Annotated in this window: 49 protein-coding genes and 2 pseudogenes (2 of these 51 running past the window's edge); 33 read left to right on the top strand and 18 right to left on the bottom strand. The window is 72.3% G+C overall.

Annotated features, from left to right (window positions below):
* Nucleotides 1–834, bottom strand: the 5' portion of a protein-coding gene (locus tag ACFOYX_RS19000) for a lytic murein transglycosylase (protein WP_322439095.1). The gene continues 510 nt to the left of window position 1, outside the view; only the first 834 of its 1,344 coding nucleotides appear in the window; its start codon is at nt 832–834; its stop codon lies beyond the left edge, outside the window.
* A 56-nt stretch (nt 835–890) separates the two neighbouring features.
* Between ACFOYX_RS19000 and ACFOYX_RS19005 the strand changes: the two genes are divergently transcribed.
* Together ACFOYX_RS19005 and ACFOYX_RS19010 are read left to right on the top strand one after the other, a co-directional pair.
* A complete protein-coding gene (locus ACFOYX_RS19005) occupies nt 891–1,112 on the top strand; it encodes a zinc ribbon domain-containing protein (protein ID WP_322439094.1) in 222 nt (73 codons plus the stop codon).
* Nucleotides 1,113–1,268: 156 nt separating this feature from the next.
* Nucleotides 1,269–4,028, top strand: a pseudogene (locus tag ACFOYX_RS19010) (ATP-binding protein); the annotation flags it as partial.
* A gap of 222 nt (nt 4,029–4,250) precedes the next feature.
* Here ACFOYX_RS19010 and ACFOYX_RS19015 read toward each other — a convergent pair.
* Nucleotides 4,251–4,793, bottom strand: coding sequence for a phospholipase (locus ACFOYX_RS19015; RefSeq protein WP_322439093.1), 543 nt, complete (start codon nt 4,791–4,793; stop codon nt 4,251–4,253).
* Nucleotides 4,794–4,967: 174 nt separating this feature from the next.
* Nucleotides 4,968–6,626: a family 10 glycosylhydrolase gene (locus ACFOYX_RS19020; protein ID WP_322439092.1), complete on the bottom strand. Its 1,659-nt coding sequence runs from the start codon at nt 6,624–6,626 to the stop codon at nt 4,968–4,970.
* 269 nt (nt 6,627–6,895) lie between these two features.
* Between ACFOYX_RS19020 and ACFOYX_RS19025 the strand changes: the two genes are divergently transcribed.
* The gene (locus ACFOYX_RS19025; protein WP_322439091.1) at nt 6,896–7,096 is read left to right on the top strand and encodes an amino acid permease C-terminal domain-containing protein; all 201 of its coding nucleotides are present in this window, start codon (nt 6,896–6,898) and stop codon (nt 7,094–7,096) included.
* A gap of 21 nt (nt 7,097–7,117) precedes the next feature.
* Here ACFOYX_RS19025 and ACFOYX_RS19030 read toward each other — a convergent pair whose 3' ends face one another.
* Genes ACFOYX_RS19030 through ACFOYX_RS19050 form a run of 5 tightly spaced genes read right to left on the bottom strand, consistent with a single transcriptional unit; the run spans nt 7,118 to nt 12,816 of the window.
* Complete coding sequence (locus ACFOYX_RS19030; RefSeq protein WP_322439090.1) at nt 7,118–8,131, bottom strand: glycoside hydrolase family 43 protein; 1,014 nt, start codon at nt 8,129–8,131, stop codon at nt 7,118–7,120.
* Nucleotides 8,128–8,952, bottom strand: coding sequence for a carbohydrate ABC transporter permease (locus ACFOYX_RS19035; protein WP_238453755.1), 825 nt, complete (start codon nt 8,950–8,952; stop codon nt 8,128–8,130). The genes ACFOYX_RS19030 and ACFOYX_RS19035 overlap by 4 nt, the downstream gene beginning before the upstream one ends.
* A gap of 10 nt (nt 8,953–8,962) precedes the next feature.
* On the bottom strand, nt 8,963–9,928 hold the full coding sequence (locus ACFOYX_RS19040; RefSeq protein ID WP_322439089.1) for a sugar ABC transporter permease: 966 nt from the start codon (nt 9,926–9,928) through the stop codon (nt 8,963–8,965).
* Nucleotides 9,929–9,934: 6 nt separating this feature from the next.
* Nucleotides 9,935–11,266 (bottom strand): ABC transporter substrate-binding protein, encoded by a 1,332-nt coding sequence (locus tag ACFOYX_RS19045; protein WP_322439088.1) that lies wholly within the window; start codon nt 11,264–11,266, stop codon nt 9,935–9,937.
* 38 nt (nt 11,267–11,304) lie between these two features.
* Nucleotides 11,305–12,816, bottom strand: a complete 1,512-nt coding sequence (locus ACFOYX_RS19050; protein WP_322439087.1) for an alpha-N-arabinofuranosidase — start codon at nt 12,814–12,816, stop codon at nt 11,305–11,307.
* Nucleotides 12,817–12,959: 143 nt separating this feature from the next.
* Between ACFOYX_RS19050 and ACFOYX_RS19055 the strand changes: the two genes are divergently transcribed.
* On the top strand, nt 12,960–13,970 hold the full coding sequence (locus ACFOYX_RS19055; protein WP_322439086.1) for a LacI family DNA-binding transcriptional regulator: 1,011 nt from the start codon (nt 12,960–12,962) through the stop codon (nt 13,968–13,970).
* A gap of 24 nt (nt 13,971–13,994) precedes the next feature.
* On the opposite strand, the gene ACFOYX_RS19060 is transcribed toward ACFOYX_RS19055, so the two are convergent.
* The 3 genes and pseudogenes from ACFOYX_RS19060 to ACFOYX_RS19070 form a co-directional block, all read right to left on the bottom strand.
* Nucleotides 13,995–14,720: a methyltransferase domain-containing protein gene (locus ACFOYX_RS19060; protein ID WP_322439085.1), complete on the bottom strand. Its 726-nt coding sequence runs from the start codon at nt 14,718–14,720 to the stop codon at nt 13,995–13,997.
* Between the two features lie 442 nt (nt 14,721–15,162).
* Nucleotides 15,163–15,408 (bottom strand): annotated as a pseudogene (locus tag ACFOYX_RS19065) (hypothetical protein); the annotation flags it as partial.
* A gap of 38 nt (nt 15,409–15,446) precedes the next feature.
* Nucleotides 15,447–17,084, bottom strand: a complete 1,638-nt coding sequence (locus tag ACFOYX_RS19070; RefSeq protein WP_322439084.1) for an ABC-F family ATP-binding cassette domain-containing protein — start codon at nt 17,082–17,084, stop codon at nt 15,447–15,449.
* 89 nt (nt 17,085–17,173) lie between these two features.
* On the opposite strand from ACFOYX_RS19070, the gene ACFOYX_RS19075 reads away from it, so the two are divergent.
* The 12 genes from ACFOYX_RS19075 (at nt 17,174) to ACFOYX_RS19130 (ending at nt 28,594) form a co-directional block, all read left to right on the top strand.
* Nucleotides 17,174–17,944: an ROK family protein gene (locus ACFOYX_RS19075; RefSeq protein WP_109804005.1), complete on the top strand. Its 771-nt coding sequence runs from the start codon at nt 17,174–17,176 to the stop codon at nt 17,942–17,944.
* A gap of 89 nt (nt 17,945–18,033) precedes the next feature.
* A complete protein-coding gene (locus ACFOYX_RS19080) occupies nt 18,034–18,402 on the top strand; it encodes a M48 family metallopeptidase (protein WP_109804006.1) in 369 nt (122 codons plus the stop codon).
* Nucleotides 18,403–18,474: 72 nt separating this feature from the next.
* Nucleotides 18,475–18,729, top strand: coding sequence for a Smr/MutS family protein (locus tag ACFOYX_RS19085; protein WP_088987488.1), 255 nt, complete (start codon nt 18,475–18,477; stop codon nt 18,727–18,729).
* A gap of 2,464 nt (nt 18,730–21,193) precedes the next feature.
* Nucleotides 21,194–21,607 carry a cupin domain-containing protein gene (locus ACFOYX_RS19090; protein ID WP_197699018.1) on the top strand — a complete coding sequence of 138 codons (414 nt, stop codon included), beginning with the start codon at nt 21,194–21,196 and terminating at the stop codon, nt 21,605–21,607.
* 180 nt (nt 21,608–21,787) lie between these two features.
* Complete coding sequence (locus tag ACFOYX_RS19095; protein WP_322439083.1) at nt 21,788–21,973, top strand: hypothetical protein; 186 nt, start codon at nt 21,788–21,790, stop codon at nt 21,971–21,973.
* 878 nt (nt 21,974–22,851) lie between these two features.
* Complete coding sequence (locus tag ACFOYX_RS19100) at nt 22,852–23,178, top strand: hypothetical protein (protein WP_322439082.1); 327 nt, start codon at nt 22,852–22,854, stop codon at nt 23,176–23,178.
* Nucleotides 23,178–23,381, top strand: a complete 204-nt coding sequence (locus ACFOYX_RS19105; RefSeq protein WP_238453745.1) for a rhodanese-like domain-containing protein — start codon at nt 23,178–23,180, stop codon at nt 23,379–23,381. The genes ACFOYX_RS19100 and ACFOYX_RS19105 overlap by 1 nt, the downstream gene beginning before the upstream one ends.
* A 3-nt stretch (nt 23,382–23,384) precedes the next feature.
* Nucleotides 23,385–23,900: a CBS domain-containing protein gene (locus tag ACFOYX_RS19110; protein WP_322439081.1), complete on the top strand. Its 516-nt coding sequence runs from the start codon at nt 23,385–23,387 to the stop codon at nt 23,898–23,900.
* A gap of 135 nt (nt 23,901–24,035) precedes the next feature.
* Nucleotides 24,036–24,578 (top strand): tyrosine-type recombinase/integrase, encoded by a 543-nt coding sequence (locus ACFOYX_RS19115; RefSeq protein WP_322475095.1) that lies wholly within the window; start codon nt 24,036–24,038, stop codon nt 24,576–24,578.
* Complete coding sequence (locus tag ACFOYX_RS19120; RefSeq protein ID WP_322439080.1) at nt 24,463–25,572, top strand: CapA family protein; 1,110 nt, start codon at nt 24,463–24,465, stop codon at nt 25,570–25,572. Before ACFOYX_RS19115 ends, ACFOYX_RS19120 begins: the two co-directional genes overlap by 116 nt.
* 266 nt (nt 25,573–25,838) lie before the next feature.
* Complete coding sequence (locus tag ACFOYX_RS19125; RefSeq protein WP_322439079.1) at nt 25,839–26,138, top strand: hypothetical protein; 300 nt, start codon at nt 25,839–25,841, stop codon at nt 26,136–26,138.
* Between the two features lie 296 nt (nt 26,139–26,434).
* Entirely contained in the window at nt 26,435–28,594 is a 2,160-nt protein-coding gene (locus ACFOYX_RS19130) for a glycogen debranching N-terminal domain-containing protein (RefSeq protein WP_238453740.1), read from the top strand.
* 98 nt (nt 28,595–28,692) lie between these two features.
* Here the strand turns inward: ACFOYX_RS19130 and ACFOYX_RS19135 are convergent, their stop codons facing one another.
* Nucleotides 28,693–31,098: a M28 family peptidase gene (locus ACFOYX_RS19135; RefSeq protein WP_322439129.1), complete on the bottom strand. Its 2,406-nt coding sequence runs from the start codon at nt 31,096–31,098 to the stop codon at nt 28,693–28,695.
* Between the two features lie 338 nt (nt 31,099–31,436).
* Here ACFOYX_RS19135 and ACFOYX_RS19140 point away from each other — a divergent pair, with 338 nt between their 5' ends.
* The 7 genes from ACFOYX_RS19140 to ACFOYX_RS19170 all read left to right on the top strand — a co-directional run bounded on the left by ACFOYX_RS19140 (nt 31,437) and on the right by ACFOYX_RS19170 (nt 40,157).
* Nucleotides 31,437–32,654: a fused response regulator/phosphatase gene (locus ACFOYX_RS19140; RefSeq protein WP_322439078.1), complete on the top strand. Its 1,218-nt coding sequence runs from the start codon at nt 31,437–31,439 to the stop codon at nt 32,652–32,654.
* Nucleotides 32,651–34,405, top strand: coding sequence for an ATP-binding protein (locus ACFOYX_RS19145; RefSeq protein WP_322439077.1), 1,755 nt, complete (start codon nt 32,651–32,653; stop codon nt 34,403–34,405). Before ACFOYX_RS19140 ends, ACFOYX_RS19145 begins: the two co-directional genes overlap by 4 nt.
* Nucleotides 34,402–34,854 (top strand): response regulator, encoded by a 453-nt coding sequence (locus ACFOYX_RS19150; RefSeq protein ID WP_109805553.1) that lies wholly within the window; start codon nt 34,402–34,404, stop codon nt 34,852–34,854. Before ACFOYX_RS19145 ends, ACFOYX_RS19150 begins: the two co-directional genes overlap by 4 nt.
* Nucleotides 34,847–35,656 carry an inositol monophosphatase family protein gene (locus tag ACFOYX_RS19155; RefSeq protein ID WP_322439076.1) on the top strand — a complete coding sequence of 270 codons (810 nt, stop codon included), beginning with the start codon at nt 34,847–34,849 and terminating at the stop codon, nt 35,654–35,656. The genes ACFOYX_RS19150 and ACFOYX_RS19155 overlap by 8 nt, the downstream gene beginning before the upstream one ends.
* Nucleotides 35,657–35,848: 192 nt before the next feature.
* Nucleotides 35,849–36,886: a hypothetical protein gene (locus ACFOYX_RS19160; RefSeq protein WP_322439075.1), complete on the top strand. Its 1,038-nt coding sequence runs from the start codon at nt 35,849–35,851 to the stop codon at nt 36,884–36,886.
* A gap of 35 nt (nt 36,887–36,921) precedes the next feature.
* Nucleotides 36,922–38,475, top strand: a complete 1,554-nt coding sequence (locus ACFOYX_RS19165; RefSeq protein WP_322439074.1) for a fused MFS/spermidine synthase — start codon at nt 36,922–36,924, stop codon at nt 38,473–38,475.
* 71 nt (nt 38,476–38,546) lie between these two features.
* The gene (locus ACFOYX_RS19170; protein ID WP_322439073.1) at nt 38,547–40,157 is read left to right on the top strand and encodes a serine/threonine-protein kinase; all 1,611 of its coding nucleotides are present in this window, start codon (nt 38,547–38,549) and stop codon (nt 40,155–40,157) included.
* Between the two features lie 68 nt (nt 40,158–40,225).
* Here the strand turns inward: ACFOYX_RS19170 and ACFOYX_RS19175 are convergent, their stop codons facing one another.
* A complete protein-coding gene (locus ACFOYX_RS19175) occupies nt 40,226–40,891 on the bottom strand; it encodes a TrkA family potassium uptake protein (RefSeq protein WP_322439072.1) in 666 nt (221 codons plus the stop codon).
* The gene (locus ACFOYX_RS19180) at nt 40,881–42,215 is read right to left on the bottom strand and encodes a potassium transporter TrkG (protein ID WP_322439071.1); all 1,335 of its coding nucleotides are present in this window, start codon (nt 42,213–42,215) and stop codon (nt 40,881–40,883) included. The genes ACFOYX_RS19175 and ACFOYX_RS19180 overlap by 11 nt, the downstream gene beginning before the upstream one ends.
* 176 nt (nt 42,216–42,391) lie before the next feature.
* On the opposite strand from ACFOYX_RS19180, the gene ACFOYX_RS19185 reads away from it, so the two are divergent.
* The 6 genes from ACFOYX_RS19185 (at nt 42,392) to ACFOYX_RS19210 (ending at nt 47,614) form a co-directional block, all read left to right on the top strand.
* Nucleotides 42,392–42,529, top strand: a complete 138-nt coding sequence (locus ACFOYX_RS19185) for a hypothetical protein (protein ID WP_322439070.1) — start codon at nt 42,392–42,394, stop codon at nt 42,527–42,529.
* Nucleotides 42,530–42,928: 399 nt separating this feature from the next.
* Nucleotides 42,929–44,134 (top strand): substrate-binding domain-containing protein, encoded by a 1,206-nt coding sequence (locus ACFOYX_RS19190; protein ID WP_322439069.1) that lies wholly within the window; start codon nt 42,929–42,931, stop codon nt 44,132–44,134.
* 3 nt (nt 44,135–44,137) lie between these two features.
* Nucleotides 44,138–44,881 carry an ABC transporter ATP-binding protein gene (locus tag ACFOYX_RS19195; protein ID WP_238453999.1) on the top strand — a complete coding sequence of 248 codons (744 nt, stop codon included), beginning with the start codon at nt 44,138–44,140 and terminating at the stop codon, nt 44,879–44,881.
* Nucleotides 44,878–45,609 carry an ABC transporter ATP-binding protein gene (locus ACFOYX_RS19200; RefSeq protein WP_238454000.1) on the top strand — a complete coding sequence of 244 codons (732 nt, stop codon included), beginning with the start codon at nt 44,878–44,880 and terminating at the stop codon, nt 45,607–45,609. Before ACFOYX_RS19195 ends, ACFOYX_RS19200 begins: the two co-directional genes overlap by 4 nt.
* The gene (locus ACFOYX_RS19205) at nt 45,606–46,496 is read left to right on the top strand and encodes a branched-chain amino acid ABC transporter permease (protein ID WP_322439068.1); all 891 of its coding nucleotides are present in this window, start codon (nt 45,606–45,608) and stop codon (nt 46,494–46,496) included. Before ACFOYX_RS19200 ends, ACFOYX_RS19205 begins: the two co-directional genes overlap by 4 nt.
* Entirely contained in the window at nt 46,493–47,614 is a 1,122-nt protein-coding gene (locus ACFOYX_RS19210) for a branched-chain amino acid ABC transporter permease (protein WP_238454002.1), read from the top strand. The genes ACFOYX_RS19205 and ACFOYX_RS19210 overlap by 4 nt, the downstream gene beginning before the upstream one ends.
* A gap of 303 nt (nt 47,615–47,917) precedes the next feature.
* Here ACFOYX_RS19210 and ACFOYX_RS19215 read toward each other — a convergent pair whose 3' ends face one another.
* Nucleotides 47,918–48,715: a hypothetical protein gene (locus ACFOYX_RS19215; RefSeq protein WP_322439067.1), complete on the bottom strand. Its 798-nt coding sequence runs from the start codon at nt 48,713–48,715 to the stop codon at nt 47,918–47,920.
* Nucleotides 48,716–48,858: 143 nt separating this feature from the next.
* Here ACFOYX_RS19215 and ACFOYX_RS19220 point away from each other — a divergent pair, with 143 nt between their 5' ends.
* The 4 genes from ACFOYX_RS19220 to ACFOYX_RS19235 all read left to right on the top strand — a co-directional run bounded on the left by ACFOYX_RS19220 (nt 48,859) and on the right by ACFOYX_RS19235 (nt 54,260).
* Nucleotides 48,859–50,742: an AfsR/SARP family transcriptional regulator gene (locus ACFOYX_RS19220; RefSeq protein WP_238454004.1), complete on the top strand. Its 1,884-nt coding sequence runs from the start codon at nt 48,859–48,861 to the stop codon at nt 50,740–50,742.
* Nucleotides 50,743–50,751: 9 nt separating this feature from the next.
* Nucleotides 50,752–52,875: a DEAD/DEAH box helicase gene (locus ACFOYX_RS19225; RefSeq protein ID WP_322439066.1), complete on the top strand. Its 2,124-nt coding sequence runs from the start codon at nt 50,752–50,754 to the stop codon at nt 52,873–52,875.
* Nucleotides 52,876–53,023: 148 nt separating this feature from the next.
* A complete protein-coding gene (locus ACFOYX_RS19230; RefSeq protein ID WP_322439065.1) occupies nt 53,024–53,254 on the top strand; it encodes a heavy metal-associated domain-containing protein in 231 nt (76 codons plus the stop codon).
* Between the two features lie 82 nt (nt 53,255–53,336).
* A complete protein-coding gene (locus ACFOYX_RS19235) occupies nt 53,337–54,260 on the top strand; it encodes a hypothetical protein (protein ID WP_322439064.1) in 924 nt (307 codons plus the stop codon).
* A gap of 49 nt (nt 54,261–54,309) precedes the next feature.
* Here the strand turns inward: ACFOYX_RS19235 and ACFOYX_RS19240 are convergent, their stop codons facing one another.
* The 3 genes from ACFOYX_RS19240 to ACFOYX_RS19250 form a co-directional block, all read right to left on the bottom strand.
* Nucleotides 54,310–54,726 (bottom strand): helix-turn-helix domain-containing protein, encoded by a 417-nt coding sequence (locus ACFOYX_RS19240; protein ID WP_109804612.1) that lies wholly within the window; start codon nt 54,724–54,726, stop codon nt 54,310–54,312.
* Between the two features lie 150 nt (nt 54,727–54,876).
* Complete coding sequence (locus ACFOYX_RS19245) at nt 54,877–56,043, bottom strand: SAM-dependent methyltransferase (RefSeq protein WP_322439063.1); 1,167 nt, start codon at nt 56,041–56,043, stop codon at nt 54,877–54,879.
* A gap of 311 nt (nt 56,044–56,354) precedes the next feature.
* Nucleotides 56,355–57,549, bottom strand: partial view of a DEAD/DEAH box helicase gene (locus ACFOYX_RS19250; RefSeq protein WP_322439062.1) — the 3' portion only. Its footprint extends 476 nt past the window's final position; only the last 1,195 of its 1,671 coding nucleotides appear in the window; its start codon lies beyond the right edge, outside the window; it ends in the stop codon at nt 56,355–56,357.

Below are 57,549 nucleotides of genomic sequence, written 5' to 3' on the forward strand. Positions count from 1 at the left end.
AGCCGGGATCTCGGTCCGCGCGCTCATCTGCTGCGCCCACGCGGCCAGCGCGTCCGCCGGCCGGCCGGTGGACGCCGGACCGACGACCGGCCCGGTGGGCCGCCCCCCGCCGGGCAGCGTTCCCGTCGGCAGGGGAGTGCCGGGCAGTCCGGTGGCGCCGGGCAGACCCGGCAGTACGGCGGTGCCGGTCGGCCCGGGCAGCGCACCCCCCTCGGGTACGCCGGTGGCGGAGACGCTCGCGGTGGCGTCCACGGCCACCGGGCGGGACGTCCGGGTCGCCTGCGGCACCAGCAGCGCGCCCGCTGCCGCGGTCGCCCCGACCAGGGCGAGCAGGAACACCCCGGGCAGGGTGGCCCGCCCGCTCGGACGGCGGGACCAGGCCCGGGTGGCCCGGGCCGCGCCGACCGCGAGCTGCCGGGGCGGCGGCACCCGCACCGCGTGCGCGAACGGCACCCGCCGACGCCCACTGGCGGCGGCAGCCTGGCCGGCGTCCGGTTCGTCCGCCTTCGGTTCGTCCGCCTTCGGTCCGTCGGCCTCCGGCTTGTCGGCCTTGGCGCCGCCGGCCGTCGGCTCGACCTCGCCGGCCGTCGGCGTGCGGTCGACGGGTGGCGCATCCGCCGCCCTGGCCTCGCCCTCGGCGGGCTTCGGCACGGCGGGCTCCGGCGCGGCGCCGGCGGGCTCCGGCGGCGCGCCGGCGGGGGCCGGCTGCGTGGACCTCAGCCAGGGGCGCCGGGGGCGGGGGACCAGTGTGGACTCCGTTGCGGTCCCGGGGTCGTCAGGCGGTGCGGCCGGTCGCAGGGGCCGAACCCTCGATGTGTCCTCGCCGTCCACCACCCGTCGAGTATCACCCATGTCCGCCCGGGCGTCAGGCCCGGTCGTACCCTGGTGGCATGCCCCGGTACGAGTTCCGCTGCCGCGCCTGCGGCGGCACCTTCGAGGTCAACCGGCCGATGGCCGAGGCCGGCCAGCCCGCGTCCTGCCCCCAGGGGCACGCCGACACGGTGCGGCTGCTGTCCACCGTGGCGGTCACCGGTCGGGGTGGCGCCCGCCCGGCCGGTGGGTCGTCCGCCCCCGGCGGCGGTGGCTGCTGCGGCGGTGGCTGCGGCTGCTGACGGCGGCCCCGCCTCGTCCCGCCGGCCGACCCGTACCTTGCCGGTGACCGGATCCGGTGGCACCTTGGGTCGGAATGCGGCCAACCGTTCTCACGATGCGTGACGGGGTGACCATAGGGCAGCATGAAGCCGACGTCAGGGGCGGAGGTTCCACGCATGTCGCCACGGATCCACCTCCCGAGCGGATGGGTGACCTTCGTGTTCACCGACATCGAGGGCTCGACCCGGCTGGCCCAGCTGCTCGGTGCGGGCTACCGCCCGGTGCTGCGGGAACACCGCCGGCTGCTGCGCCACACGCTGGCCGGCACGGACGGCGCGGAGCTGCTGACCGAGGGGGACTCGTTCTTCCTCGCCTTCGCGGACGCGGCCGCCGCGCTCACCGCCTGCCTGACCGCCCAGCGGGCGCTGGCCAGTCACGACTGGCCCACCCCGGAGGCCGCGCCCCGGGTCCGGATGGGCCTGCACACCGGCTACGCCGAACCCCGGGACGGCGAGTACGCCAGCCCGGAGGTGCACCGCGCCGCCCGGGTGGCCGCCGCCGCGCACGGCGGGCAGGTGCTCTGCTCGGCGGCGACCGCCCGGCGCGCCGACCCGCTGCCGGCCGGGGCGTCCCTGCTGGACCTCGGGCTGCACCGACTGCGCGGCTTCGACGACCGGGAGCGGCTGTTCCAACTGCTCGCGCCGGGGCTGGAGCGGCGGTTCCCGCGACCGCGCACCGCCGACGCGGCGGCGCACAACCTGCCGACCCAGATCACCTCGTTCGTCGGCCGCGAGCTGGAACGGGCCGAACTGAGGCGGCTGGTCGAGACGTACCGGCTGGTGACCGTGCTCGGCGCGGGCGGCGCCGGCAAGACGCGGCTGGCGGTGGAGCTGGCCTCCGGGGTCGTGGAGTCCTACCCGGACGGAGTCTGGTTCGTCGACGTCGCCGCGGTGACCGACCCGGGGCTGGTGGCGTTCGAGATCGCCGCCGTGCTCGGGCTCCGCCCGGAGCCGGGCCGGCCCATGGTGGACACCCTGGTCGAGTACGCGGCCGCCCGCCGGATGCTGGTCGTGCTGGACACCTGCGACGCCCAGCCGGCGGCCTCGGCCGAGGTGATCTCCCGGCTGCTGGCCGGCGGGCGCGGCGTCCGGGTGCTCGCCACCAGCCGGGAGTCGTTCGGCGTGCCCGGCGAGGCGGTGTGGCGGATCCCGCCGCTCTCGGTGGACCCGCGGCCGGACGGGTCGGAGAGCGACGCGGTGGCGCTGCTGCTGGACCGGACGGCGGCGGCCCGGGGCGGCCGGCCGCCCGACCCGGCCGAGCAGGCCGACCTGCGCCGGGTGGTGCGGCGGCTGGACGGGCTGCCGCTCGCCATCGAGCTGGCCGCCGCGCGGCTGCGGGTGCTCTCCGCAGGTCAGCTCGCCGAGCGCCTGGACGACATGCTGGGCACCCTGGACGCCGGCCGGGAGGAGCCCGAGCCGCCGCCGGCCGAGGCGGGCTGGTCGGGCAACCAGCAGGACACCGTGGACCTGGTGGCCGCGGCGGCGGGGATCAGCCCGCCCACCCCGGCGACCCGGGCGGTGCAGCGGTCGGCCAGCGAGCGGCACCTGACCATGCAGGCCACCGTCACCTGGTCGTACCGGACGCTCGGCGCGCGCTCGGCGCGGCTGTTGCGCTGGCTGGCGGTCTTCGCCGGCCCGGTGGACCTGCCGGCCGTCCAGTGGCTGCTCGACGACGACCCGCTCGACCCGCTCTCTGTGCTGGTGGACAAGTCGATGGTGCTGGCCGAGCCGCACGCCTCCGGCAGCACCTACCGGATGCTCGACCCGATCCGGGCGTACGCGGCGCGGCGGCTGGTCGAGGCGGGCGAGGAGCAGTCCGCCCGGGACCGGCACGTCGCCTGGTCGCGGCACGCGTTGCAGCGGGCGCACCTCGGGCCGGACGGCCGGCCGGTCACCCTCTCCCTCTACGCGTTGGACCCGCTCGCCGGGGAGCTGCGGGCCGCGCTGCGCTGGTGCGCCACCGGCGGCAGCGCCCGTTCCGGGTTGGGCCTGGCCGGCGGGCTGGACCAGTGGTGGCGGGAGCGGGGGCTGGCCCGGGAGGGGCGGCTCTGGCTGTTCCGGCTGTACGGCCGGATCGCCGAGACCGGCGAGGTGATCCCGGAGGCGGAGCTGGCGGCGGCGTACCACATGCACTCGCTGCACGCCGGCGCGGACGGTGAGTTCGCCGAGGAGCTGCGCTACTCGCAGCGGGCGGAGGCCGCCGCCCGGCAGGCGGGCGACCTGGGCCTGCTCGCCCGGGTCCTGGCGGGCCGGGCGGCGCCGCTGGTCGACATGGGACAGTTCGCGGAGGCCGAGCGGGTCTGCCGCGAGGTGATCGAGTGGGCGCACGAGCAGGACGTGGTCTCCGACGCGCTGCTCGCCATCTACAACCTCGCCGAGCTGCTCTGGCGGCGGGGCGCGCTGGAGGAGGCGGCTGAGCTGCTCGGCGCGGCCCGCCCGGTGGAGGCGGCCCGCCCGGCCGAGCGGGGCCGCCGCTCGGTGGACATGCTGCTCGGCATGGTGGCGCTGGCGCGCGGGGATCTGGTCGCGGCGCACGAGCATCTGCTGGTGGCGCTCCGCTCCCGGATGAGCCACGGTTACCTCAATCGGGCCTGTGACACGCTGCACGCGATCGCGGTGCGCTGCGCGCTGGGCGGTGAGCCGGTGACCGCGGCCCGGCTCTTCGGGGCGGCGCAGGCGACCCGGGCGAACCTGCGGGCCATCCCGGGCATCTACGGCCCGTACTGGTTGGACCGGCAGGCGCAGCTGCGCCGGGTGCTCGGCGACGGGGCCTTCGACGCCGCGTACGGCGAGGGCGGCGAGCTGGGGCTGGAGGAGGCGGCGGCGCTGGCGCTCGGCGTGGAGCATCCCGACCTGGCGGTGGACTCGCCCCGGTTCGGCGAGCCCGGCGCCGCGCTGGCCGGGCGCGGAGTGGTCGACCCCGACCCGGGCGGTGAGGCCCCGGCGCCCCGCCTGCCCACGGCCGCCCCCGACCCCCGTCCCGCCCCCCGCCATCCCGCCTGACCGCCCACCCCCTTGTTGCGTTGGTCAAGAGGTTCGCGTCGGAAGCCAGCTCGACCCGGACGCGAACCTCTTGATCGACAAGAGCGGGTGGGTGGGTCAGGAACGGGTGGCGGCGCGGTGTTCGGCGTCGGCCTTCATCCGGGCGGCGCGGTCGATGTCGGACTGCCGCACGGCGGCGACCGAGCCGAAGACGTTGACCGCCTCGTAGTAGGTCCAGGCCAGGCTGTAGCAGGCCGGCCGGACCACGACGTTGTACGTGGCGCAGACCCGCTTCAGGTCGGCGTAGAAGGCGCTGTCCAGGCGGGACTTGTTGGCGGAGAACCGGCCCATCGCCTTGTAGTTGCGGTAGCCGAAGTCGTGCCGGTAGCAGGAGAGGCTGAAGTTGAAGCCGAGCGGGTTGTCCGGGCTGGAGGAGCAGTAGTCGGTCGACCAGTCGAAGGCGTACTCCGACCAGGCGGCCTTGTTCAGACGGCCGGCGTTCCAGGCGTTGTAGCTGGTGGCGCTGGTCTGGGTCCAGCTGGAGAGCAGCGAGAGCTTCTGCTCGGTGCTCACCGCGGCGGACGCGGGGGAGGCCACGCCCAGCGCGGTGAGCAGCGCGAACGTGCCGGAGATGAGGACGGTGGCGAGGCGTCTGGACACGGTTACCTCCGCGGGGTGTGCGGTACGGCGGTTACCGGCGGGTCACCGGATGTCGATCAGTGTCGATCGACGGCGGAACGTCGCGCGATGCTCGGCGCGAACTGTTGGTGACATACGTCCAAACAGACCAATGCCCCGGACGCCGGGGGCGTCCGGGGCATTCCGTCCGACGGGTCAGCGTACGAAGCGCGGCGGGCTGGCCGGCCCCTCGTTCCAGACCCGGTCCAGCGCGGTCACGTGGTACGTGTAGCGCTGGCCCGCCTCGGCGGTGGTGTCCACCCAGGACTGCACGTCGCCCGCGTCGCCTCGCACGGTGGCGACCAGGTGCGACGCGTCGGCGAAGTCGCAGCGGTCGGCGATGCCGGTCCCGTCGAACCGGTAGATCGCGTACGAGGTGGCGGCGCCGAGCGGGCCGGCATCGTCCGCCGGCTGCCGCCAGGTGAGGTGGACCCCGTCGGCCTGCCGCTCGGCGCCGGTGATCACCGGGGCGAGCAGCGGCTGCGCCGGCAGCTGCGCCATGGCCGGCACCAGCGCCGGGCGGGAGTAGTGCTCGGCGGCGTAGATGTCGGTGGCCCCGAGCCGGTTCGCCCGCACCTGCACCGCGGAGAAGTGCACGTTGCCGAGCACCTCCGGGTACGACCGGTTGAGCGTCAGGTGGTCCGACAGCTCCCGCGGGTTCTGCCAGAACGGCCCGTACGCCGGCTCACCGCTCTTGTAGTCGGCCTGTCCGATGTAGAGCTGCACCCGGGTGCCGCGCACGGTCTCCGCCCACCACGGCACCAGCCGGGCGTAGTCGGCGGCCGGGTACTGGCCGATGTACCAGTAGAGCTGCGGCACCACGTAGTCGATCCACTCCTCCTTGACCCACTTGCGGGTGTCGGCGGAGATGATGTCGTACGACTGCGAGCCGGTGGTGTCCGAGCCGTTCGGGTCGGCGGACTTGTTGCGCCAGATGCCGAACGGGCTGACGCCGAACTTCACCCACGGCTTGGCCGCCTTGATCTTGGCGTTCATCTCCTGGATCAGCAGGTTGATGTTGTCCCGCCGCCAGTCGGCCCGGTCGGTGAAGCCGCGGTTGTACTGGGCGAAGGTGGCGTCGTCCGGCACCTGGTACGTGCCGCTCGGGTAGGGGTAGAAGTAGTCGTCGAAGTGCACGCCGTCGATGTCGTACCGGTTGACCGCGTCCATCATCGCGGTCTGGACGAACTCGCGGACCTCCGGGATGCCGGGGTTGTAGTAGAGCCGGCTGCCGGCCACCCCGGCCGGCGGGTAGGCGAAGACCCAGTCCGGGTGCTGCCGGGCCGGGTGGTTCGGTGCGAGCTTCGCCAGGTCGGCGCCGGCCCCGCCGGGCGCCGGCATGGAGACGCGGTACGGGTTGAGCCAGGCGTGGAACTCCAGGTTCCGCTTGTGCGACTCCGCCACCAGGAAGGCCAGCGGGTCCCAGCCCGGGTCCTGGCCGCGCACCCCGGTCAGGTACTCCGACCAGGGCTCGTACGGCGACGGCCAGAACGCGTCGGCGGTCGGGCGGACCTGGACCACGACGGCGTTGTGGTTGAGCTTCTGGGCCAGGTCGAGCCAGCCCAGGTACTCCGCCTTCTGCTTGGCGACCTGGTCGGGCGCGGTCTGGGACGCCTTGCTGGGCCAGTCGATGTTCGTCACCGACGCGATCCACATCGCCCGGAACTGACGCTTGGGTGTGGCCGGGTCGGTGGTGCAGGTGGTCAACGGGTCGGTCGCCGCGTCGCTTTCCGCGGCGCTCGCGGGCGTGGCGGCGACGAGCGCGCCGAGCAGCGCCACGGCCAGCCCGGCGGCTCTGAGCCGAGTTGCCTTCATGCGGTGCGTCCCTTCTTGGGCTCCCGGGGCAGATGTCGGTCGACGACGGACGCCGGGCGCATCCGGCAAGAAGCGCCGCACTTTATCTGTCGTCGGTAGGAAACTTTCACCATTCCCCGGACGGCGCAAGACCTCCGGACGGATCGACGCGCAGGTCGGGCCGAACGTGCGACCCGTGAGCCGGCCCACACCGCCGAACGTGGTCTTCCCGACACGCACCGTCATGGTTCCTGCGCCGCAAGCGCCCCGACCTGGAGCGGCCGTTCAAGGTGCCGTTCTCCCCGGTGCTGCCGATCGTCTCGGCGCTGGCCTGCCTCTACCTGATGCTCAACCTGTCGGTGGAGACCTGGCTCCGGTTCCTGGCCTGGATGCTGCTCGGCGGGATCATCTACTTCGGCTACGGCCACCGGCGCAACCGGCTGGCCCGGCGCGAGGCCGCCCAGTCTCCTCCCGAGCGCGCCGTCGTGTGAGCTGTGGGATTGAGGTCCCGGTCAGGGCCTCGGCTGAGGGGCGGCGGTGGGGCCCTTGACGACCGGCTTGCCGTTCTCCCAGACCACCTCGTCGAGCCAGACCTGGCGGCCGGGGTCGGTGCTGCCCTCCTGGCCGGGCGGCCAGGCGTGGTAGAGCAGCCAGGTCCGGCCGTCCTTCGCCACGATCGAGGCGTGGCCGGGGCCGGAGGCGACCGCGTTGGTCTTCAGGATGGGGTTCTCGGGCGCCTTCACGCACGGGCCGGTCGGCGAGTCGCAGACCGCGTAGCCCTCGGCGTACGTGTCCCTGTCGTAGGCGTTGGCGGCGAAGAAGAGGTACAGCTGCCCGTCGTGCCGATGGAAGAACGGCCCCTCGATCAGGGTGCCCTCCCACGGCTCCGTCTGCTTGAGCAGCTTCGCCGGCTCGCCGACCAGGCGCAGCCCGTCGGCGCTCAGCCGCTGCGACCAGAGCCAGGTGTCCACCCCGATCGCGTTGCCGTCGTTCTTCCACAGCAGCCACAGGCTGCCGTCGGCGTCCCGGTACGGGCTGGCGTCGATCGACCCGCCCAGCTCCGCCTGGCAGACCAGCGCGGCGGTCGAGTCGTCCCGGTACGGCCCCAGCGGCCGGTCCGCGACCGCCCGGCCGACGCACTGCCGGCCCGACGCCCGGTCGGCGACGGTGTAGTAGAGCACGAACCGGTCGGGGGCGAGCTGGATCACCTCGGGCGCCCAGGTCTTCCCGGCGTCGGCCCAGCCGGGCAACTCCGGCAGGGCGTCCCCCGCCTCGCTCCACTCCACCAGGTCGGGGGAGGTGAGCACCGGGACGTTCCGGCCGCCGCTGTTGGTGTGGAACAGGTACCAGGTGTCGGCCACCCGGATCGCCTGCGGATCGGGGGCGTCGGTCCGGACCACCGGGTTGGTGAACATGCGCGTCTGGTCTCCCGTACCCGAAGGGGCTGGTGTGCTGCCGCAACCGGCGACGAGCAGCGCGGCGGCCAGGGCCGCCGCGCCGCGTCGCCGGGTCCTGCCGGAGATCATCCCTTCAGGCCGCTGCGGGAGACGCCCTGGATGACGTGGCGCTGCGCGAGCACGAAGAGGATCAGCACCGGCACGCTGGCCAGCATCGCCCCGGCCATGATCACCGGATAGTCGGTCACGTAGGCGCCCTGGAGCAGGCCCAGGCCCGCCGGCAGGGTCAGCCGCTCCGGGCTGAACAGCACGTAGACCGGCCAGAGGAAGTCGTTCCAGTTGGTCAGGAACGACAGCACCGCCAGGGTCGCCAGCGCCGGCTTCGACAGCGGCAGCAGCACCCGGGTGAAGACCTGCCAGTGGTTCGCGCCGTCCAGCACCGCGGCCTCCTCCAGCTCCCGGGGGATGGAGAGGAAGAACTGCCGGAGGAAGAACACCCCGAACGCGCTCGCCGCCCCCGGCACCACCACCACGGTCAGCGTGTCGATCCAGCCCAGCCGCTCGGCGATCACGAAGTTCGGGATGATCAGCGAGGTGGGCGGCAGGAACAGCGTGCCCACGATCAGCGCGAAGCTCAGCCGCCGGCCGTGGAACCGCAGCCGGGCCAGGGCGTACGCGGCCATCGACGCGGTGACCAGCACCAGCAGCGTGTGCAGGGTGGCCGCCAGCATGCTGTTGACGAACCAGCGCAGCACCGGGTTCGCGGTGTTGTTGATGATCGCGTCGTAGCCGTACGTGGAGAACGGGTTCGGCAGCCAGCTCGGCGGGTCCTGCTGCGCGTCGGCGTACGTCTTCAGCGAGGTGAGCAGCATCCAGACCACCGGGGTCACGAAGACCGCGGTGATCAGCAGCAGCACGGCGTAGCGCACGCCGCGGCGCAGACTCGTCATCGTCGCCCCCTCAGTCTTCCCGGTACCGGAACAGCCGGAAGTTGACGATGCTGACCACCGCCAGCATCAGCGCGAAGAGCACGCTCATCGCGGCCGCCCGGCCCGCGTCGTAGTCGCGCAGCCCCTCGTCCACGATCCGCCAGACCACCGTCCGGGTCTGCTCGCCCGGCGCGCCCTGGGTGATCAGGAACGCCTGCCCGAAGACGTTCGCCGAGGCGAGGATCGTGGTGGTCAGCACGAAGAGCAGCACCGGGCGCAGGCCGGGGAGCGTGACGTGCCGGAACCGGTCCCAGCCGTTCGCGCCGTCGACCCGCGCCGCCTCGTACAGCTCCGCCGGGATGTCCTGGAGGCCGGCCAGGTAGATCACCGCGTTGAAGCCGCAGGTCCACCAGACCGTCACCCCCACCAGCGACACCCAGGCCCACGGCACGTCCGTCACCCACGGGGTGTCCGAGGGCAGGCCGACCGCCCCGAGCAGCCGGTTGACCAGGCCCAGGTTCGCGTCGAGCAGGAAGCGCCAGAGCAGGCCGATCACCGCGACGCCCAGCACGTACGGGGCGAAGAACGCCGCCCGGAAGAACGTCCGTCCGGGGAACGACCGGTTCAGCAGCAGCGCCAACCCCAGCGGTACGACCACCAGCAGCGGCACCGACAGGACGGTGAAGATCGCGGTGGCCCGGACGCTGGACCACCAGTCCCCGTAGATCGCCGAGTCGCTGGAGAACAGGTCGCGGTAGTTGCCCAGCCCGATGAACGGCCGGTTCGGCAGCTGGAGGTCCCACTGGTGCAGGCTGATCCACACCCCGAAGAGGATCGGCGTCAGCCCGAAGACGCCGAACAGGACCAGGTACGGCGCGAGGAAGAGGTACGGGGTGGCCCGGTGCCCCCGCTCGGTGGCGCCCCGCCGGCGGAGCCGGCCGCCCGCCGGGGGCGGCGCGTCACCGCGCGCCGCCCCGACCTCGATCACGTCCGCCACGGCGGATCAGCTCCCGTACTTCTTGCGGTTGTCCTCGAGCTGCTTGTTCGCCTTGGCCACCCCGTCGTCCAGCGCCTGCTTCGGCGACTTCTTGCCCAGCGCCGCCTCGTTGAAGGCGTTGTAGAAGGTGGTCATCACCTCGCCGAGGCCCGGGGTGGCCGGCGGGAAGGCCGCGTACTCCAGCTCCGGGGCGAGCGCGTTGACCTCGGTCAGGGCCTTGAACTCGGCGCTCTCCCGGACCGCCTTGCGGGCCGGCACCTGGCCGCCCTTGGCCCAGTCCAGCGAGTGCTGGCTGAGCCAGTTGATGAACACCTTCGCCCCGGCGACCTTGTTGTTGTCCGCGCTGCGCTGCTTGACGATGGTGAAGTTGTGCGAGTTGGCCCAGGCCGCCGGCTGGCTGCCGATCTGCGGCAGCGGAGCGACGCCCCACTGCACGGTCGGGGTCTTCTTCAGGTCGTTGATCTGCCAGATGCCGTTGAAGTTGAACGCGTTCTTCCCGCTCTTGAAGGCGAGGTAGTCGGCGTCCTGGCCGACGTTGGCCGGCGAGTACCCCTGCTTGATCATGTCGACCAGCCAGGTACACGCCTCGACCGCCGGGTCGGAGTTGAAGGTGGCCTTCGCGACCTCGCCGTCGAAGAGCGTGCCGCCCCACTGGTGCAACAGGGAGTAGAAGGTCATCCCGCCGGTGAACTGGAACGGGCTCACCCAGAAGCCCTGCACGCCGGACTTCTTCAGCTCGGCCAGCGCGGCGGTGTACTCGTCCTTCGTGGCCGGCGGCTTGTTCGGGTCGAGGCCGGCCTTCTGCATGACGCCCTTGTTGTAGTAGAAGCCGAGGGGGTGCATGTCCAGCGGGATGCCGTACCGCTTGTCGTGGTACAGGCCGCCCTTCCACACCGTGGGGGCGAAGTCGCCCTCGCTCAGCTCCAGCGCCTTGGCCACGTCGTCCAGTTCGGTGATCACGCCGCGGGCGGCGAAGGTGGCGAGCTGGTCCATGTGCATGACCGCGATGTCCGGGCCGTTGCCGCTGGAGACGGCCCCCGGCAGCTTGCTGTAGTAGTCCTGCCACTCGTACGTGACGACGCTGACCGCGACGTTCTGGTGCTCGGTGTTGAACTGCTCGACCAGCTTCTTGAAGATGTCGCCGTCGCCGCCGGTGAACCCGTTCCACAGCTTCAGGTCGACCTTCGGGCCGGTGTAGTCCTTGCCGCCGTTCCCGGCGGCGGTCGAACCGCCGGTGCTGCTGCCACCGCCGCAGCCGGCCAGGGTCAGCGTGGCCGCGGCGCCGAGGCCGACGCCGAGGCCGAGCAGGCGGCGCCGGCTCATCTCGTTGATGATCATGCGGTACTCCTTGGGGGACGGGATGAAGTATTGCCTGGTCAGGGCTGAGGGGCGAAGCGCAGCAGGTTCCAGGAGCAGGCGGGCAGCGCAACGGTGCACCGGCCGCCGTCGGAGGTGGGGGTGGTGAGCTCCCGAGGCGTCACCCGCTCGGGCTCGGCCTCGGTGTTCGTGGCCGCCGGCGCGGAACCGGCGGCGAGGGTGAGGTGCTGCTCGGGGCGCAGGCCGGGCAGGCCGCGCAGGTCGAGGTCGAGCGGGAGGTCCGCGTCGCCCCGGTTGACCGCGAAGACGGCCAGGGCGCCGGTCTCCTCGTCGTGCACGGCGACGGTGTCCAGCACCGGCACGTCGCCGTACTTCTTGGTCTCGTAGCGGGGGGAGACCGGTTCGGTACGCAGCACGGTGCCCCGGGCGTACCGGGCGGTGAGGGCGAACGGGTGGAAGATGCTCTGCCGCCAGGCGGGACCGCCGGTGCGGGTGCGGATCGGGGCGATGACGTTGGCGAGCTGGGCCTGGCAGGCCACCCCGACCCGGTCGGCGTGCCGGAGCAGGGTGATCAGCAGGTCGCCGACCACCACCGCGTCGAGGGCGGTGAAGTCGTCCTCGATCAGCGCCGGTGCCTCGACCCAGCCGCGCCGGTCCAGGTCGGCCTGGAGGCGGGACTGGTACCAGACGTTCCACTCGTCGAAGGAGATCTTGAGCTTCCGCTTGTGCCGCTGCCGGGCGGCCACGTGGTCGGCGGTGGCGACCACGTCGGTGATGAAGTTGTCCATGTCGACCGCGGAGGCCAGGATGCTGGCCCGGTCGCCGTCGGACGGGTCGTAGTAGGTGTGCGCGGAGATGTAGTCGACGTGCTCGTAGGTGTGCTCCAGCACGGTCGCCTCCCAGGAGGCGAAGGTGGACATCGTCCGGTTGGAGCTGCCGCAGGCCACCAGGCTGATCGACGGGTCGATCATCTTCATGGCCCGGGCGGTCTCGGCGGCCAGCCGGCCGTACTCGTCGGCGGTCTTGTGGCCGACCTGCCACGGGCCGTCCAGCTCGTTGCCCAGGCACCAGAGCCGCACCCCGTACGGCTCCTCGGCGCCGTGCTTGCGGCGCAGGTCGGACAGCTGCGTACCGCCCGGGTGGTTGGTGTACTCCAGCAGGTCGCAGGCCTCCTGGACGCCCCGGGTGCCGAGGTTGACCGCCATCATCGGCTCCACGCCGGCCTCGGTAGCCCAGGTCATGAACTCGTCGAGCCCGAACGCGTTGGTCTCGATCGTCTTCCAGGCCAGGTCCAGTCGGCGGGGCCGGTCGCCGACCGGGCCGACGCCGTCCTCCCAGCGATAGCCGGAGACGAAGTTGCCGCCGGGGTAGCGGACCACCGAGACGCCCAGCTCGCGGGTGAGCTGGAGCACGTCGCCGCGGAGGCCGCGGGAGTCGGCGGTGGCGTGCCCCGGCTCGTAGATTCCGCCGTACACGCAGCGCCCCATGTGCTCGACGAAGGAACCGAAGAGCCGGCGGTCGGCCGGTCCGATCGAGAAGGCCGGGTCGATCGTCAGCTGTGCGCTCCGCAAGGGGTGCCACCTTTCCTCGTTACCGGTGCCCGGGTGACCGCGGTCACTCCGTACCACAGGTTTCTACAACGTTGTAAGCAACGTTGTAAAGGGGTCTGGACGCGGTACAGTGCCGGCAGTACCCGACACCGGGAGGGTTGGCAGTGCGGCACAGGCTCAAGGACGTCGCCGAGCGAGCCGGCGTGTCGGTGAAGACGGTCTCCAACGTGGTCAACGGCTACCTGCACGTCCGCCCGGACACTCGGGCCCGGGTCGAGGAGGCGATCGCCGAACTCAACTACCGACCCAACCTGTCCGCGCGCAACCTGCGCAAGGGGCGGACCGGAGTGATCGCGCTGGCCGTCCCGGAGCTGGACATCCCGTACTTCGCCGAACTGGCCCGGCACGTCGTCTCCGCCGCCGCCGAGCACGGCTGGACGGTGCTGATCGACCAGACCGGGGGCGGCCCGGAGCAGGAGCGCAAGGTCGCCAGCGGGATCGGCGACCACATGATCGACGGCCTGATCTTCAGCCCGCTGGCACTCACCGCCGACGACCTCACCGGCCTCGACGGCATGCCGATGGTGCTGCTCGGCGAGCGGGTCGACCACGGCCCGGCCGACCACGTCGTGGTCGACAACGTGGCCGCCGCGCGGGAGGTCACCGCCCACCTGATCGGGCTCGGCCGGCGCCGGATCGCCGCCATCGGCTCGCAGCGCACCCCGGAGGGGGCCAGCGCCCGGCTCCGCCTGGCCGGCTACACCGCGGCCCTGGCCGAGGCCGGCATCGGGTACGACGAGAAGCTGGTGGCGCCCGCACCGGCCTGGCACCGCGCGGACGGCGCCGCCGCCATGCGGGAGCTGCTCTCCTCCGGCGTACGCCCCGACGCCGTCTTCTGCTTCAACGACACCCTCGCCCTCGGCGCCCTGCGCGCCCTGCACGAGGCGGGGCTGCGGGTGCCCGACGACGTCGCGGTGGCCGGCTTCGACGACATCGAGGACGGCCGGTTCTCCATCCCCACCCTCACCACCGTCGCCCCGGACAAGGAACGCATCGCCCGGCTCGCGGTGGAGCTGCTGGCCGGTCGCCTCGACGGTGACCGGGAGGCGCCGCCCCGGGAACTCACCGCCCCCCACCGGCTGGCCACCCGCGAGAGCACCACCGGCCGCCCCTGAGACCGATCCTCCGAAGGTCGGCGGTCAGTCGAAGAAGCGGGCCAGGTGGGTCTTGGCGGGCGCCGGGTCGTCCAGGCCCAGCGGGGTCAGGTCGGCGAAGATCGAGGCGCCGTCGCAGCCAGAGTGCAGCGGATACCAGCGCGGGGTGCCCGGCGGGCGCTGACCGCAGATGCCCTTGATGGTCTGCACGTCCAGCAGCCGGACGTGGGTCGGGTCGGCGACCGCGTTCACGTGCCGCCACCACGGGCTCATCACGTGCAGCACGCCGCCCGGCCGGAGCACCCGGTGGCACTCGTCCAGCAGCGGCAGGAAGTCGATCAGGTGCTCCAGGATGTGCACCGCGAAGAAGACGTCCACCGAGTCGTCGGCCAGCGGCAGCGAACCGGAGAGGTCGGCCACCGCGTTCACCCCGGGCGCGGGGTAGATGTCCAACCCCAGGTTGCCCGGCCACTGCTTGGTCGCCCCGCAGCCCAGGTCCACCACCACCGGGGCGCGGCCGGCCACGCGTACCTTGCACCAGACGCCGAGCACCCCGGCGAGCCGGCCGACCAGGTCGCGGACCAGCCGCAGCTCGGCCGGGTCGGCGACCTCGCCGGTCAGGTGCGCGACGCCCCGGTCGAAGCGCACCTCGACCGCCAGCGGACGGAGCCGGTCGTCGTGCCGGGCCAGATCCGCCCACGCCTCGGTGAGGAATCCGTCGACCGTCCGCAGCCGCTCGGCCGAGGGCGCGGACTGGGCCATCGCGACCATGAGCCACCTCCGGGCCGCCCGTTACCCGCATCCCCGCCCGTTATGCCTCGATCATGCAGATCCGCCCCGCCGAACGCCGTCGATCCCACGGCCCGGGCCGGCTCGTCGCACCCGGACGCTCTCGGCGCGCCAACGAATCGGCTTACCGTGTTGCCCCAGCGGCGACCTCTCCGGTGAGCGATATGCCGGTCAGGCACACTTATGACTCTCAGGCATATCGCTCGCCGGGTAACTGCCCGCCGTAGCGGGACACGCCGGGCCGCCCCGGCCCCGGCCCCGGCCCCGGCCCCGGCCCCGGCCCCGGCCCCGGCCCCGGCCCCGGCCCCGGCCCGCATGGTCCGGCCGGGCTGCGCCGGGGCGGCACAGGTCAGCCGGAGATCGTCCGGCGGGCGGTCCGGCCCGCGCCGCGGATCCGCTGCCGGGGCGGTGGAGTGGTCGTCCGGGGCCGCTTCAGGTGGTAACGATGCAGCTCGTTGTTGCCGGGCAGGGACGGGTCCTCGCTCATCGCGACCAGCTCCCAGCCCTGATCACCGGCCCGGTTCAGGTGGGCCAGCGCGGTGTCGCCGTACGGGGTGACGTCGACCATGGAGCCGTCCGGGCCGTACCAGATGAAGACGACCTCCCACCCGATGTCGGTGGTGGCCGCCTGGCGGCGGCGGACCAGCAGCGCGTACTCCCACTTGAGCATGGCGTCATTGTCACCCCGCGCGCGCCCGCCGGCACGGATCAATCCTCGGCGATCCGTCCGGCGTCCACCCGCAGCCGTCGGTTGACGCTCACCGCGTCCAGCATCCGCCGGTCGTGGGTGACCAGCAGCAGGGTGCCCGGGTAGTTCTCCAGCGCCGACTCCAACTGCTCGATCGCCGGCAGGTCCAGGTGGTTCGTCGGCTCGTCCAGCACCAGCAGGTTGACCCCGCGCCCCTGGAGCAGGGCCAGCGCCGCACGGGTCCGCTCGCCCGGGGAGAGGGTCGCCGCCGGGCGCAGCACGTGCGCCGCGCGCAGGCCGAACTTGGCCAGCAGCGTCCGCACCTCCGCGGGCGTCAGCTCCGGTGCGGCGGCGCCGAAGGCGTCCAGCAGGGGCTGGTCGCCCAGGAAGAGCCCACGCGCCTGGTCGACCTCGCCGACCACCACCCCGGGACCGAGCGCGGCGTGCCCCTCGTCCAGCGGCAGCCGGCCCAGCAGTGCGGCGAGCAGCGTGCTCTTGCCGGAGCCGTTCGCCCCGGTGATCGCCACCCGGTCCGCCCAGTCGATCTGGAGATCCACCGGGCCGAGGGTGAAGCCGCCCCGGCGTACCACGGCTCCGCGCAGCGCGGCCACGACGGCGCCGGCGCGGGGCGCGGCGGCGATCTCCATCCGCAGGTCCCACTCCTTGCGGGGCTCCTCGACCGCCTCCAGCCGCTCGATCAGCCGCTCGGTCTGCTTGGCCTTCGCCGCCTGCTTCTCGGTCGCCTCGGCGCGGAACTTGCGGCCGATCTTGTCGTTGTCGGTGGCCTTGCGCCGGGCGTTCTTCACGCCCTTCTCCATCCAGGCCCGCTGGGTGCGGGCCCGGGCCTCCAGCGCGGCCCGGGTGTCGGCGTACTCCTCGTAGTCGGAGCGGGCGTGCCGGCGGGCCACCTCCCGCTCCTCCAGGTACGCCGCGTAGCCCCCGCCGTAGTGCCGGACCTGCTGCTGGACCAGGTCCAGTTCGAGCACCCGGGTCACCGTCCGGGTCAGGAACTCGCGGTCGTGGCTGACCAGCACGGTGCCCGTGCGCAGCCCGCCGACGAACCGCTCCAGCCGGTCCAGCCCGGCCAGGTCGAGGTCGTTGGTGGGCTCGTCGAGCAGGAAGACGTCGTACCGGCTGAGCAGCAGGGAGGCCAGCCCGGCCCGGGCCGCCTGCCCGCCGGAGAGACCGGTCATCGGGTGCTCCAGGTCCACGGTCAGCCCCAGCTCCGCGGCGACCTGCTCCGCGCGTTCCTCCAGGTCCGCGCCGCCCAGGCCGAGCCAGCGCTCCAGGGCCTCCGCGTACGCGTCGTCGGCGCCGTCCGCGCCGGCGGTGAGCGCCTCGGTGGCGGCGTCGAGCGCCACCTGCGCGGCGGTGACGCCGGTGCGCCGGGCCAGGAAGTCGCGGACGGTCTCGCCCGGCCGGCGCTCCGGCTCCTGCGGCAGGTAGCCGACGGTGGCGCTGGGCGGGTTCAGCGAGACGCTGCCCAGCTCCACCGGCTGCAGCCCGGCGAGGGTACGCAGCAGGGTCGACTTGCCCGCCCCGTTCACCCCGACCAGCCCGACCACGTCGCCGGGGGCGACCACCAGTTCCAGGTCGGAGAAGAGCAGCCGGTCACCGTGCCCGGCAGCGAGGTCCTTGACGATCAACGTGGCGCTCATGAGGAGGTCGAGCCTACCGGGGTGGCGGCCGGCGGCCGATCCGATGACCCGCGCTCCGCCGGCCACCGGGCTGAGGAAGACTCACGGGCGTGGTGACCACTCTGGCGATCGACTGTGGCGGGGGCGGGATCAAGGCGTCGGTGCTGGACGCCGCCGGGACGATGCGCGCCCGGCCGCTGCGGGTGCCCACGCCGTACCCGTTGCCGCCGTCGCTGTTCGTCAAGACCCTGCTGGATCTGGGCGCCCGGCTGCCCGCGGCGGACCGGGTGACCGTCGGCATGCCGGGGATGATCCGCCACGGCGTGGTGGTGGCCACCCCGCACTACGTGACCCGGTCCGGGCCGCGCAGCAAGGTTGACCCGGACCTGGTCGCCGAGTGGTCCGGCTACGACGTGCGCACCGCGCTCGCCGAGGCGTTCGGGATCCCGGCGCTGGCGCTCAACGACGCCGAGGTGCACGGCGCGGGCGTGGTCGCCGGGACCGGCTGCGAGCTGGTGCTGACCCTCGGCACCGGGCTGGGCAGCGCCCTCTTCGACGGCGGGGTGCTCGCCCCGCACCTGGAGCTGTCGCACGCCCCGGTGCGCTGGGGCACCACCTACGACACGTACGTGGGGGAGCCGGAGCGCCGCCGGCTCGGCGACGCGTTCTGGTCCCGCCGGATCCGGCAGGTGGTCGACGGCCTGCGCCCGGTGTTCCGCTGGGACCGGCTCTACCTGGGCGGGGGGAACTCGCGCCTGATCCGCCCGGAACAACTGGTCCGGATGGGCGATGACGTGGTGGTCGTCCCGAACACGGCCGGAATCGTCGGCGGTGTCCGGGCCTGGGACCTGATGGGCGACCGGTACGACCCGACGCCCTGACGCAACTTCCGCGAACGGAACACTCGCGGTACGGCCGGTGTTGTGTCAGCGTCGGACAAAGGGCGGCGCGACACGAGGAGGTGGGACGAATGGATCTTCTGGCGGACTACCGGCGGGCGACCATGTTCTTCGAAACGGGTGACCCGGCCGGGGCGGCCCGGCTGCTCGAGCCGATCGTCGAGGCGGAACCCGGCAACTCCTCGGTGCGGCAGCTGCTGGCCCGGGCGTACTTCCAGTCGGCCCAGCTCAACCGGGCCGAGGAGCACCTGCGCGAGCTGGTCGACCGGGACCCGAGCGACCACTACGCGCACCACGTGCTGGGCCGCACGCTGGAGCGGATGAACCGGTACGCCGACGCGCTGCGGCACCTGCGCATCGCGGCGGCCATGTACTCGACCAACACCGACTACACGACGGCGCTGCGCCGGGTGGAGAGTCGGGTCAGCGGCGGCCGCTGACGGCACACGCGTACGGACGGGGCAGCCCTGGTGGCTGCCCTGTTGCGTGTCCGCCGCGCCTACGATTGCGGAGTGAAGCTCAAGCTCGATCTCCACGACATCTTCAACAAGGGCCAGGACATCGACCGCGCGCTGCGCGGGATCATGGACGAGGCGGTCGCGAAGAAGGCCACCCTCGTGGAGATCATCCCCGGCAAGGGCTCCGGCCAGCTCAAGAAGCGGGTGCTGCGCTTCCTCGACCAGAAGGACGTCAAGCAGCTCTACCACCGCGTCGAGAAGGACTCGAAGAACTTCGGCCGCCTCTTCGTCCACTTCCGTTGGAAGTAGGAGCCCCGGCTACCCGACCTTGCGCGCTACCGCCGAGGTAGCTCCTGAGCTGCGGAAACGCCTTTCGTCGGCTTCCGGCATCTTCCGCCGTTACTCGCGCTCGGTTGTGCCGGATCTGTGCCCGATGATCATGAGGCTGTCGAGCCTACGCAGCCGGCCGGTGGTCGAGCAGCGCCACCGGGCTGACCTGGAGCGCACTGTAAATCCGTCGCGAAAGCTTCAGAGGTTCGCATCCTCTACCCGCCACCAGGTGCGAGAACGGCCCTTGACCAGCAGAAATGCGGTTGAGGGCCGATCTTGTCTGGTCCCGCTGAGTCCAGCCGTTACCCGCCGTCGCTCACGGTCCGGGGGCGAATCGGGGGGAGGGGATCGGGACGCGTGGCCCATGGGCCGGGAAAGGTGGCTACACCTGTAGACCATCCCGTAGACGTGACGCCCGGTCGGCCAGTGGGTCGGCCCGGCGCCTTTTTTGCTCGCTGACTTTCCTCAACACGCCGATGTGGTGGTGGACAGGCTGTACAGCCTCGATCAATTGGTCGCGGACTCTAGTCAGGATCCGGAACGGATGTTTGCAGCGGTTGTGCGCCTCGCCCAGGGTCGACTCGAAACGCTCGATCGTGCCTCACGTCTGGCCGGAGAGGACTGGCGTGATCTTCTGGTCGGAGCTGACGTCGGTAACGAAGACTGCCCCGCCCGCCTCTCCGCTTGGCTCGACGCTCCGGCGCCAGCCGGTGACAGCGCCCGTCGTGGCCGTCGGACCCCTCGCTTGTAAGCTCTGTGCCCCCGTGTGCCTGCGTCCCGGACCGTATCCCCGCCTCGGCCAACCGTCCATGTGGTGCCGGCCGTGGTCGTCCTCGTCCCGGCACGTTGCTGTCACCGTTGCTGTCGAGGCAGCAAAGCGGCCCAGCAGAGGCCCACAAGGCCCATCGCAGAGAAGGTCTCACCGAGCCCCCATGACGAGGGCGCTCCCCGGAATGGATGGTCGCCTACCCAGATCTCAAGCGGGAGCACCGCCAAGCCGAAGGCCAGGAACCAGGTACTCAACCCAGTGACCTGCTTCGCAGTCGGTCGGCCGTCCGTGTTGGTCATACCGTCAGGGAAGCACGCTTGCTTGCTGCCGGTCATCCCCGGTTCCCTGCTCCGACGGTCATCCGTTCGTAGGGCCGCGCTCGGCGCACCAGCGGAACTTGCCCCATAGCTGCTCCCGGGGTGTCTGAGGCTGCCATGGTTACTCGCTGGTCGACAACGTTTGATGGTGTCTTGTGCCCCCCTCTGTGCCCTACGCGGCCGAGACGTCTCTCGACGTTGTGGACCAGAATTCGCGAGTCATCTACAGTCGGCCGGTGGACGCCGGCGCCATCATCGAGTTTGCTCTGGTGGTCTTCGCAGGCCCTACCTTCCTCTTCCTCCTTGCCGTTCTCACGGCCTGGTGGAAGCAGAAGGACTGAACCACGATGCGCTGCGCATCCGAGCTGCCCGCGACCTCTCGTTTGTAAGCTCTGTGCGGATCGTCCGGCACTGTCTGTCCGCGTTCCCGACCTGGGGCGACTGTCCGCACGCTTCCGCCGACGGACGCCCTCGTCCAATCCGGTTGCTGTCGCCGTTGCTGTCGACAGTTGGCTTGTCACCCGATCCAGGCTGTCGTTCCAACTCCATGATCCGTTGATGCGCCCTGAAGGCGCTCGCCCGCTGCTGCTTGTCGCTGGCGGTGATCAAGACGAGAAGAGCGTCGAGCCCTTGGTCTTCTACGTAGCACCGAGGATGGAGGAGGTCCGGTGCGCTTGTACGGAGGTCCTCCACGAACGGCTGCCACATGTAGCTCCATGCGTTGTCCCGCCGGAACCGGAGCACCGCCGGCCCACGTGGGTCGACGTCGCTGGAGCAGAGTGGGCATGTCAGCACAGATCGATCATCGCCTGCTGTCCTGCCTCAGAACCAGAGCAAAAGACGACCCCCGTCGGGGGGAGCCTGGTCCGCGTTGTCGGCCAGTGTCAGCGGGTGTTGTTCCCTGTGGTCCTGCCCTCGGTGTCTGCCGGCCGCGACCGTCGCCGTCGATCGCGCACCATGGCGTTCGCTGACTTCCTGCTGACTCGTGGGGTATTGGGCCCGACGGCGCGTCGCGGTGTTTCCACCGCCGAGCTTCCGATTTTCAGATCCAGGCAACCGGACCTGTGCCTGCTTGCCTCATGAGTAGGCGGCCGATGCGCGTCCTGTCTGGCGGTCCCAGTGAGGGGTCGTTGTCGTCGGTCGAGGCCCTCCTCTTCTCCTCGTCCTGTCGAGGTCGGCCGGAGACGCAGCGCGAGGCGCGCCAGCCTCTCGGCTCCGACGGGGACAATCCGGCAAGAACCGAACCAGCATTACGGACAAGCAGTACCGTCGCACCCGTACCGGATTTTCAGTGCCGGCCACATGATCATGTTGGCTCGGGATCCATCTTCTGAGCGCACGCCGGAGGGGCGAGGGAATGGACAAGTTCGGGACGGTCTCAGCGGACGGGGCGGATCCCGTTCCCGACGAACTGAGGAGCCTGTTCAACAAGCCTGACAACGTACGGGTCCAGATGCTCCCGAATGAGCTGCCAGACTGGGGATCGTTGGCGGTGCATTTCGGCGCCGGAGCGAGGACCGTGCCGCACCTGCACCGCAACGGTCAGCACCTGATCGTCACCGACGGCGTCGGCGTGGTCGCCGACGAGCAAGGCGTGCATGTGGTCCGAGCGGGGGACGTCATCAGCAACCCACCTGGGACGTGGCACTGGCACGGTGCGACTCCGAGCACTGCGATGACTCATGTCACCGTCGAGACTCCCGGTGACTTCGACCTCGACGTGGAACGTCGGGACTGGGAAGAGAACTACTCTCCTGATCTCGGCAAGTGACCAGACGTCGTCCACATGCGCCAGCATGATCGGCCCGAATCCCCAACTTCGGTCGCACCGTCTCCAGTTCGCGTGCATCCGTTTGCTTTCCCGTGACTGCCTGGGCACGGGCGCGGTGGCGCACCAACCATCCGCCTGACTGGTGCGGTCGCCTAGGACGGACCTATCGACGGACGGATCATGGCGGTCGAGGTCGCGGCGGAGGGACTGTTACCCGACGTCGTCAGGGTGCCGCAAACGGGCATGTATGTCGGCGCAAGCGACGTCCCGGCACCCGCCGTAGAACACCTCTACGGCCGGGTCGGTGAGTTGGCCGGCGAGGTGGTGTACCAGTACCGCGGATGTCGTCCGTCGGCGGCGAGCTGATACCCGACCCGCACGCCGGTCCCGCACGCTGACCTCTTCGTCCCGAACTGCTGGCGGCGGCTTCTGGTGCGGTTCCGTCCGAGGCCAGGCGGGCGATACCGGTCGGCAGGGGTGCGGTACGGCCGGCTTCGTTGCTGTACTTCTCTGCTGTACGGCGCGCTAGTTCGACAGCCCTACATCGGGTCGCCTCGCTTCGGCGTCCAGACGTGTCGACAGCGCTGGCACATTTCCTGTGCGTTTGTGCCGGGCGGCCCCAGTTCGCTGGACGTGATCGCAAGTCCATCGGTGATGTCCTCGGCAAAAAGGTCTTCAGCACCGGGATACACGAGGAGGATGCTTGGCCCAGCGCAGACGGGGCAGTGCGGGCGACCGCGCAGCGCAGCATGCAGCGCGGCCAGCCACCGTTCCTCGATAGGGTCGTGCCACCGGTGGCGACGCGGGCACGACCAGTTCGGCGGATCCGTACCAGCTTTGCCTCCGTCGTACCCTCACGCTTCACATTCTCTCGGCAGGCTCTTGACCGGGGGTCGATGCTGGAAGATGGGCATCGAAGCAACGAGGGAGGTGCGTCAACGTGGGTTCGCCAGCGTTACGGCTTCGCGGCAGAGGCGACCGGGTACGGCTGCGCAAGATCGGAATGTGGAATCGCGATCCTCTGGCAGAGCTGACGGTTACCTGCCGTACCACGGTCGCTGTAGACAAGGCATTCGGCGAGTCCGTGCGCGCAGCCCGCCGGGCCGGGCGTAGCTGGTCGGAGATCGCCCACGCGCTGGGCTTGCCCTCGACCTTGTCGAGCTGGGAGGAGATCGCGGCGGCCCTCGCCACGCGCCGGCAGGCGGTGTGGTCGCACACTGCGGGCGAGGCCGGACGATAGTCTCGTGATCGAGATCCTGTACTTCGACGGCTGTCCCAACCACGAAGGTCTGGAAGGACACGTGCCTGCCCTGCTCACCGAGGCGGGCGTCGAGTTGCCCATCACCGTGCGGCGTATCGACTCGGATGCCGAGGCGAAGGCGGAGCGGTTTCTCGGCTCGCCCACCATTCGCGTCAACGGCATCGACGTCGATCCCACGGCGGCGCCCCGCGACACGTACGGACTCTTGTGCCGGGTCTACCCCACCGGCGACGGGCTGCGTGGCACCCCTCCGGACGCCTGGATCCTCGCCGCGCTGCAGCGCCAGCCACCCGGTGGGAGGGCCGGCTGATGGTTGCCCGGATCGACCTGCCGCGGCTGCGCTCGCTTCTGGGCACCGGCGCCCAGCTCGTTGAGGTGCTGCCCACCGCCGAGTATGCCGACCAGCACCTACCCGGCGCGGTCAACATTCCGCTCAAAACCCTCAACCCCGCGACGACCGCGGCCCTGGACCGCATCCGCCCGGTGGTCGTCTACTGCTGGGACGGCCTTTGAGACATGAGCCCACGAGCCGCGTGCCGGCTCGAAGCCCTCGGGTTCACCGATCTCTACGACTATGCCGCCGGCAAGGTCGACTGGCTCGCGCACAATCTGCCAACCGAGGGCGCCCGGGCCGACGCACCCACCGCCGGCAGCCGCCTGCGCCACGACGTGCCCACCGCCATGCCTGACGAGACCATCACCACCATCCGCGCCCGAGTTGACGCCTCTCCATACGGGTTCGCCCTCGTCCTTACCGCCGATCGCACCCTGCTCGGTCGTCTTCGGCACGCCGACCTCGCTGCCGACTCCGACACCCCAGCCCATGAAGTGATGGAACCGGGGCCTTTGACGCTGCGCCCTCACGAGGCCCTGGCCGACATCGAATCCGACATGCGCGACCACCACCTGACCTACACGATTGTCACTAACCCGGAAGGCCAGCTACTGGGCATCGTCCACAGCGACGACCTACGAGACACCAACGCGACTTCGTTCGACGAGGGGTCCAGGTCTACGGGCAGCGGACTGTAAATCCGTCGCGAAAGCTACAGAATCCTCTACCCGTCACCAGGAACGGCAAGGCCTCTGACCTGCGGAAACGCAGGTTGGGGGCCTTGCCCGTTTCTCGCTGAACTTGACCACTGTTGGCCCCAGCGACCCGACCCGATCCAGCGAACCGGGTGGGCGTATCCATGGAAGAAAGCCGTGGAAGCGGTCGACGGCGTACCGGAGGGGTTCGGCTGTCACGGGCTGCGCCACTACTTCGCCACCCTGTTGATCCACGGCGGGGCGAGCGTGAAGACGGTTCAGATGGCGCTGGGGCACGCCACGCCGATCATCACGCTGGACACATACGCGGGGGGAGTGGCGGAGGCGGTCGATCGCACGCGGAATCTGGTCGACGCGGGCCCTGTGCCAGCAGTCCGGCGCTCGGCAGGTGGCGACCCGGTGATGAGCCGGCCTGCCGTGACCCGACCGGTTTGTGACCCGAGGGTTGCAGATCTTCCGATTTCTCGCCCGGGCCTCGACCGACGACACGAAACTAGTTCATATGAGGAGAGTGTCGTCTGTCCTGCTTCTGTCGGTCGTACTCGTGGCTGGCTGTGGCGGCCCGCTCGGCCGCGCGGACACCAAGCGGCCCGGGCGAGCTTCGACCGCCAGCCAGTCGCCTGCGCCGAAATCCCAGCTCACCGTCGTCGCCGCCGGTGATCTCTTGGTGCATCCCGAGTTGACGGCGCAGGCCGCGACCGACGCCCGCGCCGCCGGCCGCGCCGGCCACGATTTCACCCAGGTCCTGGCCGCGGTACGGCCGGTGGTGAGCCGGGCCGACCTGGCGATCTGCCACATGGAGACCCCGCTGGCGGAGCCGTCCGGCCCGTTCACCGGTTACCCGATCTTCAGCGTGCCACCGGAACTGGCCGATGCCGCGGCATGGGCTGGTTTCGACACCTGCTCGACAGCGTCCAACCATTCCCTCGACACGGGTGTACCAGGCATCCGCCGCACCCTCGACAAGTTGGACCAGGCCGGATTACGCCATGCCGGGACCGCGCGGAGCCCACAGGAGGCAGCGCGGCCCAACATTCTCGACGTGGCCGGGGTGAAGGTGGCCCAGTTGTCGTACACCTTCGGTTTCAATGGCATCCCTCGGCCTACCGGCCAGGACTGGGTCGCGAACCTCGCCGACCGCAACGCCATCCTCGCCGAGGCACGGCGGGCCCGCGACCTGGGTGCGGAGATCGTCATCCTGTCGATGCACTGGGGCACGGAGTACCAGAACAAACCGAACGACGAGCAGCTCCAGCTCGCCCGGGATCTCCTCGCCTCGCCCGACATCGACCTCATCGTGGGCCACCACGTACACGTGGTACAGCCGTTTGAGAAGATCGGCACGAAATGGGTGGCGTACGGGCTCGGCAACCTGACCACGTACGGCTCTGAGGAGAGCACCCAGCAGGCGGTGGTGCCAGAATTCACCTTCACCCGTAAGGCGTCCGGCCGATGGGAGGTGAGCGGCGTCGAGGTGCACGCAACCTGGATGCAGTACCAGCCTGCCGCCCGGGTGGTCGACCTGGCCACCGCTGTAGCCGACGTCGGAGCGCCGGAGGAGCGCCGGGCCGACCTGGCCCGCGTCCAGCAGCAGATTGCCCAGTACGTCGACATGCGGGGTGCCCTGTCCGCCGGGCTACGAATGCGGCGCTGACCCTCGCCTGGCGACCCGGTCATGAGCCGAACTGTGCCCGATCTGTTCCCGCGATCTTGGGTCGGTGTTGCGTCGCAGGTCAACGCCGTGGTCTGGCCCGATTCGTGGATTTCCGTTGGAAGTAAGGGTGCCGGCTTCCCGACCTCCCACGCAGTCCCCGGCAGGGCTGCTGACCTGCAATGGTCCGGTGCTGCTGCACTTTCCTGCTGTACGGCCACCATCTCGACCGCGAGGTTTGCCTTGGCGGCGCCTGCGACTGTGGTCGTGTGAACAACCGCTTTCGCCGGCTGCCGCCGCGGATCGAGCCTCTGTACGAGACACAAGACGTCTCCGCCCCGCCGCCGTTGCCCGAGGTGCCGGAGACGATTGGATTGACGGCCGCTGGCCAGGTCGCGGATCTTGAGCGGCTGGCTAGCGCCATCGCCCGCCGCCCCGACCGGCGCGGGCCAGCCCTCCTTGTCCACGACCCGGCGCAGCGCGGATGGCGTCGCCGGGTGCTGGTCGTCGTCTTCGGCGCTCTGGCACTCGGAATGGTCGCCGTGGCGGTGCTGACCTGGATCGGTTGATCGGCCCTCGGATAGTTCCGCTGGAAATAGTCACCGCACTGCCCCTGACCTTCACTTCGGGGCGTTCACAGGACCGCTGAACCATGATCATGCGGTCTCCAGGCCGTCGCCGGTTTCGGTCCTCGCCGGTCGGAAGGCCAGGGACACCCGTCCAATGGCAGCGGAGCGCCATGGGATGACCTGCGTATGCCCGGGAATGCTGGTTCGGAATGACAGGTCCTGACCGCGGCTCGGCGGCGGTCTTCCGCTGCGAGCGACGCTCGGCATGGGCGGACCGACGACGTGAGGAGGTTCGGGTGACCGCGACATCACGGCGGCCGACGCCCGCCGACCCGATGCCGGACGCACCGACGGGGCCGGGGGTGTCCAGCGGCGCCTGCCGAGACCTGCCGCCCGAGTTGGGGCCGGACGCGGTCGGCGTGCTGGAGGGTCGCACGTTCATGTTCTCCGACGCCCGGGGAGACGTGCCGAGGGGCTCCATCGGCGGCCTGGTGCACGACGACACCCGGTTCCTCAACCAGTGGGAACTGACGATCGGCGACGCGCCGCTGCTGGTGCTCTCCTCGGGAACCGTCGACGCCTACTCGGCGGCGTTCTTCCTGGCCAACGCGGACCTGCCCCACCTGCCCGCCAACCGGGTGGGTGTACGCCGGCAGCGCTTCGTCGGCGACGGCCTCTACGAACGCGTCGAGCTGCGGTACTTCGGCGTCGAGCCCGTGTCGATCCGTCTGCGGGTGGCGGTCGGGACGGATTTCGCCGACCTGTTCGAGATCAAGGAGTCGGGCCGCGACCGTGCCACGGACATCGTCCGTCAGCACGAGCTGGACGGCTCGGCACTCGGGTTCGGGTATCGCAACGGCAGCTTTGCGGCGTCGGTACGCGTCGAGGCCGACCCGCCGGCCGACCTGGTGGACGGGGACGCCCTGGTGTGGGATGTGTGTCTCGAGCGGGGGCAGCAGTGGTCCTGCGAGTTGCAGGTTCCGCTGCGCTGCGGCGAGGAAGACTACCGACCGGCGGTCCGCGGGTTCGGCGAGGCGTTCGATCACGGGCCGGAGGACCCGTCGACCCGGTGGGCTGCGGAGAAGCCGCACCTGCACGCGGACGTCGATCTGCTCCGCGACGTCTACCACAGGTCGGCGGTCGATCTGGTGTCCATGCGGATCGAGAAGACCATCGCCGGCGAGCCGGTCGTCCTGTTTGCCGCGGGCCTGCCGTGGTTCCTGACCACCTTCGGTCGCGACACGGTGATCACCGCCTACCAGACCATGACCTGCGGCCCTGATGTCGCCCGCGGCGCCCTGATCGTGCTGGCGGCGCACCAGGCGAAAGGGTTCAACGACTTCACCGACGAGGAACCTGGCAAGATCTTCCACGAGTACCGCTCGGGTGAGCTGACCCAGCTCGGCCTCAAGCCTTACCACCCGTACTACGGCAGCGCCGACACCACTGCGCTCTGGCTCATCCTGCTCTCGGAGTACTGGCGGTGGACCGGGGACGCCGACCTCGTGCGCCGGTTGCGCGGCAACGCCGAGGCCGCGCTGCGGTGGACCGACCGTTACGGCGACCGCGATGGCGACGGATACGTCGAGTACGCCACCCGATCCACGCAGGGCTTGGGCAACCAGTGCTGGCGGGACTCCCCCGACGGCGTGCAGTACGCCGACGGGCGGATACCCGTCCTACCGATCGCCACCTGTGAGATGCAGGGCTACACCTACGACGCGAAACTGCGCATGGCCGAGCTCGCCGAGGGACCGTGGCAGGACCCGGCCATGGCCCAGCGACTACGCGCCGATGCCGCGCGGCTGTGCGAACAGTTCAACCGGGACTACTGGATCCCCGAGCGGGGCGGCTACTACGCCGTCGGCCTCGACGGCGACAAACGGGCGATCGACTCGATGACCTCCAACATGGGTCATCTGCTCTGGAGTGGGATAGTCCCCGAGGAACGCGCCGGACAACTCGCGCGACACCTGATGTCTCCCGAGATGTTCTCCGGGTGGGGGGTACGCACCCTGTCCACCGCCGATGTCGGCTACAACCCGATCGGCTATCACGTCGGCACGGTCTGGCCGCACGATAACTCGATCATCGCCGCCGGGCTGGCCCGCTACGGTTACCGCGACGAGGCCAACCGCATTGCGGTGGCGATGCTGGAAGCGTCCCGGCACTCCGAGCACCGGCTACCCGAGGCGTTCTCCGGCTACGACCGGTCCTTCGGCCGTCAGCCCGTGCCGTACCCGACCGCCTGCAACCCGCAGGCCTGGGCGAGCGGTGCGCCCCTGCTGTTCTTGCGCACGATGCTCGGCCTCGAACCGCGGGAGGGCGAACTCGTCGCCGACGCGCACGTCCCCGACGAATTCGGACGGATCCGCCTGCATCACGTAGCGGCGCTGGGGCGACGGTGGAACGTCGAAGCCGCCGGTTCCGAGTGCACGGTCGCCCCCGTCGACTAGGCGTTCCTTCCGCGATCTTGCACTTTGGGTCCCCGTTCTGCGGCGTTCGCCCGTTTGGCCCGGGCATCAAGTGCAAGATCGCGAGGAGGGGGTGGGGGTTAGAGGGGGTAGGTGCGGGCGACCGCGAGCATGTCGGAGCTGTGCGAGCCGGCCACGCCGACGCCGGCGGGCCGGGGGCGGAAGCCGGGCAGGCCGTCCAACCCGTCACTGACGTCCATGACGCGGACCCGGACCCGCTGGTCCTTGCGCAGCAGCTTCAGGGCGACCTCGATCCCCTGTGGCGGGGGCGCGTGGAAGGTCAACCCCGCGGTCCACGGCAGGTTGGGCGACGGCCCGGAGAACGAGCTCATCCGGCCTTCCGCCGCGGCGCTCAGCACCTCGGCGGTATCTCCGTCCACGTGCACCGTGAGCAGGCGCACCTGACGCTGAGGGGTCACCCGCAGCCGCAGCAGGCGCACGTCGCCGTCGCCGGTGTCGCTCAGCACCTCCAGCTTCGGAGCGGGCAGGTCGGCCGGCTGCGCGGGCCCCGAGCGCAGTTCCGCGTCGTCGAGGCCGGGGAACTCGCCACCGACCCGTTCCACCCCGCCGACGTACTGCGCGGTCCACGGCTGCGGGTGCTCCTCGTGACTGAGCCAGCGCGCCTGCCGGGTGTCGACGTCCATGGCGTACATCAGGTGGGTCGGCGCGGGATGCGCGGCGTCGAAGCGGTCGACGGCCAGCCCCACCCCGGCGAACACCGTCGCCGCGAGCGCGGCGGCGCAGACGGGCAGGGTGCCCAGCTTCCGGGCGCGGAGCGCGCGCATCCCACGCTGCCCACCGGCCTGCGGGTGCAGCAGGTCGACCACCGGGAGCGCGGCCAGGCCGAGCAGCACCGCGAAGAGGGCGGCGACCCCGCCCATCGCCATGCCCAGCGCGGGGAAGAGCAGCACCACGGTGGGCAGCAGCACGACCACGCCCACCGCTGCGGCCGCGGTCACCGCGACCACCGGCCACGGCCCGTCGATCCGGGTGTTCAGCGCGACGAAGCCGGCGACGACGCCGGCCAGGGCGGGCACGACGACCAGGTACGACCCACCTGGTGCGAACAGGGCGAGGGGCACCCCGAGCAGGGCCAGCCAGGCCAGCCCGCCGATCGCCAGCGCGATCGGCCCGGCCCAGCGCCGGACCAGCGCGTACCAGCCGAGGAGCACCGCCGCGGCCAGCGCCACCACGGCGAGCCGGTACCAGGTCGGCCGGTACGGGTCGAGCAGCTCGGCGTGGCCGGGGCGGATCGCCGTGACCGCCGCCCAGAACAGCTGGGCGGTCAGTGGGGCGAGAACGATCGGGACCAGCGCCAGGCCGAATCCGGCGACCAGGCGGCGCCCGGTGGTCCGGCCCCGCGACCGGGCGAACAGACCCAGCACGAGTACGCCGATCGCCGCGGCCAGCGCCAGCGGCCAGGTCAGCCAGCCCGGATAGCGGACCAGCCCACCCGGCACCGGGAAGTAGGTGGCGTCGTCCCCGGACCAGAGCGTCGGCAGGTCGGACCGACCCAACGCCCGGGCCAGGCCGAGCGCGTTGTCGCCGTGCTGCTGGAGGCTGCCCCGGTCCATCACCTCGGGGGTGTCCAAGGGCGTGTGGTAGATCGCGCCGCCGTCGATGTAGGCCGAGTTCAACCCGATGAAGCGCGGGCGGTCGTCGAGGCCGTGCTGGTCGCGGAACGGGGTGAAGTCGGTGTCGTTCGGCAGCAGCCGGTAGATTTCCACCGCGAACGAGGTGCCCACCGGATGTGGCGCCGCCCGGCCGAACAGCTCGACCAGGTTCGCGTTGTTCCGCGACGTCTCGAACATGATGACCGGCCCGGTCGAGCCGCGCGCCTCGAGGTTGAGCACCACCCCACCGTCCTTCGCCAGCGGGTGGCTGGAGACGAAGGCGGACGCGCCGCAGAGGCACGCCTCCTCGGCGTCGGTGAGCACGAAGACGATGTCGTTACGGGGACGGGGGCCGGTGGTCAGCGCGCGGGCCACCTCCAGGATGGTGGAGGTGCCGGCGGCGTCGTCGTTGCCGCCCGGCCCGGACTGCACCGAGTCGTAGTGGGCGACCAGGAATATTCTGCCGGTCGGGTTCGTGCCGGGAAGTCGGGCGACCACGTTGCGGACCCGGCCCATCGAGTAGTTGCCGTTGCCCCGCTGGAGCTGGCCGGCCTCCGGGGCGACGGTGTCCTGCACCTCGGTCTCCAGCCCCAGGCCGCGCAGCGCGCCGACCAGATGCTCGCGTACCTGGTCGTTGGCCGGGCTGCCGGCGACGTGCGGCCGGGCCGCGATCACCTCGACGTTCCGGTACGCCCGGGCGGCGCTGAAGTCGGCGGCCGGCGCGTCGGCCGGGCGGGGCGCCGGGGTACGCAGGTCGACCAGGACGCCGGCGCCGACCGCGAGCAGCGCGGCGAGCGCGGCGACGGCGGCGAGCGGCCGGCGACGCGGCCGGGCCAGCGCCCGATCGGCGGGGCGACTGGGGGGTGCGTCCACGGACACGGGGCGGGTGACGGATGCGCCCACGGGGACTCCTCGGGGGTGGGGCCAGGGGTGGGACCATCCTGCACTCCACCGGCCCCGAACGGGATCCCGCCCGCCGGATCCGCTCGCCGGGACGCGGATGCGATCCCGGGGCGTAACATCTGCCGTCCGCCGTGTCGCTGATCGAGTGGTAAGCCCGCCCGCCCCACCCGTCCCGCCCGTGCCGACACCGTCGTGTTGTGTGCGACCGTTGTCTGATACAGGATCAGCAGGGCACTCGGAAGGAGCCCGACATCACCAGCGACCTCCCGCGTCTCGCGGCGGTGACCCGGCCGTACCGGGGGGCCGGCATGGCCGGTTCCTCCGTCGTGCCGTACCCGCACGGTGGCCTGGCGCGGCACGCCAACCTGCCACCCGGTGAGCGGCTGCGGGTCCTGCTGGTCGAGGACGACGAGGGCGATGCCTTCCTGGTCGGCGAGCTGCTCGCCGAGACCAACTCGATGATCGACCTGCTGGTCGCCACCAGCCTCAGCGAGGCCCGGCAACGGGTGTTGGGCGTCGACTGCGTCCTGCTCGACCTCGGCCTTCCCGACGCACAGGGGCTGGACGGGCTGCGCCAGGTGCTGGAGATGTCCAGCGGCGCGGCGGTCTGCGTGCTGACCGGCCGCACCGACGAGCACCTGGGCATCGTCGCGGTGGCCGAGGGCGCCCAGGACTACCTGGTCAAGGGGCAGGTCGACGGGGTCCTACTGACCCGGGCGCTGCGCTACGCCGTGGAGCGCAAGCGGGCCGACGAGAACGCCCGCCGGCTCCGTGAGGTGGAGCTGCGCCAGGCCGAGTCCGCCCGCCTGGAGCGGGGCCTGCTGCCCCAGCCGCTGATGACCACGGACCAGGTGTCGGTGCACACGTTCTACCGCCCCGGCCGGCACGCCGCCCTGATCGGCGGCGACTTCTACGACGTGGTGCAGACCCGGCCGGACCGGATCGACCTGATCGTCGGCGACGTCTGCGGGCACGGCGTGGACGAGGCGGCGCTCGGCGTCGAGCTGCGGGTGGCCTGGCGGGCCCTGATCCTGGCCGGGGTGCCGGACGATGAGGTGCTGCCGGCCCTGGAACAGGTGCTGATGAGCGAGCGTCGACTCCAGGAGATCTTCGCCACGGTGGCGACCGTCCGGCTCGACCTCGCCGCCAACCGGGCCACCGTACGACTCGCCGGTCATCCGCCGCCGGTGCTGCTCAGCGGGGGTAAGGTCGCGCCGGTGCCGGCCAAGGGTGGCCTGCTGCTCGGCGTCCGGCCGTGCCGGCCCGTTGCCTTCGATCTGGAGTTCGACACCGATGACTGGTCCCTGTTGATGTACACCGACGGCCTGATCGAGGGTCGGGTGGGCAACGGTGACGACCGGCTCGACGTGCCGGGGCTGACCGAGCTGCTCGCCGACCCGGCCAACCAGGCGGTGCCTCTGGCCGAGCTGCCGGCTTGGCTGGTCGGCCGCGCCGAGCAGATCAACGGCGGACCGCTCGCCGACGACGTCGCCATGCTGCTGGTCACCCGCGGCGGCGGCCGTTGAACGCGTACCGGCAGGGCTGGACCCTGCGGCGCCGGGTGCTCGCGCTGCTCGGCGTGGTCCTGGTGCTGCTGCTCGGGCTGGCCGCCGCCGAGGCGGTGGTCGCCGCGAAGAACCGGCAGAACATCGATGCCGTCCTGGTCAAGACGGGTCCGCTCCGGGTGCAGGGCCAGGAGCTGCTGAGCGCGCTGCTCGACCAGGAGACCGCCGTGCGCGGGTACGCGGTGAACGGCGACCGCAAGGACCTGGCCCCGTACGAGGCGGGTCTGCGGCGGGAGCAGGACACCGTCACCGCGATGGAGCAGCTGGCCGCCGACTATCCGGGCGTGCTGCGCGAGCTGCGGGTGGTCGAGCAGCGGGCGGCGCGATGGCGGGCGGACGTGGCCGAGCCGGTGATCAGCACGACCGAGCGCAGCGGCCCGTCCGCCGGTCAGGCACTGATCACCGACCAGACCCGGCAGCAGTTCGACGGCATCCGCTCCGCGGTGAACCAGCTCCAGGCCGAGATCCTGATCGTCGGGCAGCACACCGCCGAGAAGGTCACCCGGACCGGCAACGTGCTGGTCGTCCTGCTGATCATCGCGGCCCTGGTGGTGGCGGTCGCGGGCGCGGTGATGGTGCTCTCCCTGGACCGGATCCTGATCCGGCCGCTGGCCGGGCTGGTAGGCCAGGTGCGGGAGGTCGCCGCGGGCGACTACGAGCACCACATCAGCGGCGCCGGGCCGCCGGAGTTCCGCCGGCTCGCCGACGACATCGACGGGATGCGGCAGAAGATCGCCCGCGAGCTGGCCGAGGTGCGCGAGGCCCGGGAGCGCATCGAGTGGGTCAACAGCCAGCTCCAGAAGCAGGCCGAGGAACTCACCCGGTCCAACCGTGACCTGGAGCAGTTCGCGTACGTCGCCTCGCACGACCTGCAGGAGCCGCTGCGCAAGGTGGCCAGCTTCTGCCAGCTCCTCCAGCGCCGCTACGCCGGCCAGCTCGACGAGCGGGCCGACCAGTACATCGCCTTCGCGGTCGACGGCGCGCAGCGGATGCAGCGCCTGATCAACGACCTGCTGGCGTTCTCCCGGATCGGCCGCCTCACCACCGGTTTCACCGAGGTCGACCTGAACAAGGTGATGGGCGACGTGGCCGGCCAGACCGAGGCCGCCCGGCAGTACTCGGACGCCGAGCTGACCTGGGGCGAGCTGCCGGTGATCCGCGGCGAGGAGCCGCTGCTGACCAACCTGCTGGCCAACCTCGTCAGCAACTCGATCAAGTTCCGCCGCCCGGACGTGCCGCCCAGGGTGCACGTCTCGGCCCGCCTGGTCGGCGACGAGTGGGAGATCAGCTGCCAGGACAACGGCATCGGGATCGAGCCGGAGTTCGCCGACAAGATCTTCGTGATCTTCCAGCGGCTGCACGCCAAGGACGCGTACCCGGGCACCGGCATCGGCCTGGCGATCGTCAAGAAGATCGTCGAGTACCACGGCGGCCGGGTCTGGGTGGACACCGGCACCGAGGAGGGCACCGCGATCCGCTTCACCCTCCCCGCCCTGCCCGAGGACGTCGACGCGGCGAAGGCGGCGGACGGGGCGGGCCCGGCGGACGGGACGGCGGTCGGTGCGGAGTCGACCGGGGACGAGGACCGGGACGGCGCCGACGCCGGGGACGCGCCGGTCGGTCGGCAGCCGGGCGGGTCGGAGGGCGAAGACACCCCCGACGGTACGGCCGGACACGGTACAACGGGTGGCATGAGGGAGACGGTGGGATGACCGCGCCGGCAGACGGCAAGAGCCCGATCGAGGTCCTGCTGGTCGAGGACGACCCGGGCGACGTGCTGATGACCCAGGAGGCGTTCGAGGAGCACAAGCTCCGCAACCGGCTGACCGTCGTCTCCGACGGCGCGGAGGCCCTGGCCTACCTGCGGCGCGAGGGCCAGTACGCGGACGCGGTGGCCCCCGACCTGGTCCTGCTCGACCTCAACCTGCCCCGCCGGGACGGCCGGGAGGTGCTCGCGGAGATCAAGAGGGACGAGCAGCTCTGCCGGATCCCGGTCGTGGTGCTCACCACCTCGCAGGCCGACGAGGACATCCTGCGCAGCTACCAGCTGCACGCCAACGCCTACGTGACCAAGCCGGTGGACTTCGAGCGCTTCATCTCGGTGGTCCGCCAGATCGACGAGTTCTTCGTCAGCGTGGTCAAGCTGCCGCCGCGTGGCTGACCCGCTGCTCGACGACGTCGGCGAGCTGCTGCGGGAGGCCGCGGCGAAGGTCGTGGTGCCGCTGTTCCGCCGGCTCGACGCCGCCGACATCGCCGAGAAGGCCCCCGGCGAGGTGGTCACCGTCGCCGACCGGCGGGCCGAGGAGCTGATCTCCGCCGGGCTGCGGCGGTTGCGCCCCAGCTCGATGGTGGTCGGCGAGGAGGCCGTCGCCGACGACCCGGGGCTGCTGCGGCACCTGCGCGGCGCCGGTGACGTCTGGCTGGTCGACCCGGTCGACGGCACCTCCAACTTCGCCGCCGGTCGGCGGCCGTTCGCCCTGATGGTGGCGCTGCTGACCGACGGCGAGCAGGTCGCCTCCTGGGTGTACGACCCGCTGGCCGGCATCCTCGCCACCGCCCGCGCGGGGGAGGGCACTTACCTGGACGGGAAGCCGGTGCGGACCACCGACGCGGTGCCGCCGGTGGGCGCGCTGCGCGGCACCGCGATGACCCGGTTCCTGCCGCCCGACGCCCGGCGGACCGCCGAGGCGGGCGGCCGGCGGATCGGCGAGCTGCTCCCCGGCCAGCACTGCGCCGGCCGGGAGTACCTCGACCTGCTCACCGGGGACCAGCAGTTCGTGCTCTTCTGGCGAACCCTGCCGTGGGACCACGCCCCGGGCACCCTGCTGGTCCGGCAGGCCGGCGGGGTGGCCCGCCGCTTCGACGGTGCCGAGTACCACCCGGCCGACGACGATCGGGGGCTGCTGGTGGCGGTCAACGAAGAGGTCTGGACCGAGGTGCGAGCCGCGCTGCTCGACGGCTGAGCGGCGCTCCGCGACGGCGTCGGCACGCTCCGTCGAAGATCGGTTTCGTCCGAGATCGGGGGCCTGGCCAGCCCGCGCCGGTCCGGTATCGTGACCGGCGGTTTCGCCAGCAGGCCGCCGTCCGGCGCCGGCGGAGCCGCCGCCGCGCAGTGGGCAACCCGGGGGGCCGGCGGTCGACGGAAGGACGCTTTCGTGCCCAGGACCAGGCTCATCCGGCGGCGGGTCCGCCGGCCGTTGCTCGCCCTGCTCGCCGCGACGGCCCTGCTGCTCGGCGCCGGCCTCGCCCCGGCCGGGGCCGCCGCGGCCGCGCCGACCCCGGGCGCCCCGAACGAGGGCGGCAGCAAGCAGTTGCGCGCGGCGCTCGACGCGGCCGCGCGGGGCCACATCGAGGCGAAGGCCCGGCTCGACAACTCGAAGCGCCGGCAGGTGGCGCTGACCGGGCAGCTCAAGGGGCTCGAGCTGCGCCTGGTCGAACTGAACTCGCAGGTCGGCGAGGTGGCCGCGCAGTCGTACCGGCTGGGTCGGCTGACCCCGGTGTCGATGCTGCTCGCCAGCTCCGACCCGAACGAGTTCCTCCAGCGGGCCGGTGAGCTGGACGTGATGGCCCAGCGGGACAGCAAGCGGCTGCGCGCGTTCACCGACGCCAAGGCCGAGGCCGTTAAGGCCAAGGCGGCGATCGACATCGAGGTGCGCGAGCAGCAGAAGCAGCTCGCGGTGCTGGCCAAGAAGAAGCGGGACGCCGAGATCGCGTTGGCCAAGGTCAGCTCGGGCAGCAGCTCCGGGTTCAGCGGCGGCTCGGCCTCCGCCAAGCCGGCCCCGCGCAACTCGGACGGCTCCTGGCCGTCGGAGTCCTGCTCCGTCAACGACCCGACCACCTCCGGCTGCATCACCCCCCGCACCCTGCACGCGCTCCAGCAGGCCCAGGCGGCCGGCTACAAGCGTTACGTCTCCTGCTTCCGCAGCGGCGGCGACGGCGAGCACCCGAAGGGCCGGGCCTGCGACTTCTCCGCCGCCAGCGGCGGCTTCGAGGACCGCTCGGCGACCGGCGGGGACAAGACGTACGGGGACAGCCTGGCCAACTACTTCAAGAACAACGCCAGCCGGCTCGGCGTCATGTACGTGATCTGGTATCGGCAGATCTGGATGCCGAACACCGGCTGGCGGTCGTACAGCGGCGGTGGCAGTCCCGCCGCCGACCACACAAACCATGTTCATCTTTCGATGTACTGACCCGGGCGCCGGAAAGGCTGCGTAGCATCGCGACGGTGAGCAGCTCATCGTCCGACGTCGTGGTGGAGTCCGCGCCGACCGTGCCGACGCCGCCCCGAGCCCTGCCGAACGGGCTCGCCGCCTTCCTGGTGTTCCTCTCCAGCGGGGCCGTGCTGGTCCTGGAGACCGTCTCGCTCCGCCTGGTCGGCCCGTACGTCGGGGTCACCCTCCAGGTGACCAGTTCGGTGATCGGCATGGCGTTGGCCGCGATCGCGTACGGGGCGTGGATGGGCGGGTTCCTGGCCGACCGGCGGGACCCGCGTACCCTGCTGGCCCCGGCCCTGGTGCTGGCCGGCATCGCCACCGCGGTCACCCTCCCCGTCGTCCGGTACGCCGGTGAGGCGTTGCGCGGCGGCGCGGCGAGCGCCGTGCTGCTGCTCACCGCGCTGGCGGTGCTGGTGCCGGCGGCGCTGCTCGCCGGGATCACCCCGCTGGTGGTGAAGCTCCAGCTCGCCGATCTGCGCCGCACCGGGCAGGTGGTCGGGCGGCTCTCCGGCATCGGCACCCTGGGCGGGATCACCGCCACCCTGGCCACCGGCTTCGTGCTGGTGGCGGCGCTGCCCAGCACGGTGATCGTGCTCGGCCTGGCGGCGCTGCTCGGGGTCACCGGGCTGGCCCTCGGGGCGTACCTGCGGCGGCGGGCGGGGACCGGGCTGCCCGGTCCGGCCCGGGCGAAGGCCGCCCTGGCGGTGCTCGGCCTGGCCGGCGCCGGCCTCGCCACGGTCGCCCCGAACCCGTGCGACGTGGAGACCGCGTACCACTGCGCGAGGGTCGAGGTGGACTCGCAGTGGACGGAGGGGCGGACGCTCTTCCTCAACTCCGCCGAGCACTCGTACGTCGACCTGGCCGATCCGACGCACCTGAAGTACGCGTACACGCAGTGGATCGGCCTGGTGGCCGACGTGGCGGCGCCGAAGGGGCAGCGGCTGGACGCCCTGCACCTGGGCGGCGGCGGCTTCACCATGCCGCGCTACCTGACCGCCACCCGGCCCGGCACCCGGAACCTGGTGTTCGAGATCGACGGCGGCCTGGTCGAGTTGGACCGGCGTGAGCTGGGCGTACGCACCGGCCCGGAGCTGCGCGCGGCGGTCGGGGACGCCCGGGTGCTGCTCGACGCCGAACCGACCGACAGCCGGGACCTGATCGTCGGTGACGCCTTCGGCCACCTGGTGGTGCCCTGGCACCTGGCGACCCGGGAGATGGCCGCCGAGATCCGCCGGGTGCTCCGGCCGGGCGGGGTCTACGTGCAGAACGTCATCGACTACCCGCCGGGCCGCTTCGTCCGGGCCGAGCTGGCCACCGTCGCCGCCGAGTTCCGGCACGTCGCGCTCATCGCACCGCCGGCGGCGATCAGCGGACTGCACGGGTCCAACTTCCTGCTCGTCGGCTCGGACGCGCCGCTGCCGTTGGCCGCGATCCGGGCCGGGCTGCCCGGCCTGCCCGAGCAGGCCACCCTCCTCTCCGGCGCGGAACTCACCGCTTTCGTCGGGGACGCGCTGGTGCTGACCGACGACTACGCCCCGGTGGACCAACTGCTCGCGACCGCCTGAACGGGTGACTTTCCTGACCGATTCCGACTGTTCAGGTGTAGGTGGGATCACCCCGGGCAACAGGACTGACCATGGGCGGAGCGGTCAGGAGCGGCGAACAACTGCTGGGTGAGCGGTACCGGCTGATCGAGCAGCTAGGCGCGGGCGGCATGTCGGTGGTGTGGCGCGGATACGACGAGGTGCTCGGCCGCCAGGTCGCGGTCAAGGTGCTCGCGTCCCGGCTGGCCAGCGACAAGGCGTTTCGGCACCGGATCCGGGTCGAGGCGCAGGCCGCCGCGCGGCTCTGCCACCCCAACATCACCAACGTGTACGACTACGGCGAGTCCGAGCAGGTCGGGCTGACCGTGCCGTACGTCGTGATGGAACTGGTCGACGGCGGGCCGCTGAGCAGCCGGCTCGGCCGCGGCGGGCAGCTGCCCTGGCGTGAGGCCGTGACCATCGGCGCGGAGGTCGCTTCGGCGCTGGCCACCGCGCACGCCCGGGGCGTGGTGCACCGGGACGTCACCCCCGGCAACGTCATGCTCACCCCCACCGGGGTGAAGGTCGTCGACTTCGGCATCTCGGCGCTGGTCGGGGAGAGCGAGCAGGGCCCCGACGGCGCCCTGCTCGGCACTCCCGCCTACCTCGCCCCGGAGCGGCTCGACAACGGCCAGGTCTCCCCGGCCACCGACGTCTACGGGGTGGGCCTGCTGCTGTACCGGATGCTCACCGGCCGGCTGCCCTGGCAGGCCAGCACCACCACCCAGATGCTCCGCGCGCACATGTACCACGACCCGGACCCGATGCCGCCGGTGGTCGGCCTGCCCGCCGAGGTCGAGGAGCTGGTCCGGCGCTGCCTGGCCAAGCGTCCCGCGGACCGGCCACCGACCGCCGAGGTGGCCCGGACGCTCGCCGACGTGGCCGGCATCGCGGCGATCGTGCCGGTGTCTCCGGCGCTCGGCCAGTTCGACCCGACGCTGCTGGAGAACGCCGGAACCACCATCCTGCCCTGGTCCTCGGCGACCGACGCGCTGCCCTTCTCGATCGGGCGGACCCGCACCCGCCGGGCGGCGGCGCGGCGGCGCAAGGTCGAGGCCGGGGTGGCCGCGGCGGGCCTGGTCGCGGTCACCGCGGCCATGTGGGGGCTGACCGCGCGGAGCCCGGCCAGCGGCGGGGCGGAGCCCACCGAGGCCCGGATGGGGCTGCCCCAGCCGGTGCCGTGCGAGGTCGACTACGTGCTGCGCCGGGACTCCGGCCGGGACTTCTCCGCCGAGCTGACCCTGACCAACACCGGCGACCGGGAGCTGCGGGACTGGAACATGAGCTTCACCTTCCCCGGCCGGCAGACGGTGACCGCCGCCCAGCCGGCGATGCGGCAGCAGGGGCAAACGGTGCTGCTGCAGCCGCCCGCGGCGGACGCCGCGCTGGCGCCGGGGGCGTCGAAGAAGGTCGCGCTGAGCGGCAAGTACACCGGGAGCAATCCGCTGCCGGTGCAGTTCAAGGTCGGCGAGACCGCCTGTGGCGTGCAGGTCTCCGGGGTGGCCGGGTCGACACCCACGACCGCGCCGCCGACGACCAGGGCGCCCGCGAAGCCCACCACCGCGAAGAGCAGCGGGTCGGGCAGTTCCGGCGGCGGGGGTGAGCGGGCGAAGTCGGTCAAGCCCGGCAAGGGCAAGGACGGTGGTAAGGGAAAAGGAAAGTGACCGAGGGGGCAGGGGGTGGTCACGGCAGCAAGAGCAAGAGCAAGGGGAAGTGACGGTCCGGACGGCGCTCAGGCCAGCGCGGCGAACCGCTGCACCTGCACGGTGCCGCCTTCCACGATGAGCACGCTCTCCTTCTGCAGGACAATGTCCGGCTCGGCATGGCGGAAGCGTTCGCCGGGCAGTTTGGCGCCGATCACCTGCACGCCGTACCGGTCGGCGGCCAGCTCGCGCAGCGGCCGGCCGACCATCCCCTCCGGCACGCGCACCTTGGCGATGGCGAAGTCGTCGCCGAACTCGATGAAGTCGAGCATCTTGCTGACGATCAGGTGCGCCACCCGTTCACCGGTCTCCGCCTCCGGGAAGATCACGTGGTGGGCGCCCACCGCCCCGAGGATCTTCGCGTGCTTCTCCGAGTTGGCCCGGGCCCAGATCTGCGGGACGCCCAGCTCGGTCAGGGCCAGCACGGTGAGCACGCTGGCCTCCACCGACGCGCCGAGGGCGACCACCGCCCGGCGGAAGTCCGCCACCCCGAGCTGCCGCAACACGTCCTCTTCGGTGGCGTCCGCCTGCACCACCCGGTCCAGCCGGTCCGACCAGTGCTGCACTCGCTCCTGATTGCGGTCGACGGCGAGCACCTCGTGGTCGAGTTTGGTGAGTGCGTCGGCCAGGTGCGAGCCGAACCGGCCGAGGCCGATCACCACGATGCCGCCGTCGTCCGTCTTCCTAGCCGACAATGGGTTGCTCCTCCGGGTAGCGGTACAGGCGTCGCCGGGCGTTCAACGCGATCGCGGACCCGAGGGTGAGCGGGCCGACCCGGCCGATGAACATGAGCGCGGTGAGGATGTACTGGCCCGGGCGCGGCAGCCGCGGGGCGAGCCCGACGGAGAGGCCGGTGGTGCTGAAGGCCGAGGTCACCTCGAAGAGTGCCTGGTAATAGGGAACGCCCACGGTGGTCAGCACCAGGACCACCGTGCCGACGACGACGAGGGCGACGCTGAGCAGGGCGACCGTGAGCGCCTGCCGTTGGCTGGCGCGGGCGACCTGCCGACGACCGACCGTCACCTCCGGCTCGCCACGCAGCTCCGCCCAGATGACGAAGGCGAGCAGGAAGAAGGTGGAGACCTTGATGCCGCCGGCGGTGCTGGCGCTGCCGCCGCCGATGAACATCAGGATGATGAGCAGGGGGTTGCTCGCCTCGGCGAGCTGGTCCACGTTGATCACGTCGAAGCCGCCGGTCCGGCTCAAGGCGATCTGGGTGAACGCGGCCAGCACCTTTCCCGGCATGGTGTACGTGCCGATGGTGGCCGGGTTGGTCCACTCGGCGAGCAGCAGGTAGCCGAAGCCGAAAGCGATCAGCGCCAGGCTGCCCCAGATGGTGAGCTTGGTGGCGACCGCCCACCGGCTCGGCCGACGCCATTCGCGCACGGCCTCGAAGAGGGCCGGGAAGCCGAGGCCGCCGATGATCGCGCCGAGGGCCAGCGGCAGCGCCACCCACGGGTCCTGCGAGAAGGCGAGCAGCCCTTCCGAGTAGAGCGTGAACCCGCCGTTGTTGAACGCCTGGATCGAGTGGAAGACGGCGGACCAGAGCGCCCGCCAGGGCGGGTAGTCGTAGGCCAGCCAGAGCCGGCCGGTGATGACCGCGGTCATCACCGCCTCGGTGATGAAGACGGTCGCGGCGATCCGCGTGAGCAGCCGGCGTACGTCGCCGATGCCGAATTCGGCGGTCTCTGCCTGGACGAGGAGCCGGTTGCGCAGGCCCAGCTGCCGGGACACCACCAGGATGACCAGCGCGGCGATCGTCAGGATGCCGAGCCCGCCGAGCTGGGTGAGGACGGTGATCATCGCCAGCCCGAAGCCGTTCCAGTAGTTCGGGGTGTCGTTGACCGCCATGCCGGTGACCGAGACGGACGAGGTGGCGGTGAAGAGCGCGGTGACGAACGGGGTGTAGTGCTGCTCGCTGGTGGCCCAGGGCAGCATCAGCGAGCCGGTGCCGAGCAGGATCACCGCCAGGAACCCGAACGGCACCAGTCGCACGGGGTGACGGAGCAGCCGACGCACCAGGCAATCTTCCGCCCGGAGTTTCACCGGGAGGTCAGGAACCGACCAACTGGTGGTCAATCGGGACCGGTCTGCTGGGCGCATCCCTCGACGACAGGGGACGGCGTTGCGACGTACCCTTTCCGCCCTCGGCGTGGCCGGCGCGCTGCTCGCGGCGGCCGTGGTGGTGCCGGCCGGTGGACTTCCGGATCGGCGCCGACCCGAACGCCCGCGGCGACATCACGTCCGAGTACGAGCTCTTCTTCGACCTCGGCCTGGACGGCGCCTTCGCCGACCAGCCGGACACCGCCGTGGCGGCCCGCGCCGGCCGCTGAGGCCGTCTCATCCGCGAAGTGGCGCTGGCACCCGGGAGGCGGGTGGGGTGTTGCGGCGCTACGAAGCTGATGACGTGAATGACTCAGCCAAGGTCCCCGCCGGGCGGATGATCCGTCTGGGTCATCAGGTTCGTAGCGTGTCCGGCACCCTCACCGGCCGAGGCCCTCGGCGACGTAGGGCCCCGTGTGGCGGTGGCGGGGCGCGACACACCGGCGTCGCGGGTGGTGGCGGTCGTGGCCATCAACCACGGGTGTCATCACCAGCCGCTACAGCAGCTTGTTACAGTCGGCCACCCCATCACGATTACTTGTGTGTTTCGGCCACATAGCCCGTGCGTGACGTCACTTCTAGCGTGAGCCGACAACTGAGTTAGCTTCCTGTCCTCACCTGGAGTCGCGATGACGTTCCGGCACACGCGGCGGGTGTTCCTCTCCGCCGCCACGATGATGGCGGCGGCGATTGCCGCCACGGCCTGTGGCAGCCCGCAGGACACCGCCTCCGGCGGCGGCGACGGCGCCGCGCCGGTCAAGGTTGGTCTGGTGTATTCCCAGTCGGGGCCGCTGGCCAGCTACGGAAAGCAGTACATCGAGGGGTTCAAGGCCGGCCTCGACTACGCCACCAAGGGCACCGGCAAGGTCGGTGACCGGAAGATCGAGCTCACCGAGGCGGACGACGCCGGTGACCCGGCGAAGGCGGTCTCCGCGGCCAAGGACCTGATCGGCAAGGGCTCGAAGATCATCGCCGGTTCCACCGCGTCCGGCGTCGCCCTCCAGGTCGCCCCGATCGCCGCCCAGAACAAGGTCCTCTTCATCTCCGGCCCGGCCGCCACCGACGCGGTGACCGGCGCGAACAAGTACACCTTCCGGTCCGGCCGGCAGTCGTACCAGGACGTGGTGACCGCCAAGTCGTTCATCGGCGACGCGACCGGCAAGAAGGTCGTCGTCTTCGCCCAGGACGGCGCGTTCGGCGACGCCAACGAGGCCGCGGTCAAGAAGGTCATCGGCGGGGCCGGCGCCACCGTCAGCAGCGTTCGCGCCCCCGCCAGCGCCACCGACTTCACCCCGTTCGCCAGCCAGATCAAGGCCGCCAAGCCGGACCTGCTCTTCGTCGCCTGGGCCGGCACCACCGCCCCGGCGATGTGGCAGACCCTCGACCAGCAGGGCGTCCTCGCCTCCACCACGGTCGTCACCGGCCTGGACATCCGCGCCTCCTGGCCCACCTTCGGCGCCGCCGGCAGCAAGATCTCCTTCCTGTCGCACTACTTCGACGGGGCCAGCGACACCGAGGCCGCCAAGGCCGCCAAGGCGAAGATCCCCGGCGGGACGCTCGACCTGTTCCACCCGGACGGCTTCGCCGCCGCCCAGATGGTCGTCCGCGCCGTCTCCGAGGGCGGCGACGACGTCGACAAGATGGTCAAGGCCCTGGAAGGCTGGCAGTTCGACAGCATCAAGGGCCCGATGACCATCCGCGCCGAGGACCACGCGCTGCTCCAGCCGATGTACCAGGCCAAGCTCAGTGGCAGCGGCACCACCTTCACCGCGGCCGCCCAGAAGAGCCTGACCGGTGACGAGACGGCGCCGCCGGTCACCCAGATGAAGGGCTGAACTGTGCTCGCCACCCGCGGTCTGACCTGGCGGATCGGTGAGGTCGCCATCGTCGACTCCGTCTACCTCGACCTCGCGCCCGGGGAGTTCCTCGGCGTGATCGGGCCCAACGGCGCCGGCAAGACCTCACTGTTCAACCTGATCACCGGCCTGCGCCGGCCCACCGAGGGGCGGATCCTGCTGGACTCCGAGGACGTCACCGCCCTCCCGCCGCACCGGCGGGCCCGGCTCGGCCTGGGGCGTACCTTCCAGGCGTCCTCGGTGTTCGGCTCGCTCACCGTGCGGGAGAACGTCCGGCTGGCCGTACAGGCGCACCGGGGTGGCTCGATGAAGCTGTGGCGGCGCGCGGCGGCCGACCGGGAGGTCGCCGCCGCCGCCGACGCGGCGCTCGACCGGGTCGGCCTGCACCACCGGGGTGCGGCGCTCGCCGGCACCCTGGCCCACGGCGAGAAGCGCAAGCTGGAGATCGCCCTGCTGCTCGCCGGGGAGCCCCGGGTGATGCTGCTGGACGAGCCGATGGCGGGGGTCAGCGCCGAGGACGTGCCCGAGCTGGTCGAGGTGATCAAGTCGCTGACCGGGGACAGCGGCCGGTCGGTGCTGATGGTGGAGCACCACATGGACGTGATCCTGGAGCTGGCCGACCGGATCGCCGTGATGCACCACGGCGCCCTGCTGGCCTGCGACACCCCGGAGACCGTGATGGCCAACGCCACGGTCCAGGAGGCATACCTGGGGGAGTCGCTATGAGTGTGGAACCGGTCCTCGCGGTCGAGGACCTGTCGGTGCGGATCGCCGGGCTGCACATCCTCCAGGGGGTGTCCTTCACCGTCGCGCCCACCGGGGTGACCGTGCTGCTCGGCCGCAACGGCGTCGGCAAGACCACCACGCTGCGCGCGATCGTCGGCCTCACCCCCCGCAGCGGCGAGGTCCGCGGCACCATCCGGATGGGCGTGCAGAGCCTGCTCGCCCGCCCCACCCACCGGCTGGTCCGCGGCGGGCTCGGCTACGTGCCGGAGGACCGCTGCGTCTTCGCCGGCCTCACCGTCGCGGAGAACCTGCGGCTCGCCGAACGGCGCGGCAGCACCCCGGCGTACGACAAGGTCTTCGCGCTCTTCCCCGAGCTGGACCGGCGCGGACGGCAACGGGCCGGCTCCCTCTCCGGCGGGCAGCAGCAGATGCTCGCCATCGGTCGCGTCCTGCTCAACGACAACCGGCTGCTGCTGGTGGACGAGCCGACCAAGGGGTTGGCGCCGAAGGTGGTGACCGAGGTGGCCGAGGTGCTGGAACGGGTGGCGGAGTCGGTGCCGGTGCTGCTGGTCGAGCAGAACCTGGCCGTGGTCCGCCGGCTGGCGAAGGACGCGGTGGTGCTCTCCGCCGGCAAGGTGGCCTGGACCGGGAACGCGCAGGAGCTGCTCCTGGAGACGGCGCTGACCAAGTCGCTGCTGGGTGTCGGCTCGGGCGAGGTGCACGCATGAGCACCCTCGTCCTGCTGACGCTGACCGGGCTCGGTTTGGCGGCGCTGTACTTCCTGGTCGCGTCCGGACTCTCCCTGGTCTTCGGCCTGGCCGACGTGCTCAACTTCGCGCACGGCCTCTTCCTCGGCGTCGGGGCGTACGCGACCTGGTGGGCCGCGGACAACCTGCCCGGCGCGGGCTCCGACGGGTTCGGCTTCGTGGTCGCGGTGGCCTTCGGCGTGCTCGCCGGGACGCTGGTCGCCGTGCTGGTCGAGCTGGTGCTGATCCGGCCGCTCTACTCCCGCACCATCGAGCAGGTGCTGGTCACCGTCGGCCTGTCGCTGGCCGGCGTGGCGCTGCTCCAGGCCACCTGGGGCGCCGACGCGCGGCCGTTCCCCCGGCCGTCGTGGACCCGGGAGGTGACCGGGGTGCTCGGCGCGAACGTGCCGAACGCCGGGCTGCTGCTGATCGTCGCCGCCGCGGTGGTGCTCGGCGGGCTGCTCGCCTTCCTCCACTGGACCCGGTACGGCCTGGTGATCCGGGCCGGCGTGGAGAACCGGGAGATGGTGACCGCGCTCGGCATCGACGTCCGCAAGGCGTTCACCCTGGTCTTCGCGATCGGCGGCGCGGCCGCCGCGCTGGCCGGCGCGCTCGGCGGGGTCTACTTCGGCACCGTGTCGCCCGGGCAGGGCGGTTCGCTGCTGATCTTCGCGTTCATCGTGGTGGTGATCGGCGGGATGGGCTCGGTGGTCGGGTCCGCGTACGCGGCGGTCGCGGTGGGGCTGCTGCAACAGTTCGTCAACTACTACGGCACGTCCGGCCTGGGCGACATCTGCGTGGTCGGGCTGCTCGCCGTGGTGCTGCTGCTGCGTCCGCAGGGCCTGGCCGGAAAGGTGGCAACGGCATGACCAACTCGGTGGTCGAGGCGCCCCCGGCGCAGGTGCCCGACGAGCTGACCCCCGGGCGTTCCCGTTGGCACGGGCTGCGGCCGTTCCTGCCGCTGGTGGCGCTGGTGGTGGCGGCGATCGTGCCGTACTCGACGGTGAACCTGCCGGGCTTCTTCGAGGGCCCGCTGAACTCGCCGGGCACCCTGCAACTGCTCGCCATCTGCCTGGTCTTCGGCGGCCTGGCCGCCGGCTACGACCTGCTCTTCGGCCGCACCGGGATGCTCTCCTTCGGACACGCCCTCTACTTCGCCGCCGGCGTGTACGGCACCGACGTCCTGGTCACCCGGGCCGGACTGCCGCTGTGGCAGGCCGCGCTGCTCGCGGTGACCGGCGGGACGATCCTCGCCGCGCTGCTCGGCGCGGTGGCGCTGCGTACCGTCGGGATCGCGTTCGCCATGGTGACGCTGGCCTTCGCCCAGGTCGGGGCGATCGTGGTGGCCCGGGACTTCAAGCTGGGCTCCGGCGAGGGGCTCACCGGCGGCGAGGAGGGGCTGCCGCTGGACGTCTCCGGGCTGCCGGCGGCCCTGGTCGGCGTGACGAACACCGTCAACCTGTACTGGCTGGCGCTGGCGTACCTGACGCTGGTGGTCTTCGTGGTGCACCGGGTGAGCGGCTCACCGACCGGGCGGGTGCTGGCCGGGCTGCGCGACGACGAGCGGCGGATCGGGGTGCTCGGGCTCGACCCGTACCGGTTCAAGCTGGTCGCGTTCACCCTGGCCGGTGGGCTGGCGACGGCCGGCGGGGTGGTCTACTGCCTGATCGTCGGCGGCGCCTCCCCGCACGTCACCTCCTCCGAGCTGACGCTGTCGCTGCTGGTCATGGTGGTGCTCGGTGGTCCCGGCACCCGCTGGGGCCCGGTCCTCGGCGGCATCCTCTACATGTACCTCGACCACCGCCTCACCGCCTTCGGCAGCAGCGACGCCGTCGACAACCTCCCGGCTTTCCTCAGCCACCCGCTGTCCCAGCCCCTGTTCGTCCTGGGCACCGTCTTCGTCCTCGCGGTCTACTTCTTCCCCGGCGGCCTGACCAGCCTCAGGTCCCGCCTGACCCCCCTCCTCACCGCCCTCCGCCGCCGCTGACCGTCCTCCGCCGCGCCGGGATTCTGAGCGCAGGGGAGGCGGCAGTGGGAGAGCGGTTGGCGGTGGTGAACAACGCGGGCGGGTACCTCGGCGGGGACACCGGCACGCCGCCGGGGTGGCGGCCACCCTGGTCGGCCGCGCCGGCCGGCCGGACGACACGCGGCGGCGGTCCGCTACCTGGTCAGCCCGGCCCGTCCAGTCCGCCCGGCCCGTCCAGTCCGCCCGGCCCGTCCGGTCCCGCCGGCCCATCGACGACGAAGGGGCGGCGACCCCCCGTGTGGCCGCCGCCCCCTGCGTCGTGGGTCAGCTGTTCAACATCTCGTACGCCATCGCCGGCGCCTTCGTCGCCTCGCCGCCGGTCGGCACGGTGATCTTCGGCGTGCTGCCGTAGTCGGCGTACGTGACCACGTAGTCGTACGCCTTCCGCTCGCCGGCGGCCGGGATCTTCAGCGTCAGCGAGGTCAGGTGCTTGTCCGGCCCGACCACCGCGGTGAACGGCACCCGCTTGGCGGCCTCGCCGAGCGCCGCCGCCTCGCTGTCGTCCAGCGCCTTCGCCGCGTTGCCGCTGCTCACGTCGATGACCCCGGCGTACCGCCCGGGGCCCTGCTCCTCGACGGAGGTGGCCGCCTCGATGAGCGGACCCGCGTTGCCCTGGTCCGCGCCGTCGTACGCCGGGACGCTCCCGCCGTCGGTCAGCTTCGCGCGGTCCAGCTTCATCCACTTGTTCGGGAACTTCGGCAGCCCCGGGTGGCCGCTGAACTTCGCCTTCATCCAGATCTCCTCGCCGATCAGCAGGAACGACATCTTGGTGGTGATGCCGTCCTTGTCCGGGGCCATCGCGGTGTTGATCTCGAAGGCCTTCGCGTCCGGGTCGATCCGGCCGGTGATGGTGCTGGACGAGTCCTTGCCGCTGAACCGGAACGCACCCTCCGTACCGTCCGGGACGGCGTCGAGGAGCGCCTCCTTCGGGCTGGTGGCCGGCGCGGCGGCCGGCTCGCTCTTCGGCCCGCAACCCCCGAGCAGGGTGGTCGCGGCCAGCATGGCGGCGACCGTGCCGACCGCCCGTCGGATGGTGCCGGCGCTGCCCGTTGCCTGTGTCATCGCACTTCTCTTTCTCGCTGCGTGGCTTCTGCCGGTGACGATGCTGCGGGCCGACACGGCGGTTCGGCTGCCGATATGCTGCCGTCCGGCTGCCGGGCACTGCCGTTCGGCGGCCATGGGGGTGTCAGGAGCGGAAAACTCGCATGTCAGGAACGCTGCGTTTCGAGCTGCTCGGGCCTCAGCGGGCCTGGTACGCCGACCGGGAACTGGACCTCGGCCCCGGCAAGCAGCGCGCCGTGCTGGCCGTGCTGCTGCTCTCCGCCGGCCGCCCGGTCCCCACCGGGCAGATCGTCGAGGCGGTCTGGCCCGACGAGCCGCCCGCCAACGGCACGAACGTGGTGCAGAAGTACGTCGCCGGGCTGCGCCGGGTGCTCGAACCCGACCGCTCCCCACGTACGCCCGGACAGGTGCTGAGCCTGACCGACGCCGGCTACCTGCTCCGGGTCGCCCCAGAGTCGGTGGACGCGGTCGGCTTCGAGCGCGGCGTCCACCGGGCCCGGCAGGGGCACGCAGCCGGGCGTACGGCGGATGCGCTGGCCCAGGTGACGGCGGCCCTGGAGCTGTGGCAGGGCGAGCCGTTCACCGGGTTCGCCGGCCTGGTCTTCGAGGCCGCGCGGCACCGGCTGGTGGAACTGCGGGCCGTCGCGCTGGAGACCCGGGCCGAGTTGGCGCTGGACCTCGGCCGGCACCGGGAGCTGGTCGGTGAGCTGGTGGAACTGGTCGCCGAGTTCCCGGTCCGGGAGCGGCTGCGGCACCAGTTGATGCTGGCGTTGTACCGCAGCGGCCGGCAGGCGGAGGCGCTCGCCGCGTACCGGGAGTTCGGCGACCTGCTGCGCGACGACTACGGCATCGAGCCGGGCGAAGCACTCCGCGAGCTGCACCGGCGCATCCTGCGCTCCGACCCGGCGCTGACCCCGAACTCGTCCAGGTCCGGCCCGCCCACTCCCCGGACCGACCCGGCCACGGCCACCGAAGGCCCGCTCCCCGCGGAACAACCGGCGCCCTCGCCGGAGCGTACGACCGGCGGATCGGAGCACCCGACGGTCGCGCCGGGACCGCGGGCCGCGCAGCCCCCAGGCCGTTCGCTGCCCGCGCCGCCCGAGCCGGTCGCCGCCGCCCGGGTTGCTTCCGTCGGCGGTCCCGGAGTGGCGGTCGGCCCTGTCTCCCCCGCGGCGGCCCGACCGTGGGAAGCGCCGCCTCCCGCCACACCGGCGTCACCCTGGCCCCCGGCCCAGGGCGGCTGGCCGGCCGCCACGAGGCAGCCTGGCCCCCTCGTCGGGCTGCACCAGCCGACCGGCGAATGGACGGAACAACGGTCGCCCGGTTGGGTCCGGGTCGTCGCCACCGTCACCGGCACCGCCGTCGCGCTGCTGTCGTTCGGCATGCTGACCTGGGCGGTGGTCCTCGGGTACGCGTTGTGGCGGCGTAGTCGGCGGCTCGCGCTTGCCGGAGTCGGCTACTTCCTGCTCGTCGTGAGCATGTTCGCGATCGCGCTCCAAGAGGTGCCGGACAACGAGGAACTTCCCGACTCCGAGTTCCTTTACCTCATCGGCGCGATGGCGTTCTGCTGGCTCGTGGGGGCCGGGCACGTGCTGCTCCTCAACCCGGCCCTGTGGTCGGGGGTGACCCGGCTGTTCTGGACGGACAGGCAGCGCGTCGCGGAGCAGCAGCGGGTACGCCGGGAGCAGGCCCGCTACCTGCTCCACCACTACCCGGCGGCCCGGCACGAGCTGTACATCGGCCGTCCCGACCTGCCCCGGACCTTCGACGACGGCGGTCTGGTCGATGTGAACACCGTCCCGGACCAGGTGCTGGTCGCACTGCCCGGGCTGACCGGCGAGCAGCGCCGCCAGATCGCCGTCGACCGCTGGCGGCGCGGCCCGTACGGGTCGCTGGAGGAACTGACCGGGCGGTGCCAGCTACCGCCCGCAGCGACCGAACCGCTCCGGGACCTGCTGCTCTTCCTGCCACCCGCACCGCCGCCACCCGGCCCGCATGATCCCGGGTACCGGCCGGGCGCCTGGTAGAAATGCCGGATGAGCCAGGATCGGGCGGCGGTACGGGAGCGAGCCGAGGCGGTGCTGCGCCGGCTGGCCGGCGAGCACGCCCGGCTGCGGGAGGACCAGTGGCGGGCGATCGAGGCGCTGGTGGTGGACCGGCGTCGGGTGCTCTGCGTGCAGCGCACCGGGTGGGGCAAGTCGGCGGTGTACTTCGTCGCCACCGCCCTGCTGCGGGAGCGCCCCGACGCCGCCGGCCCGACCGTGATCGTCTCGCCGCTGCTGGCGCTGATGCGCAACCAGGTGGAGTCGGCGGCGCGCGCCGGCATCCGGGCCCGCACCATCAACTCGGCCAACCTCGACGAGTGGGACGAGATCACCGGCGAGATCCACGTCGGCGCGGTGGACGTGCTGCTGATCAGCCCGGAACGGCTCAACAACCCGGACTTCCGGGACACCGTGCTGCCGAAGCTTGCCGCCACCACCGGCCTGCTGGTGGTGGACGAGGCGCACTGCGTCTCGGACTGGGGGCACGACTTCCGCCCGGACTACCGCCGCCTGCGTACCTTCCTGGGCAACCTGCCCGAGCGGACGCCGGTGCTCGCCACCACCGCCACCGCCAACGAGCGGGTCACCGCCGACGTCGCCGAGCAACTGGGTGACGCTCTGGTGCTGCGCGGCACGCTGGACCGGGAGTCGTTGCGGCTGGGCGTACTCGACCTGCCGAGCCCGGCGCACCGGCTGGCCTGGCTCGCCGACCACCTGGACCGGCTCCCCGGCTCGGGGATCATCTACACGCTGACCGTGGCGGCGGCCGGGGAGACGGCCGAGTTCCTGCGGGCCCGGGGCTGGTCGGTGGCCTCCTACACCGGCCAGGCCGAGGACGCCGACCGCCGCGCCGCCGAGCAGGACCTGCTCGACAACAAGATCAAGGCGCTGGTCGCCACCTCCGCACTGGGCATGGGCTTCGACAAGCCGGACCTCGGCTTCGTGGTCCACCTCGGCGCGCCGCCCTCGCCGATCGCCTACTACCAGCAGGTCGGCCGCGCCGGCCGGGCCGTGGAGCACGCCGAGGTGCTGCTCCTGCCCGGCGTGGAGGACGCGGCCATCTGGCGCTACTTCGCCTCCCTGGCCTTCCCGCCGGAGGAGCAGGTCCGTGCCGTGCTCGCCGCGCTGCCCACGGACCGGCCGATGTCGACCCAGGCCCTCGAACCGGTCGTCGACCTGCGCCGGACCCGGCTGGAGCTGATGCTCAAGGTGCTCGACGTGGACGGCGCGGTCCGCCGGGTCCGCGGCGGCTGGCTCGCCACCGGCGAGCCCTGGGTCTACGACGAGGCCCGGTTGCGCCGCGTCGCCCAGGCGCGCACCGCCGAGCAGCAGGCCATGCGGGAGTACGCGACCACGCCCGGCTGCCGGATGCGCTACCTGCGGGAATGCCTGGACGACGCCGGGGCGGGCGACTGCGGCCGGTGCGACCGCTGCGCCGGTCCGCTCTTCACCGCCGAGGTCTCCGACGCGGCGCTCACCGCCGCGCAGACCTTCCTGGGCCGCCCCGGCGTGGAGATCGCGCCGAAGAAGCTCTGGCCGACCGGTCTGGAGGCGGTGGGCGTACCGCTGAAGGGCCGGATCCCACCGACGGAGCAGGCACTGCCCGGGCGGGCCGTGGGACGGCTGTCCGACCTGGGCTGGGGTGGGCGGCTGCGCGGCCTGGTCGGGCCGGAGGCGGCGGACGGACCGGTCCCGGACGACGTGGCCGCGGCCGTGGTCGAGGTGTTGAAGGCCTGGGCGCACGGCGACGACCCCTGGCCGCGCCGCCCGGTCGGCGTGGTCGCGGTGGGCTCCCGGACGCGCCCCGCGCTGGTCGGCTCGCTCGCCGAGCGGATCGCCACCGTGGGCCGGCTGCCGCTGCTCGGCCGGGTGGTCCCCGCCGGTCCGGGCGGGGCCGGCGGGCCGCGCGGCAACAGCGCCCAGCGGGTACGCGCGCTGCACGACGCCTTCACCGTTCCGGACGAGCTGGCCGCCGCCCTCGCCGGGCTGGACGGGCCGGTGCTGCTCGTCGACGACCTGATCGACTCGGGCTGGACGGCGACCATGGTGGCCCGGCTGCTGCGCCGGGCCGGCGCCCCCGACGTCCTGCCCCTCGCCCTCGCCGTGGCCGGCTGACCCGGCTCGCCGGCACCGGGTGGCGGCGGGGTTCCCGGGGCGGTCGTCCGCGGCGCAGGAAAAGTTCCCGGCCGTCCCCGAATGCGAGCGTCACCACCGTCACCGACCGTGCGCGGGCCGGCACCACGTCCAGCGGTACCGTGGGCCCATGACCGAGCAGCGACCCGTCACGCAGACGTACGCCATCACCGGGATGACCTGCGAGCACTGTGTGCGGGCGGTCACCGGGGAGCTGTCCGCCCTGCCCGGCGTCGAGGAGGTCCAAGTGGACCTGACCACCGGCACCGCCACCGTCGCCAGCGCCGCGCCGCTGCCGGTCGAGTCGGTGCGGGCCGCCGTCGACGAGGCGGGTTACGAGTTGGCCGGCGGCGTTGCCTGAGTCGCCGCCCGCCGGACCGGCCGCCGCAGACCCGCCCGCGTGGCCGGTCGAGCCCGCGCCGGCGGTCGGTTTCGGCGTCCCGGTGGGGGGGCCGCCCCTCCGGCCGGACCGGAGCACCCTGCGGCTGGCGCTGGTGGTCGGCGGGCTGGTGCTCGCCGTACTCCTCGGCTTCGGCCTCGGCCGGCTGAACCCGCCGCCCAGCACGGCGTCCGGCGCGGCCCCGACGGCCGGCGGGCACACCCACCCGCCCGGCACCGGCGCGCACTCGCACGGCGGGGCGGCCGTCGACCAGGGCACCGCCGCGGACGCCGCCGGCCTGTCGGTCAGCGCGGCCGGCTACACCCTCACCCCGTCGGCCGTGGAGTTCCCGGTCGGCCGGGCCGGTGAGCTGCGGTTCCAGATCCGCGACCAGCGGCGGCGCGCGGTCACCCGGTTCGCCGTCGTGCACGACAAGCCGATGCACCTGATCGTGGTCCGCCGCGACCTCACCGGCTACCAGCACCTGCACCCGACGATGGCCCCGGACGGCACCTGGTCGGTGCCGCTGACGCTGACCGAGCCGGGCGTCTGGCGGGCGTACGCGGACTTCACCGCGGTCGCCGACGACGGCGGGCAGACCGCCGTCACCCTCGGGACCGACCTGACGGCCCCCGGCGGGTACGCGCCCCGCCCGCTGCCGGCGCCGGCCACCACCGGCACGGTCGACGGGTTCACCGTCGCCTACGAGGGGACCCCGAAGGCGGGGGAGCCGACTCCGTTGCGGTTCCGGGTCAGCGCCGGTGCCGCCACAGCACCGCTGGAGCGCTACCTGGGCGCGTACGGCCACCTGGTCGCGCTCCGCGAGGGCGACCTGGGCTACCTGCACGTGCACCCGCAGAGCGGGCAGGACGGCGATGCGGTGACGTTCCAGCTGACCGTGCCCGGCCCCGGCCGCTACCGGATGTTCCTGGACTTCCAGGTGGCCGGCGTGGTGCACACCGCCGGCTTCACGGTGACGGTGCCCTGACCGCTCGCCCGACCGCTCGGGTGGCCCGGTGGACCGGCAGGCTGACCGCTCAGCCGGCCCGGCGGACCGGGCGGCGGGCCAGGTAGCGGAGCAGGTCGCGGATGTGGTGCTTCTCCTCGGCGGGAACGCTGGGGTCGGCCAGCCGCTCCAGGATCACCCGGACGTCCGCCTCCACCGGCGCGTCCTCGGCGCGGCGGCGCGGCGTGGGGCCGGCGTCGGGCAACCCGAGGGCCCGGAAGGCGGCCGCCACCGGCAGGTCGAGGGCACCGCAGAAGCCGCGCACCTTGGCCAGCTCGGGGTAGTCCTGCCAGTCACCGGCGAGCCAGCGGAACACGGTGGAGCGGCCCACGCCGGTGTGCGTGGCCAGGTCGGTCACCGTCCAGCCGCGCACTTCACGGGCGTCGTCGATGGCGCGACGCACGAAACGCGCGAAGGCCATCTGCGGCGATACCTCTGCGGAACCCATTCCTGCGGGGTCTTCCTTCCCGACCGGAGCACCGGACGGTGCGCCTAAGAGGGTAGTACGGCGCGACGCGGAGGCAACCGACCGACCAGTCTGATCGTCTCGTGGGCGGGACTCGCGGGGCGTCCGGAAGCGCAGCGGCGGGCGGGGCCGCTAGGCCGCCGGCCCGTCGGTCCCCGCGCCGGACAGCAGGGTCTCCAGCCGCGGCGTGACCTGCCACTGGTCGACCAGCTCCCGGTACTCCGCCCGCTGCGCGTCGGTCGGGGCCGTCCCGGTCCGGCGGGCCCGAATCAGCAGGTTCCGCGGGGTGTGCCGGGAGTCGACGAACTCGACCACCTCCGCCCGGTAGCCGTGCAGCCGGAGCAGCCCGGCCCGCAGCGCGTCGGTCAGCACGTCGGCGAACCGCTCCCGCAGGATGCCCTGCCGGGTGAGCAGGTCGTACGGCGCGGGCGCCGGCCGGGCGCGCAGCTGGGCGGCGATGTCGTGGTGGCAGCAGGGCGCGGCGAGCACCCAGCGGGCCCCCCACCGGACGGCGCGGGCCAGCGCCTCGTCCGTGGCGGTGTCGCAGGCGTGCAGCGCCAGCACCAGGTCCGGGGCCGGCTCGACCACCGCGTCGGCGATGGTGCCGGCGACGAAGTGAACCTGGTCCGCCCAGCCCAGCCGCTCGGCCAGCTCGGTGTTGCGCCGGCGCTGGTCCTCGCGCACGTCCACGCCGACCAGCTCCACGTCCAGCCCGCGGGCGGTGAGGTACCGGTGGGCGGCGAAGGTCAGGTACGCGTTGCCGCAGCCCAGGTCGACCACGCGGAGCGGGCCGGTCAGGTCGTCCGGCAGGGTCGCGGCCAGCGCCCGGAGGAACGCGTCCACCTGTCGGCGCTTCGCGGCCGAGCCGCCGATCTCGGCGAAGATCGGATCGCCCGGGTCGAGCAGGTAGTCCTTCTCCCGGTCGTGCCCGCCCGGCTCGGCCGCCGGCCGGCTCGCCGCCGCCCGGTGCACCTGCGCCTCGCCCGACTTGGTCACCCGCAGCTGCAGCGTCGCGTCGGCCGTCTCCACATGCCAGTTCCCGAACGGCTCGGCCAGCAGCGCGTCGACCGCCGCGCCGGCCTCCACGCCCGGCGCCACGTTTCTGGTGTACGGCCGGGCCCCGTCGGAGGTGGAGATCTGTAGCCGCGGGCCGGCCTTGAGGGTGACCGGCCGCAGCTCGGCGCGGACCACCGAGGGCCGGTGCCCCCGGCGTCGTCCGGCGGCGACCGCCCGGGTCAGGGCGGGGTCGAGCAGCAGCGCCCGGACCTCGGTCAGGGCGGCGTCCAGCGGTTCCGGCATCGCTCCATCATCCTTCCCGGCCGCCGGCTTCCCCGGCGGTCCGGTCGTGGGTGTCCTGTGGCACCCCTCCGCCCCGCTCGCGGTGGCAGGGAGTGCCGGTGCTGGGTGTCCTCTCGACATCCTTTGCTCTGCTTCAGCCGCCGCAACACCTGGCGGGCGATGGTGTTGCCTCCGCTGCAGCAGAGCAAAGGGCGCCAGGTGGGGTGTCCCGCGTCCGAGCGCCGGCAGCCCGGCCCGGCTGCGTGGCCCCCGGACAGGGGACGTCCCCCGTACCGGGGACCGGTGCGGGGGACGTCGGAGTGTCGCAAGGGTCAGTCGGCGGTGGCCTCGGCCGGCGTACCGGCGCCCGAACCACCCGCACCACGGCGGCGCCGGCGGCGACGCGGCTTCGACGCCGCCTCGCCCTCGGCGGAGGCCGCCGCGGCCGGCTCGCTGCCGTCCTCGGCGGAGATCACCGCGGTGGGCTCGCCGGCGACCGTCTCGCCCGCCCGGCGGCGACGCCGCCGGCGCGGGGTACGGGTGCCCTCCTCGGCGGAGGCGTCGGCGGGCGTCCCGCCCTCGGGCGTGGCCGCGGCGTCGCCGCCCCGGCCGCGCTCGCGGTCGCCGCGCTCGCTCCGGCCGCGGCTCTCGCCGCGGCGGGAGCCCCGGCTCTCACCGCGCCGGGGCCGGCCGCCGAGGTCCTCCTCGACCTCCGCCGACAGCCCGGCCCGAGTCCGCTCGGCGGTCGGCAGGGTGCCGGTGACGTCGCGGGAGATGTCCAGGTCGGTGTAGAGGTGCGGAGAGGTGTGGTACGTCTCCGGCGGCTCCGGCATCTCCAGCCCGAGCGTCTTGTCGATGATCCGCCAACGGGGCATGTCGTCCCAGTCGACGAAGGTCACCGCGACACCGGTCGCCCCGGCCCGGCCGGTACGACCGATCCGGTGGGTGTAGGTGTCCTGGTCCTCGGGGCAGTCGTAGTTGATGACGTGGGTCACGCCGGTGACGTCGAGCCCACGTGCCGCCACGTCGGTGGCAACCAGGATGTCGATCTTGCCGGCGCGGAACGCCCGCAGGGCCCGCTCGCGGGCGCCCTGGCCCAGGTCCCCGTGGACGGCGGCGACCGCGAAGCCGCGGAAGTCGAGGTCCTCGGCGACCCGGTCGGCGGCCCGCTTGGTCCGGGTGAAGATCATGGTCAGGCCGCGCCCCTCCGCCTGGAGGATGCGCGCGACGATCTCGACCTTGTTCATCGAGTGGGTGCGGTAGACCAGCTGCTGCGTCTGCGGCGACGGGCCGGTCTCGGCGGTGTGCCCGGCGTGGATGGTCACCGGCCGGCGCAGGAAGCGCCGGGACAGGGCGACGATCGGGTCCGGCATGGTGGCCGAGAACAGCATGGTCTGCCGGTCCTCCGGCAGCATCGCGAGGATCTTCTCGACGTCGTCGAGGAAGCCCAGGTCGAGCATCCGGTCGGCCTCGTCGAGGACCAGCGCGCGCACCCGGTCGAGCCGCAGGTGCTTCTGCTTCTGCAGG

This window comes from Micromonospora sp. GCM10011541 (genome assembly GCF_042650725.1).
Lineage (GTDB): Bacteria > Actinomycetota > Actinomycetes > Mycobacteriales > Micromonosporaceae > Micromonospora > Micromonospora sicca.

Coding starts and splice junctions, on each gene's coding strand:
- ACFOYX_RS19005 (WP_322439094.1), top strand. CDS start 891: ATGCCCCGGTACGAGTTCCGCTGCCGCGCCTGCGGCGGCACCTTCGAG.
- ACFOYX_RS19020 (WP_322439092.1), bottom strand. CDS start 6,626: ATGAAGGCAACTCGGCTCAGAGCCGCCGGGCTGGCCGTGGCGCTGCTC.
- ACFOYX_RS19030 (WP_322439090.1), bottom strand. CDS start 8,131: ATGATCTCCGGCAGGACCCGGCGACGCGGCGCGGCGGCCCTGGCCGCC.
- ACFOYX_RS19035 (WP_238453755.1), bottom strand. CDS start 8,952: ATGACGAGTCTGCGCCGCGGCGTGCGCTACGCCGTGCTGCTGCTGATC.
- ACFOYX_RS19045 (WP_322439088.1), bottom strand. CDS start 11,266: ATGATCATCAACGAGATGAGCCGGCGCCGCCTGCTCGGCCTCGGCGTC.
- ACFOYX_RS19060 (WP_322439085.1), bottom strand. CDS start 14,720: ATGGTCGCGATGGCCCAGTCCGCGCCCTCGGCCGAGCGGCTGCGGACG.
- ACFOYX_RS19070 (WP_322439084.1), bottom strand. CDS start 17,084: ATGAGCGCCACGTTGATCGTCAAGGACCTCGCTGCCGGGCACGGTGAC.
- ACFOYX_RS19080 (WP_109804006.1), top strand. CDS start 18,034: ATGGATCTTCTGGCGGACTACCGGCGGGCGACCATGTTCTTCGAAACG.
- ACFOYX_RS19090 (WP_197699018.1), top strand. CDS start 21,194: ATGGACAAGTTCGGGACGGTCTCAGCGGACGGGGCGGATCCCGTTCCC.
- ACFOYX_RS19095 (WP_322439083.1), top strand. CDS start 21,788: ATGGCGGTCGAGGTCGCGGCGGAGGGACTGTTACCCGACGTCGTCAGG.
- ACFOYX_RS19105 (WP_238453745.1), top strand. CDS start 23,178: ATGGTTGCCCGGATCGACCTGCCGCGGCTGCGCTCGCTTCTGGGCACC.
- ACFOYX_RS19110 (WP_322439081.1), top strand. CDS start 23,385: ATGAGCCCACGAGCCGCGTGCCGGCTCGAAGCCCTCGGGTTCACCGAT.
- ACFOYX_RS19140 (WP_322439078.1), top strand. CDS start 31,437: ATGGCCGGTTCCTCCGTCGTGCCGTACCCGCACGGTGGCCTGGCGCGG.
- ACFOYX_RS19150 (WP_109805553.1), top strand. CDS start 34,402: ATGACCGCGCCGGCAGACGGCAAGAGCCCGATCGAGGTCCTGCTGGTC.
- ACFOYX_RS19170 (WP_322439073.1), top strand. CDS start 38,547: ATGGGCGGAGCGGTCAGGAGCGGCGAACAACTGCTGGGTGAGCGGTAC.
- ACFOYX_RS19190 (WP_322439069.1), top strand. CDS start 42,929: ATGACGTTCCGGCACACGCGGCGGGTGTTCCTCTCCGCCGCCACGATG.
- ACFOYX_RS19200 (WP_238454000.1), top strand. CDS start 44,878: ATGAGTGTGGAACCGGTCCTCGCGGTCGAGGACCTGTCGGTGCGGATC.
- ACFOYX_RS19205 (WP_322439068.1), top strand. CDS start 45,606: ATGAGCACCCTCGTCCTGCTGACGCTGACCGGGCTCGGTTTGGCGGCG.
- ACFOYX_RS19210 (WP_238454002.1), top strand. CDS start 46,493: ATGACCAACTCGGTGGTCGAGGCGCCCCCGGCGCAGGTGCCCGACGAG.
- ACFOYX_RS19215 (WP_322439067.1), bottom strand. CDS start 48,715: ATGACACAGGCAACGGGCAGCGCCGGCACCATCCGACGGGCGGTCGGC.
- ACFOYX_RS19220 (WP_238454004.1), top strand. CDS start 48,859: ATGTCAGGAACGCTGCGTTTCGAGCTGCTCGGGCCTCAGCGGGCCTGG.
- ACFOYX_RS19225 (WP_322439066.1), top strand. CDS start 50,752: ATGAGCCAGGATCGGGCGGCGGTACGGGAGCGAGCCGAGGCGGTGCTG.
- ACFOYX_RS19230 (WP_322439065.1), top strand. CDS start 53,024: ATGACCGAGCAGCGACCCGTCACGCAGACGTACGCCATCACCGGGATG.
- ACFOYX_RS19240 (WP_109804612.1), bottom strand. CDS start 54,726: ATGGGTTCCGCAGAGGTATCGCCGCAGATGGCCTTCGCGCGTTTCGTG.
- ACFOYX_RS19245 (WP_322439063.1), bottom strand. CDS start 56,043: ATGCCGGAACCGCTGGACGCCGCCCTGACCGAGGTCCGGGCGCTGCTG.